Below are 57671 nucleotides of genomic sequence, written 5' to 3' on the forward strand. Positions count from 1 at the left end.
TTTTGAAAGATATCACGATTCCCTTTAAAGAGGCCAGTGTGGAGATCTTTGCTGATGAGCATAGTTTTATGGTCTTAAATCAACTTGGTTACCCTTATTTGCAAAAAGCAAATGAAGCAGATTTCGGTCGAGAGTTTTTAGATCTAAAATGCTCTATTAAAGTATTGGATGGACTTGACCAAGCATTGGATCATATTGCCACCTATTCTTCGAGGCATTCTGAATGTATTATTTCCAATGATTCAAAAAAATTGGAACGATTTATGAACGCTGTAGATGCTGCTGCCGTGTATGCCAATGCTTCGACACGGTTTACCGATGGTGGAGAATTTGGACTGGGAGCAGAGATTGGAATTTCTACGCAAAAACTCCATGCAAGAGGGCCTTTTGCGCTAGAAAAGTTAGTGACTGAAAAATGGTTTGTAACAGGTAACGGACAAATAAGATAATATGGGAATAAGATTTGAAAAAGATGTCTTGATGAATTGGACCTATGAGATGGGTAAATTTTTGAGACTACTTGTTGAAGGAAACGATGCTTTTGAAGAGTCTGCTTCAGTGGTGTTCGATAAAGCTTACGATGAGTTTTATAAAAAAAGCCGTCAATTTTTCTTGACGGTAACTTTGGTAGATTTACTAACTTATGTAAGAGAAGACTTGGAAGTGGAACAAATTAGACCGCTAGCACTCGTGTTGATGCATGACGGTCTGAAGAGTGAGGATAAAGAAGAACAGCAGATTTTACTCCAAAAATCGAAGTCATTACTTAACTATGCCATGAAAGAGACATCAAGTTTTGCTTTCGAAGATTATAGCTATTTAGCGACTATTGATAGCAAGTTAAGTTAGCAAGTAATGGATCTCATTCGGGGAATCTATTTTGATTGAATGATACGAGGCAAAATAACTGAATAAAGGTGACTAAGAGCCACCTTTATTCAGTTATTTTAAAATTTCCCTTGCGATGACCAATCGTTGTATTTCAGAAGTCCCTTCATAGATCTGTGTTATTTTTGCGTCACGCATCATACGTTCTACATGATATTCTTTTACATAACCATAGCCTCCATGTATTTGGACGGCCTCTATAGTCGTTTTCATGGCTACTTCCGATGCATGTAATTTAGCCATAGCAGCTTCTTTACTATAGGGAAGGCCTTGATCCTTGTGCCATGCTGCTTTATACGTCAATAGTCTTGCAGCCTCTATCTCAACTTCCATATCAGCGAGTTTGAATTGAATGGCTTGATGATCCGAAATTGGTTTACCAAATGTTTTACGCTCTTTCGCGTAGGCAAGCGCTAGGTCATAGGCACCAGCTGCGATACCCAAAGCTTGGGCAGCAATACCAATCCTTCCTCCATCGAGTGTTTTCATTGCGAATTTGAATCCAAACCCATCCTCGCCTATACGATTCTCTTTAGGGACTTTCACATCAGTAAATAACAGTGAATGTGTATCTGAACTGCGAATTCCTAATTTATTTTCTTTAGGACCAATGGTGAAACCCGGCATACCTTTCTCCACAATCAAGGCATTGATTCCATGATGTGCTTTTTCTGGATGCGTTTGCACAATGACGAGATATACATCTGCATTTCCTCCATTAGTAATCCAATTTTTAGTACCGTTTAAGAGGTAATGGCCTCCTTGATCTATTGCGGTAGTGTGTTGCGAAGTTGCATCCGATCCTGCTTCTGGTTCTGACAAGGCAAATGCACCTAGTTTTTCACCCGTAGCAAGAGGTTTTAAATATTTTTCTTTTTGTGCTTCTGTTCCGAAAGCCTCCAAACCAAAGCAAACCAAAGAATTATTAACGGACATGATAACAGCCGCAGAAGCATCGATTTTAGCAATCTCTTCCAATACCATGGTATAGGCTAGAGCATCTAAACCCGCTCCTCCATATTTGCTGTCCACCATCATACCCATGAAGCCTAATTCCCCCATTTTTTTCACCTGCTCGTAGGGGAAAACTGCTTTTTCATCTCGTTCTATTACTCCGGGTTTTAAATCCTGTTGCGCAAAATCTCGAGCAGCTTCCCGAATCATTTTATACTCTTCGCTTATTTCAAAATTCATAATGTATACATTGGTAATGGTTTGTAAGTAAATATACTGATTATTTATTATGCTTGCATAGTAGATTGCTAATATTGCCGATTAATTTTTAAAAAAAAGAGTGTTATATTTTGGAATGAATAAAAATCTACTATATTTGTAGAGTATATAGTGTATAACGATTTAAATTTAAAAATATGAGTTTAAGATTAGGAGATGAAGCGCCAAATTTTAAAGCGCAGACGACAATAGGAGATATAGATTTCCACGAGTATATTCAAGACAGTTGGGTTGTGTTTTTCTCTCACCCTTCCGATTATACACCTGTATGTACAACTGAACTTGGACGTACAGCAAAACTAAAATCTGAATTTGATAAAAGAGGAGTGAAGGTTATTGCGCTAAGTGTTGACCCCGTAAAGGAGCACTTGGGTTGGATCAGTGATATCAACGAAACGCAAAACACAACGGTCAATTTTCCCATTATTGCTGATGAAGATAAGCATATCTCAGAATTGTACGATATGATACATCCCAATGCTTCTGCAACAGTAACAGTACGTTCTGTCTTTATCATTGGCCCAGATAAGAAAATAAAATTAACGTTAACATATCCTGCATCGACTGGACGTAATTTTGATGAGATTTTACGCGTGATTGATTCCTTGCAGTTGACAGCTGATTATTCAGTAGCTACTCCTGCAGATTGGAAACATGGTGAAGATGTAATCGTGGTTCCATCAATAAAAACGGAAGATATCCCAGCGAAGTTTCCAAAGGGTTTCAAAGAAATTAAACCTTACTTAAGAACGACACCTCAGCCGAATTTATAAGGTTAAAAGTTATTTTCAATAAAAAAGGCATCCATGGATGCCTTTTTTATTATCACTATATTTTATCAGATCAATATACTTTAACCATGTATATGTAATCCTGCAATCTTTTTATTTGTTCGGTTCTTGATAGGCCCGAAAGCATATTTTTCTTGTTCAATTTCACCTGGCCCTGTAGTGAGTCTGCTGGTATTTCATCCAATGCTTTTAAGATGGATTTAGTTTTGATCGCAAAAGCAGCTCCATCGATGCCTCTTTGTTTACCACTGATAATACCAATTACATTCCCTTTTGTATCCATTACTGGACCACCACTATTACCTGGGTTAACAGGAATTGAAATTTGGTATGCGATGGTATCACCAGCGTAGCCTGTTGCTGAACTCAAATAACCTTGACCATATACCGCTTCATCACGTGGGAAACCTATCGTATAGATATCCTCTCCTAAGTCTGATGCTCCGGTTTTAAAGGTATAGGGCAATGTTTTGCCTATTTTAAAGTTAGTATCTTCGATTAATAATATAGCTAAATCATTTGCAGGGTCTGAATGGATAACCTGCGCCTTATAAGATTCACCCTTATTGTTTTGTAAATAAATAGAATCAGCACCACTCACCACGTGATAGTTAGTAACTACATATCCATTATTCGAAACCATGAAGCCAGTGGCTCCAAATTGACTAGCAGAAGCTTCGTTTGCTTTACTTGATTTATTGTTGATACTTTTTAGTGCAGCATTATGTTCAATGACATCTTTTTTGACGTTGTTCATATCGCGTTTCAAGGCACTATAATCCGTATTGGCTTTGTCAATGTTTTTATAATAACCCGAAAGCCATAATGTCGAAAATACAGCAAGGACTGCCACAGCTGCCGCAACGAGTGAACTTGCTTTGAGTTTTGCCCACAAGGAAACAATTTTAGTTTGTTTCATTGGGATAACTCGAGTATGCTGTTGGGATCGATGATAATTTTTAGCTGATTGCGCAAGTTGATTTTTAAAATCAATACGTGTTTCGCTAGATTGAAGTGTGTCGAGAAATTGACGATGTTGTGCTAATTGCGCCGAGAAAGAAGGATTTTCTGCACAGAAAGACTCAAAAGAAGAACGCTCTTCTTTAACCATTTCATCTCTGAGATAGCGATCTGCTAATTCAAAAAACTCTTGTTGACTCATCATACTCATTGTTTATTACTCTATATCAATTACTGCGTGAAAAACAGTTTTTTCAACCTTTGTAGGCATTTATATTTTTGAGTTTTGGCATTATCGGTATTTGTATATCCAAATTTCTCGCAGATATCCTGCATAGAACGATTCTGAATATAAAAATCATGAAGGATAGTTTTGCATGGTTCACCCAGTAGGTTCATCGCATATTCCATCTGGTTGAACTTTTTATCCAGCTCCTGATGATGCTCGATATCGTCATTGTCAGCAAGAGAATCCTCATAACCACTAATGTCAACCGATCCAAAACCAGCACGATTTAACTGCTTTAGCCAAAGCCTTCTGCAAATCGAATAAAGATAAGTTTTGAGCTTACTGCTCAATTCAAAATTTCCTTTCGAAATTTTATCATAAAGGACGATAACGGCCTCTTGAAAGATATCTTTTGCCTCATCTTCGCTCCCATTATTCTGCGAAATCATGTGGGCAATTGAAGGATAGTATAATTCATATATTGCATCAAGTGCAATACTACTACCTGCTTTAATACCGGCTATGATTTGCTCATCATGCTCGAGCTTATTTGATTTACTGATCTTACTCACCTATTAATACCTTAATATAACTAATAGTAACCCAACGAGTTTAATATTTATGATGTTTCGTAAAAAAAGCCTTTCTACGTACGACCAAACCTACTCTTTTTTTTTGATAAGCGTAAATTTTTTTAAACGAAAAAAATAGGGATATCGTATGGTTAGGCATTACTTTTTGATTCATTCGTAAATGATTTTTTCCGATATAAGTCACTTTAATCTTGAGTGAATGGTGAACAATCTTTTATGATAGTAAAATTTTACGCAATCGAATGATTAATTGGAGGGTCTTGTATTTTATTATATTGCTCATATTTTTGCATACAACCTCTAGTAAAAAATCAATATGATTAAATCACTAACTATGCGAATAAGCTGTGTCATGGCAGTTTTATTGGCATCGACCTTTCAGGCGAATGCGCAAATCGGGGATCCGATTGAAGGCTTTCGCTACGGGGTAGAAACGATCCCCACAGGAAAAGAATGGGAATCACCGCAAAATCTTGCCCTCAATAAAGAACAACCACATGCTTATTTCTTTTCTTTTAAAGATGCCAATACCGCACGTAAGGTTTTGCCTGAAAATAGCCAATATTGGCAATCCCTTAATGGTACTTGGAAATTCAACTGGGTGAAAACACCAGAGGAGCGGCCTAAAAACTTCTTTGATCCTAAAACAGATGTATCTGCATGGGATAATGTAGGTGTTCCAATGAGTTGGAACATCGCAGGTATTCAAAAAGACGGCACGTTGAAATATGGCGTCCCTATCTATGTTAATCAACCTGTTATTTTCCAGCACCAAGTAAAAGTTGATGATTGGCGAGGTGGTGTGATGCGCACACCGCCGCAGCATTGGACAACTTATATTTACAGAAATGAAGTTGGGTCGTATAGACGCACATTTGATGTACCTAAGAATTGGGATGGGCGCGATATTTATATCAATTTTGATGGTGTTGACTCGTTTTTCTATCTGTGGGTTAATGGCAAATATGTTGGTTTTTCAAAAAACTCGCGTAATGTTGCGTCATTCAACATCACCGATTATTTAAATAAAAAAGGTGAAAACGTTGTAGCAGTAGAGGTATACAGAAATTCTGATGGTTCTTTTCTGGAGGCACAGGATATGTTCCGTCTTCCTGGAATATTCAGAACAGTGGCTTTAACGGCTAAACCCAAGGTTCAGATTCGTGATGTTGTTGCTATTCCAGACTTGGATGAAAATTATCAAAATGCAACGTTAAACATTAAGGCTGAGATTCAGAATAAAGATAAAAAGGCAGTAAAGGGATATACGATGAAGTATAGTCTCTATGCGAATGAATTACACAGCGATGTCAATAGCTTAGCCAAATCAAGTGTGATTTCAAGCGATGTAATCGATGTCAGTACCAATAATTCGGCAATTGCTAAAGCTGTATTACAAATCGAAAATCCAAATAAATGGTCGGCAGAACGACCTTATCGTTATACGTTAGTAGCCGAGCTCAAAGATAATAAAGGGAAAGTGTTGGAGACCGTATCCAGCTATGTTGGTTTCCGTGAAGTGGAGATTAAAGATACAAAAGCTGAAGACGATGAGTTTGGGTTAGCAGGTCGATATTATTATGTCAATGGTGAGACGGTTAAATTAAAAGGCGTCAATAGACATGAATCTAATCCAAGTACAGGAAAAGTAATTTCCCGCGAGCAAATGGAAAATGAGATTAAGTTGCTGAAGCGTGCTAATATCAATCATGTCCGTAATGCGCATTATCCTGATGATCCCTATTGGTACTATCTATGTGACAAGTACGGTATCTATTTAGAAGATGAAGCGAATATTGAAAGCCATGAATATTACTACGGTGACGCGTCCTTATCGCATCCTCCAGAGTGGAAAAATGCACATGTAGCCCGTAATCTAGAAATGGTGCATGCTAATGTCAACCATCCTTCTATAGTGATCTGGTCATTAGGGAATGAGGCAGGCCCGGGTAAGAACTTCATTGCGGCATATGATGCAATTAAGAAGTTTGATGTTTCGCGTCCTGTTCAGTACGAGCGTAATAACAGCATCGTAGATATGGGTTCCAATCAATATCCTTCCATTCAGTGGGTAAGAGAAGCTGTAAAAGGCAAATCAAATATGAAATATCCTTTTCATATCTCGGAGTATGCGCACTCTATGGGGAATGCATCTGGTAACCTCATCGATTACTGGGAAGCAATGGAATCGACCAACTTTTTTATGGGCGGAGCAATCTGGGATTGGATAGATCAATCTATGTATACCTACGATAAAGTTACTGGTGAACGTTATTTGGCATATGGAGGAGACTTCGGGGATAAGCCAAATGACGGTATGTTTGTTATGAATGGTATTATATTTGCCGATCAAACTCCTAAACCACAATACTACGAAGTTAAGAAAGTATATCAAAATGTGGGTGTTAAAGCGGTGGACATCAAAGAAGGTGAAATCGAGATCTTCAATAAGAACTACTTTGTTCCATTGATCGATTATAACATGCAATGGTCTTTATATCAAGATGGTAAAGAGATCCAGAAAGGGACAGATTTTATTGGTCCTCGTAATATCTTGGCGCCACGTCAAAAACAAGTTGTTCAAGTACCATTGGAGTATGCCAAACTGAATCCGCAATCTGAGTATTTTATTAAAATACAGTTCTTATTAGCGAAGGATGAATTTTGGGCAGAGAAGGGCTATGTGCAGATGGAAGAGCAATTGTTGGTTAAAACTGCAGAAGATGTTCCTGCTATTGCAACTGTTGCAACAGGAGAAAACTTGACATTGGCTACAGAAGGTAGTCTTCAAGTGATAAAAGGGACAGATTTCATTGTCAGATTCGATACTAAAAAAGGAACTATTTATAATTTGTCTTATGGTCATGATCAAATCATTCGCGATGGTGAAGGACCACAGTTAGATGCATTGCGCGCTCCAACAGACAATGACAATTGGGCTTATCAGCAGTGGTTTGAAAAAGGGTTACATCAGCTAAACCATAAAGTAATTTCTTCATATGTCGATAGAAAAGATGATGGAACGATTGTATTGTCATTCAGTATAGAGTCACAGGCCCCTCACGGAGCAACAATTACTGGGGGTAGCTCAGGTAATTACGTGCTCAAAGAAAATACTGATCGTCCATTTGGGCCAAATGATTTTAAATTCAATACCAATCAAATTTGGACCATTTATAAAGATGGTTCGATTGAATTGCAGTCGAGTATTGCCTCTAACAATGCAACTTTGGTATTGCCGCACATTGGTTATGCATTGCAGATTCCGGAAGAGTATAATCAGGTCAATTATTATGGTCGTGGTCCCATCAATAATTATGCAGATCGCAAGACAGCACAGTTTGTGGAACATTACCAAAGTGACGTGAAAAATCAGTATGTTAACTGGGCCAAACCACAGACAACTGGAAACCGTGAAGAAGTGCGGTGGACAGCATTGTCAAATAGCAAAGGAAATGGTGCAATATTTATAGGAACGGATCATCTAGCGACATCTACTTTGCCATGGAGTGAGTTGGAAATGACATTAGCACCTCACACCTATCAATTGCCGAAAAGCTCGGGCACACATTTACATTTAAATGCTGCAGTGACAGGATTAGGAGGGAATAGTTGTGGTCAAGGTCCTCCATTGGAACAAGATCGTGTAAAAGCAACTGCACATTCGATGGGCTTTATCATCCGTCCAATCCATCAACATGATTTTGATGCCAAAGCACATGTTGTTGCTTCTGGAGAGACACCTATAGCTATTTCTCGTAGTACTACAGGTGAAGTAGCTATCCATTCAAGAGCTCATGATGCTACTTTATACTATGCGGTAGGGAAAGGAAAGGCTGCCGTTTATAAGCAACCTTTCAACCTGCGTGAAGGCGGATTGGTAACGGCATGGTCAAAAGAGAATGAAAAGTTCAAAGTATCATTTGAGTTTCCTAAAATTGAAAGTATCCCAATGCAAGTTGTCTTTGCATCAAGTGAAGAAACAGGGGAGGCTGATGCGTCTAATCTATTAGATGGCGATCCTACTACGATTTGGCACTCGATGTATTCAGTTACTGTTGCACAGTATCCACATTGGGTAGATTTTGATGCTAATGCTATCAAGATGATCAAGGGTTTTACCTATACGCCACGTCAAGGTGGGGGCAACGGTAACATCAAAGGTTATAAACTACAGGTTAGTACGGATGGTAAAAACTGGAGTGATCCTGTTGCGGAAGGAAATTTCGAAAATAATGGAAAACCTAAAACCATTAATTTAGCTAAGCCTGTGAGAGGTCGTTTCATTCGCTTTACAGCGATGAGCTCGCAAAATGGACAAGACTTCGCTTCAGGTGCGGAGTTCTCTGTTAGCGCAGAGTAATAGTCTTAATATACAGCATAAGGAAAGCCTTAGTATGTTTGAGATACTAAGGCTTTCCTTATTTAATCGATCAGCATGATCAACAGTTATGCTGTGGATGATTTTAAAGGCGGTGTTATGGATTAGGACTGTGATAAGGTCAAGAGAACATCTTGCAGGGCTTCTGATCTTATAATATGGTGTAGGGTGAGCAGTAACTGCAAACGATAGTCTTGACATGGGACACGTGCTTAACGTCATCATTATCGTTAAGGAAATATTTGAGTGTAGCGGTAAGGGGCTTTCTACCTATTTCTGTCGTTGGGGCTATTAGTAAGGGCCTAATAGTGGTAGGTTATAAAAACTGTAGAAAACTATATAAACAAAAAAAGCTTTCAATTTGCATTGAAAGCTTTTTTTCCAGCGGTCCGGACGGGATTCGAACCCGCGACCCCATGCGTGACAGGCATGTATTCTAACCAGCTGAACTACCGGACCGTTTTACAATTTTTTGGCGGTCTGGACGGGATTCGAACCCGCGACCCCATGCGTGACAGGCATGTATTCTAACCAGCTGAACTACCAGACCGAAAAATGTAAAGTATTATTTAAAATTGGCGGTCCGGACGGGATTCGAACCCGCGACCCCATGCGTGACAGGCATGTATTCTAACCAGCTGAACTACCGGACCAAATTTTAAATGTTGTTAAAGAACTATTCGAGATTACTCTCTTTTTTGTAGCGGTCTGGACGGGATTCGAACCCGCGACCCCATGCGTGACAGGCATGTATTCTAACCAGCTGAACTACCAGACCGTTTACCTTCTCTCTTGAAGGTGTGCAAATATAGCGTTTATTTCTATATTTACTAATCTTTTTTAAAAAAATCTACCCTACAGCGCCGTCTTTCATCTTTTCTGCATTCTCAGCAAACTGTAATGCATCTATAATTGACTGAATATCACCGTCCAGAATGGCAGGTAAATTATATGTCGTCATACCAATACGGTGCTCAGTAAATCTTCCTTGAGGGTAATTATAGGTACGAATTTTTGCTGAACGGTCACCTGTAGATACTAAAGTCTTTCTTTTTGCAGCAATTGAACCATTCTTTTTGTTCAATTCAATCTCGTAAAGTTTAGAACGAAGCATTTCCATTGCCAATTCTCGGTTCGCTAACTGTGAACGTTCCACTTGACAAACGACTACAATACCTGTCGGCTTGTGTGTCAATTGTACTTTCGTTTCTACTTTATTTACGTTTTGTCCACCAGCACCACCAGAACGGGAAGTATGCATTTCTACATCACCTGGGTTAATGTCAACATCTACTTCTTCAGCTTCTGGAAGCACTGCTACAGATGCCGCTGAAGTATGCACACGACCTTGAGTTTCTGTATCAGGGACACGTTGTACACGGTGTACGCCAGATTCATATTTCAATTGTCCGTAAGTATCTTCGCCAATCACTTTCAAGATAACCTCTTTGTAACCTCCAGAAGTTCCTTCCGTTACATCCATAACCTCGACTCTCCATCCTTTAGTCTCAAAGAAACGCGTATACATACGGTATAAATCACCAGCAAATAATGCCGCTTCATCACCTCCGGTACCACCACGAATCTCCAATATAGCATTTTTGTCATCTTCCGGATCTTTAGGAATCAACATCATGCGGATTTCATTTTCTTTATCTTCTTTGCCATCCAATAAGACATCAAGCTCTTCTTTCGCCATTTCGCGAAGTTCTTGATCTTTCTCATTGCTGATGATATCTTTATTTGTTTCGATATTGCTCACCATATTTCTATAAATATGGTATTGATCTACAATTTTGCCTAAATCTTTGTACTCTTTGTTCAATTTAGCAAAACGCTTCATATCTTTGATGGTCTCTGGGTTGCCTAATTCAGCCTCCACTTCTTCCCATCTTTCCTTTATAGCCTGTAATTTTTCTAGCATAATTCACATTATTCAAACCCTGCGACATGCGCATGAGCTTTTAAGCTTACAAAAGTAAAGAAATTTTGTCGTTTTTATAACAGTTCTATCGCTTAATGTGAAGAAACTGCTTTCAGGCCTATAATAGACGCGATAAGAGTGAATATGAAGAATATGCGCCAAAATTCTGCGGGCTCTTTAAAGAAAAATATACCTATTAATACGGTACCTACAGCACCTATTCCTGTCCATACTGCATAAGCAGTACCCAGAGGCAATGTTTGTGTCGCCTTAATCAGGAGTCCCATACTTACAAATAGTGAGATAATGAATCCAAGATACCAAAGGTACATGACCGAACCCTCACTTTGTTTCGCTTTTCCTAGGCAGGTTGTAAACCCAATTTCGAACAACCCTCCTAAAATTAATAATAACCAATTCATAATTTTATTTTTTTGCAAAGATGGTCACAAATAGCGTCAATATTTTTTACTTATGTTAAAAAATTAACGAATGGAAGCTCGTATACGACTTAAGGTAACTTGTGAAATGCCTAAATAGGAGGCTATATAGCCCAATTTGATGCGGTTGATGTAGGTTGGATATTTCGAAAGTAAATCCATATACCTGCTCTGGGCAGTATTGAAAAGCTTGGACATGGCGCGTTGTTCAATTTTAATAAATTCATATTCCGCAATTTTTCTTCCCAAATTAGCAATACGTATATTTTCTTCGTACAGCTTAAATAGGGCAGTAGAATTTATTTTATATAAGGTCGCATCCTCCACGATAGCTATATTCTCATAGCCGGGTTGGTTTCGAGCATATGTATTGATGGACATTAACATGCAACCAGCATCATTAAAGTCTAGCGTAATCTCCCTGTCGGGTACTTCGTAATATACACGTGCTAATCCAGAAGACAACAAGTAGATATCGTGCTGCAATTTATCCTGTTGGATGATGATCGTGTTTCGAGGGATGGTGACTTCTGTCGTAATCGCCTCTATGGCTTCAATATCCCTTTCTTCCAACGGGTAATAGCTCAACAGACAATCTCGCAGGCTTTTCTTTATTTCAGCCATTTTTCAAGTTTAAGTTCATGACCATTCCATACAGCGTAGGTGTGGTAATTCATCCATTCACCTAAATTCATAACACGGCTCTCTTCGGAAAGTTTGATGTCATAAGGGATATGTCGATGGCCGAATAGGTAGAAGTCATGATGTTGTTTTGCTTCTATATCTTTTGCATAACCTATTAACCATTCCTTATCTTCTCCCAGAAACACTTCATCTGTATTGTTGGCAAGACGGCTATGTTTCGACCAATTTGTTGCTATACCGATGCCTAGATTTGGATGCAAGCGGGCGAAAAGCCATTGACAGGTCTTACTTCGAAAGAATTTTTTTAGCACTTTATACTTGCGGTCACCGACACCTAGGCCATCGCCATGGTGGATGTAAAAACGCTTATTATCACGTTCTATAATCAGTTCATCATCGATAATGGTCGCCTGCAGCTCGTCTTTTAAATAACTAAACATCCACATGTCGTGGTTACCCTTGAAGATGGTCAGTTTGACACCTGCATCAACCAATTCAGCAAGTTTCCCTAAAAAGCGAATATATCCCTTTGGAACCACTGTTTTGTATTCAAACCAGAAATCAAAAATATCGCCCACGAGATACAATTCAGATGCATCCGTTTTAATATGGTCTAGCCATTTAATGATGAGCAACTCCCTTTCTTTGGAATTACTTTGAGGGTAAGATCCTAAATGAAAGTCCGAGGCGAAATAGATGTTTTTTCCTGTTGACATGTGGTCAAAACTACCGAAATCACTTTGAATTTCAAACTTAGATAAGTTTGTTTTACATACAATTTTAACTGCATGCTATGTAAATTAATTTTATGCATGCGTATTTATTTTATATAGTACGCATGATTGCTTCGGTTTTGTCGATCTTTCTGCTGCATTTAGAATCCACAAGAGCCAAAATATGGCAATTATTTAAATCCATCACTTACCTCAGCGATGCGAGATGTCTCCAAAAAAATCAAGCAATCAAGCGGATGTGATATTCACGAAATAACCGCTAAAAGGTTTCTTTAAGCTATTTTTTTAGGATGAAAGAAACACATTATAATTTGTTAAATTTGCTTATAACCTCATTTGAAAAAATATGAATAAAAAACTGAGTTTAATTTTAACCGTGATCGCCATGTCATCTGTACATCAAGGAAATGCACAAGAATTGAAATACCCCGAAACAAAAAAAGGTCAAGTAGTTGATCAATATTTTGGAGAAGCAGTGCCAGATCCATATCGATGGCTGGAAGATGATTTGGCAGCAGACACCAAATCTTGGGTAGTTGCTCAAAATAAATTAACATACGATTATTTGGCTCAAATTCCTTATCGTGATCAGTTGAAAAAACAATTGACGGATACTTGGAATTATGAAAAAGTGGGGACACCATTTGTAGAAGGGGCTTTCACTTATTTCTATAAAAATGATGGTTTACAACAGCACGCTGTCTTGTATAGAAAATCAAATAAGGGAGGGAAAGAGGAAGTCTTTTTAGACCCCAATACATTCTCTAAAGATGGGTCTACTTCATTAGCAGATGTGAGTTTTTCAAAAGATGGGAGCTTAATGGCCTATTCGATATCAGAAGGTGGTTCGGATTGGAGAAAAGTCATCATTTTAAATACTACTGACAAAAAGCAAATCGGTGAAACTTTAATTGATGTTAAGTTTTCAGGTATTGCATGGAAGGGAAATGCAGGTTTCTATTATTCCAGCTATGATAAACCAAAAGGCTCGGAGTTATCGGAGAAAACAGATCAGCATAAAGTCTATTTCCATCAATTAGGGACAGCGCAAGCAACCGACAAAATGATTTTCGGAGGAACGGAAGTACCTCGCCGTTATATTGGAGCATATTTGACAGACGATGAAAATTATTTAATCATCTCAGCAGCAAATACCACAACGGGTAACGAATTATACGTTCAAGATTTAACGAAGCCCGGAAGTAAGATTGTCAATATTTTAAGTGGCTTCGAAAGCAGTACCAATATCATCGATAATGATGGCGAAACATTTTATGTACAGACAAATTTAAATGCACCGAATAATAAATTGGTGAAAATGAATATTCGTCAACCCGAATCTAAAAATTGGATTGATGTGATTCCTGAAACAGAAAATGTACTTTCAATTTCTACTGGGGGAGGTTTCTTATTCGCTAATTACCTTAAGGATGCTATCTCTGTTATTCAACAATACGATTATACGGGTAAAAAGATTCGTGAGATTAAATTACCAGGAGTAGGTACAGCAGCAGGATTTTCTGGCAAGAAAAAGGAGAAAACTATTTATTATGGTTTTTCAAACTACATTACGCCATCAACAAGTTTCAAATTTAATGTAGATAATGGGCAATCTGAAGTCTATATCCGACCAAAGGTGAACTTCAATTCTGATGATTTTGAATCGAAGCAAGTTTTTTATACCTCAAAGGATGGAACTAAGGTGCCTATGATTATCACCTATAAAAAAGGCTTAAAACTTGATGGTAAAAACCCAACGATTGTTTACGGTTATGGTGGTTTCAATATTAGCTTGACTCCGGGCTTTAGTGTATCGACTGCGAATTGGATTCAAAATGGTGGTGTATATGCTGTTGCTAACCTACGGGGCGGAGGTGAGTATGGACAGAAATGGCATGATGACGGCCGTCAGTTCAATAAACTGAATGTGTTTAATGATTTCATTGCAGCTGCAAAATATTTACAAAGCAATGGGTACACTTCGCCTGACTATACCGCTTTATCTGGCGGTTCTAATGGAGGTTTACTTGTTGGCGCTACGATTACATTAGATCCAACGATTGCCAAAGTAGCTTTACCGGCAGTGGGTGTATTGGATATGTTGCGTTACCATACGTTTACAGCTGGTGCAGGTTGGGGATATGATTACGGTACAGCTCAAGATAGCAAAGAGATGTTTGATTATTTAAGAGGCTATTCGCCTGTGCACAATGTAAAAGAAGGCGTATGCTATCCGGCAACATTGGTGACGACTGGTGATCATGATGACCGCGTGGTACCGGCACATTCTTATAAGTTTGCTTCAGAGTTGCAGGCTAAACAAAAATGTGACCGTCCTGTGTTGATTCGTATTGAGACCAAGGCTGGCCATGGTGCAGGACGTTCAACAGAGGTAGTTATCAACGAAACTGCCGATAAATATGCCTTTACCCTTTGGAATATGGGTATTAAAGCATTGAAATAAATATCATTTGAAAGTAAATCCACTCCCAATAAGAGTGGATTTTTTATGAAAAGAACTATTTTTACTTAAAACAGAATAGGATGAGCACAAAAGCATACGCAGCCTTTTCGGAGGCCGAAGATTTAAGACCACATCAGATCCAACGTAGAGATCTGCAGGATAAAGATGTTTTTATCGATATTGAATACTGTGGCGTTTGCCATAGTGACATTCATACGGCAAGAGCAGAGTGGGGGCAACCGCATTACCCCGTAGTTCCAGGACATGAAATTATTGGACGGGTGCTAGCAGTAGGACCAAATGTAACAAAATATCAGATCGGCGACCTGGTAGGTGTTGGCTGTATGGTCGAGTCCTGTAAGCATTGTAATCCATGTGATGAAGGATTGGAACAGTATTGTGAAAATGGGATGATCGGCACCTATAATAGTGCTAAATCTAAGCACGGTGGTATCACTTATGGTGGATACTCCGAGAATATTGTGGTAGAGGAAGATTTTGTACTCCGTATCCCCACGAATATTGATGTAAAGGCTGCTGCTCCTTTATTGTGTGCAGGTATTACTACATGGTCTCCATTACGTCATTGGAATGTGAAAAAAGGAGATAAGGTAGGTGTTATCGGACTTGGAGGTTTGGGGCATATGGGTGTCAAGTTTGCGAAAGCAATCGGAGCTTATGTTGTGATGATTACCACATCTCCAGAAAAAGGTGAAGATGCAAAAAAATTGGGAGCTGATGAAGTCTTGATTTCAAAGGATGCAGAACAATTAGCGGCACATACCAATACATTTGATTTCTTATTGAATACCATTCCGGTAGGGCATGATGTCAATCCTTATTTGAATTTGTTGAAATTGGATAAGACCATGTGTATCGTAGGGGCAGTAGAACCACTTCCTGGAGTTCATGGCGGTTTATTGATTGGTAAAAGAAGACATTTAGCAGGTTCATTGATCGGCGGAATCAAAGAAACTCAAGAGATGTTAGATTTCTGTGGTGAGCATCAAATTGTATCGGATGTAGAAGTTATCGACATACAGGATATCAATAGCGCGTACGAGCGTATGATTAAGTCGGATGTGAAATACAGATTTGTGATTGATATGAAATCGTTGAAAAATAGTTAATAGCAATTCAAGATTATAAAAAAGGGTTTGAAAATCATTGATTTTCAAACCCTTTTTTATACTTCCATACGGTACAGTTTATTACAATTGCCATGTAGGCAGGTCACTCTTCATTTTAGCGAGTGTATCCGTGTAGTTATCCTGTTCCCCTTCATTAGCTAGCGATAACGCTTCTTCTTGCCATTTAATAGCATTTATTTTGTCCCCTTTTTTATATAACAAGTTAGCATAAGTATCCAGGTATGCACTTTTAACATCTTTTTCAACTGCTTTTTTACTCCATTTCAAAGCCGCATCAAGGCAAGCTGCATCATTACAGTTTTCAAAAATCTCCCAAGCATAACTATTCAATTGGTTTGAATTCAGATCTTCTGAAATTAAATAATTCTCGACAATATCTTTTAATGCAGCCCAGTTATGAGATTGCATATAATACTGTGCTTTCATTAATTTAAATATGGGGTCAAAATCGATGTTGCTGTATTTTTCGGATATTTCCGTCTTTAGAGATTCCCAATTTGGTTCCGTGTTGAAGTCAATTTTAGTACCTAATACCTCATTGATCGCAACAGAGGCAAGAACCCGATTGGTCGCACCATTCTTTTCCAGTAAAGCATCTATTTTTTCAGGATTATTCCGAAGTAGGTCAAATGCTTTTGATCGACTTGTTCGTGTATTAGCGACTAGATATGCGGCGCATTCTTTAGTTAGATTTTCAGATTTAGTTTGGGAAATAATAATATCCTCTGCCTGAATCACGGTAGCTTCATCATATGCTGTATTTGCAGCCCTAACCATGCGATGTGCTAATGCTAAGTCCGTCGGATTATTTTCAAAATCCTTTAACAAAGCATAGTATTGCGTTTCTGGGTTTAAAGCATCTTTGGTCCGCTCAATAAATTCATCCGCTTCGCCACCACCAACCATACGGTGTACAAGTTCGCCTTGTGGATTGAACACTAAGAAAGTCGGGTATGCTGTAATTTTGTAATCCTGAGCAAAACGTTCCGCTTCGGCATACCAACTTTTCACCTCTTCACTATCTTGATCCGTTTTATCCATTTGGATTTTAGTACTCACAAATTTTGGGTTGAAGAAATCACCCACTTTGTTTTGCGAAAATACTGCTGCGCTCATGTATTTACAGGGGCCGCACCATGTCGTGAACAAATCGACAAAGATAAATTTGTTTTCTTTTTTTGCTTTTTCCTTTACTTGGCTCCAGTTCAATCCGTGCTCAAATTTTATTCCTTTTTCTTGACCTATAACGGTAAAGGGTAATATTAGGAGGAATAATAATATCTTTTTCATAACCAGTTAATAAGAAGTGTGATTCCTAAATCATTCTCGATAATTAAAGTTATGTAATAAAACTGTAAAAAAAATAGGTTACAGAAACTTATTTCTGTAACCTATTTTTATAATCCCTGTTTAACGTGGATTAAATCTTCATTTTAGACTTTAAATCTTTTTGAATACCATCTTTATGAACTAAAAGAGAAGTTGTTTTGTAACGAACAAATTCTTTTGTTACATATAAGTAACCATTGTAGTCGTTTGTTGTACCCCAAGAGTTTTTTACGATATAGTATTCTTTACCATTTTGATCTTTAGCGATACCTACGATATGCATACCATGGTCATCTGTCGTTTGGTAGTTGTCAAAAGCAGCTTGTCTTTCTTCAGCAGTAATTTTAGCTTCAGGTTTCGGACCTACAAACATCTCTTGTTGTTCCTTTGGAGTCATTTGCTCAAAAGGTTTTGCAGGTACGTACGCAACACCATTTTTCCAGCTGAAGGTTTTTTCCGAAACATCAGTAGCCCAAGCTACAGTATATCCATTATTTAATGCATTATCGATGATATCGGTCATGTCATTGATTTGAACATTATAAAAACTATCAAATGACCAGTTATCAGGAATCAATAGGACAAACTTGCTGTAGTAAGGATGATCCGTTACAGAAGCAATACCAACATATTCATCAGGCTTGATACCGATTACTTGATCTGCAAAGGTACGCGGGGTATAGCTTTTACCTTTATATTGGAAGCTAGCAGGAACTTCACCTAAATAAGAGTCCATAGCAGCAGTATATGCTTTTTCCCAGTTCGGTGTTAATGTTTTGCTTTTAACAAAAGAAGCTAACATCGCATCCAACATATTGGTCATCTCACCAAAATTATTCTTATCAGATCCGTAGTGTAGACCTGTATATTCTGTTTGTGGCAAAGCACCGTATTTGCGGAATGCATTTAATACATCATGAAATTGGCCACCTTCACCTAAAGAAAGACCACCATGTAAACGGATATAGTTCTTTGCTTTGTCCAAATATGTATTACGAGCAGAGTAGATTTGTGAAATCTCTACAGGCTCTTTTCCCATTCTGATCATTTCCGACTCTAAAAAAGAGTTACCAGAGTATGACCAACAAGTACCCGAAGAGCCTTGATTTTTAATAGAAGTATTCTTTAAATTGATAACCTCAGTAAAAGTAAATCCAGCTTTACTTTGGTCATTTTGATTTGTTTTTAAGGCATTGATTAAATTATCTTGAGCCTGTACAACCTGTAATGAGGCGGCAAATAATGATGCTGCTAATACGAGTGATTTATTCCAATTCATTTTTTAAAAGTTAATGATTTTATAATGCTAAATTATGAATAAATTCAAATACCAAAGTGATAATCTAGCAATTTGATTGTAATAAAATTGTGCTTTATACAAAAACGGGGCTTTTAAAGCCCCGTTTTTTGTTAATTTTCTATTTTTAGGTCCTGTTTTTTCGGAAATAGGAGCGACGCTACTACACTGATGACCAAAATGCTGACAATTATAATGAGGGAATGAGAGGTCGAGAAACCAAATTCTACTAACCAATGGTGCAATAACATTTTCAACCCTATAAATATTAATAAAAATGCTAAACCTACTTTTAAGTAATGGAATTTATGGATGATGTTGACCAATAGGAAGAACATCGAACGTAATCCTAATACTGCAAAGATATTAGAGAAAAATACCACATAAGCATCTTTCGTTACAGAGAAAATAGCGGGAATAGAATCGACAGCAAATATTAAATCTGTAAACTCAATGACCAATAGTACCAAGAATAGTGGGGTCATGTATTTGACACCATTTTCAACATGGAAAAAATGACCGCCATCTAATTTTGGAGTTACCTTAAAATATTTAGAGGCGAATTTTACCACAGGGTGGTTTTGTGGGTCTACTTCATCTTCTTGATTTCTATTCAAGAACATCTTCACACCGGTAATCAATAAGAAGCCTCCAAAGATGTACAGAATCCAACCGAATTTTGTAATCAATGCAGCACCTAGGAAAATAAAGATAAAACGCATTAATACCGCTCCGATTACTCCCCATACCAATACTTTATGGTAATAGCGTTCCGGAATACCGAAAGAAGAAAACAAGAGTACCATCACGAAGATATTATCCACAGATAAGGCATATTCCACTACATAGCCCGTTATAAACTCGAGTGCAAGGTTGTTATTATAGAGTGCTATACTTCCTTCTAAGTCTCCGGGGATAATCTGAACATCGTGTAGATGAGCCGTAATGACTTGTTGAAGTTGGGCTAGGTCCTGAATATTGTGTAATTCATGTCCATAGTGGCGTAATATCCAGTAAAAGCCTAAAGCTAATAACACCCATATAATACTCATGATTGCGGCACTTTTTAGGGAGACATTTTTATCTCCTTTTGAAAAAACACCTAAATCGATAGCTAACATTAAAATAATGAAGATTAAAAATCCTCCAAAAAACATGATCTCGTGACTCATTTTCTATATTTTTCTTTCAGTTGTAAATTTGACAAGTTGTAGTAATCCTGTTTTATATTCATTATCAGGAAATTCATCTAATATTTTAAAGGCATCTTTCTGGTAATCCAACATTTTTTCAGTTGCATATTCCAATCCACCACTTTGTCTTACAAATGCAATGACTTCCGCGACTTTTTTGTTGTCTTCACTATGGTTTTTAACCATATTGATGATTCTTCTTTTTTCCGATTTATCGGTTTGACTTAATGCATAGATTAAGGGGAGCGTCATTTTTTTCTCTTTGATGTCATTCCCGAGTGGTTTACCTACATCATCTACACCAAAATCAAATAAGTCATCCTTTATTTGAAAAGCAATACCGATTTTTTCACCAAAGGCATGTAGTTTTTTAACTGTTTCTGCATCAGCTCCAGAAGAAGATGCACCACAAGCACAACAAGAAGCGATTAAAGAAGCGGTCTTTTGACGGATAACTTCAAAATAGATAGCCTCCTCAATGTCCAATTTTCGCGCTTTTTCAATCTGTAGCAATTCGCCTTCGCTCATTTGTTCAACAGCTTCAGAAACAATTTTCAGCAAATCGTATTCATGGTGCTTAACGGAAAGGAGCAGTCCTTTGGAAAGTAAAAAATCACCCACTAAAACGGAAACCTTGTTTTTCCAGAGGGCATTGACAGAAAAGAAGCCCCTGCGTTCATTCGAATTATCCACGACATCATCATGTACTAATGAAGCTGTATGGAGTAATTCTACTAATGAGGCGCCACGATAGGTTGATTCTTTGATGCCATTACAGAGACCTGCGGAAAAGAAGACAAACATTGGACGCATTTGTTTCCCTTTTGTTTTTACGATATACCCTGTAATACGGTCTAGCAAAGGAACGGAACTTTTCATTGAAGCTTTAAACTCCTTTTCAAAAGTTGCCAATTCCTTAAGGATGGGGCGTTGTATTTCTTTTAATTTCAGCATGCAATATGGTTAAAAACCACTATTATCTCTTTAAATGTCTATAAATATAAGCAATAGATTATAATGAATCTACCGCATTTTCTAATTTTTGGTACCATTCTTCACCGTATTCACGGATTAAAGGATCCTTTAAGAACTTATATACAGGTACCTGCAGCTCCCTACCGAAGGAACAAGCATCTTTACAAATACTCCATCTGTCATAATGGAGCACATCAAATTCTGGGTAATTTGTTGTTCGGATAGGGTAGAGGTGGCAAGAGATTGGTTTCTTCCAATTGATATCGCCCAATTCGTAAGCTTTTTCTATGGCACATTTTGTGATACCATTTTCCCAAGTTACATAGGCACACTCTTTATTGCCATCGACACAAGGAGTAGTGAGATCACCATCCATATCAATCACATGCGTACCCTGTTGCTCAATTGCTTCTATACCCTTAGCTGTCATATAAGGTTTTACCTTTGGGTATATTTCAGCAAGTACCGCCAACTCATTTTGTTTTAATGGAGCACCCGAATCCCCTTCTATACAGCAAATGCCTTTGCATTTGGAAAGATTGCATACGAAATCATTGTTAATCAAATCTTCGTGCACTAATACATTTCCTACTTCTATCATGATTATTATTTATTTTGAATAACTCGCTCGTTGACCGAGTTTATGTTTCAAGCCATCGGCTTTTATGAGTTCTAATGTGACAGAACCTATCAAAATGTCTACGTTCGCTTTGACAGGAATACGATTCCCATCATTGGTCACCCAAAGAAATAACTGACTGTTTTTCTTGAAAATTCTACCTGGTTTGATTTCAGGACTGAATTTAAGACATTCTAACGATCCTAAATCTGTTTTAATGGTTTCTATACCAATATACTTGATGCCTAAAGTGGCTATTTCATCATTTAAAAAGTATGTTAATTTAAATGACTCGCCAGGCTTAACAGTTGATAAATCTAAGTTGCGCGCAAAATAATAAGCAGACAAGAGATCAAATGTTTGAGAAACTGTGCTTTTAAAGTCACCTTTATTTCCGTTTACCGATTTCGTCTTTTGGTCAAAAGTTACTTTATCATTTCTTCTATAGCCCCCCTCTCTGATGTTTTCCGTATAATAATAAGGAAGAAAAGTTTTGGCGTCAATATAAGAGTTGTATTCATTTTTTACCGTATATAAGGCAAAAGCTCCAGCTGTTTTTCCGGTAGCATATAGTCTGAAAGCGTCTCCTCCACTTCCCGTTTTTGTATCCGTTACTGTCAATTGACCCGTAGCAGCGGAAAGAAAACCATATTTCAATTTGTATTCCAACTTTTCACCACCTTTAAAAGCAGATTGTTTTAAATAAGGGAGTTCTTGAGCAATTAATTGACCACAAATACTAAGTACTAAGAGTGTTAATGAGATTAGGTTTTTCATATACGTAAGAATACAAAAATATTTTGAAATTACGAATACCCCTATTTGCGTTTAAATACAGGAACGGTAGAACAAGGTTCCCCGTACATGATACTTTTTGCGACTTTTGCCAATGCAGTCGAAAACTGTACGAAAGCCGATTCAGGAATTTTGATATCACCACATCCCTTTACGACTACACGCTGATCGGTATATTCTGCCATGTCGATCTGCGCGATGTTTTGAGCATATAAGACACGTTCTAATTCATCTAAGCCACCAAACACAACCGTTGCAGCAAAAGGCTCTAGTTTTGTCGCTAACAGCATGTATGCCCATGTTTGTACAATGGCGTCAGAAGAACATGTAATCGCAACATGTTTACCCGAGTAGGCCGACCAATCATGCGTTTTGATGAATTCCCTAAAGTCTTTCTCCTTCAAAATCAGTCCGTGAAAGAGATTATCCTTGATGTCGTACTGCACAAGTTCACCTGTCGGTCTAAATTTAGCTAAGTCTACAGTGATAATACCACTCTGAGCCACTTTATTTACAATGTCGGTTTGAATATCCATATCAAATAATAAAAAAGCCGGACGATATACTCGTCCGGCTACAAAGTTAATTAAAAATATTCTAAAAGAATTTCACACGATTGTCAGTGATATCCGATTTATCTTGTAAAGCTTTGAAAATTGAAGACCATGAACGTTGTAGTTTAGAAGCTAAAATTTGTTTCTTCTGCGCATTTACATCAGGATTAGCTGCAGGGTTAACAAATCCGCTCACTTGAACAGCATATACTCCTTGTGTACCTTCGATCGCTTTTGATGGTTTGTTTGGTTGTAATCCAAATACTGTACCGACCACTTTGTTCTCTAAAGAAACACCTGGGATAACTGGATTCGCCAATACAATATTCTCAACAGCAACTGGTGTTTTACCTAGTTTTTGACCGATTTGGTCTATTGAGGTTGCACCATTCAATGCCGCATTCATTTTCTCTGTTAATAATTTCGCTTTAACAGCATTTTTAACAGCAGGCTCGATGTCTTTTTTAACGCTAGCTAATGGTAACAAACCTTTTGGTTGAACATCAACTACATGTGCCAATACATAAGATTGTTCCGTTTCAAAAACGCGGTCAGAGATTTCACCTTTTTTAGCTTCAAACGCCCATTTGATCAAGTCTCTTGGTGCTTCGTTACCATCTAAGGTATTATCCATAGCCAATACGCGAGAAGCAGTAGCGGCTGTTAAGCCTAGCTTTTGTGCCTCTTGTGCAAAATTTTCTGCAGTAGCAGCAGTCAAGAATGCATTTGCTTTGCTATGCGCATTGTTTAATGTCTCTTTACCACTGATAATGGCCTTATCTATAATCGCAGCTTTAACATATTTAGCTGAACCAATTTGATTTTCGATTTTGATGATGTGAACACCATATTGTGATTCCACAATTTTGATGTCCCCTGTTTTTCCATTAAAGACAGCATTGTCAAAAACAGGAACCATTTGACCACGTGGAAAAGTACCTAACTCACCACCATTGATTTTACTCCCTTCGTCTGTACTAAATTGAACAGCCATTGAAGCGAAGCTTTCTCCTTTAGCCAATAGACCTTTAATAGAGTCAGCTTTTGCTAATGCTTTTTCAAGACCACCTTCTGCAGTTGCATTTAATAGGATATGACTAGCTTTTACGGAGTCAGGACCTACTGTTGACTGCGTAACTTTAGCAATTTCAAATAATCCGTTCGATTCATATGGACCTACAATCGCTCCAACAGGAACATTGAAAAGGACCGAATCCAAAGCCGGACTTAACTGACCTTTTTTCACAAAAGTATAAGGGTATTTGTTATCCGAGTTAATCGATGCAAATAACGAATCATTTGTTGAAGCAGCTAATTCTGTTTTCAACCTGTTGATTGTTTCTTTTGCATAATCGATATCTTTTGTTGTAGGACGTGCATCCACGACAACATATTGAATCTTACGCGTCTCTTCTTGATTTTTAAAAGCATTTTTATGCTCATCGTAATAGGCTTGGTAGTCAGCATCAGTGATTTTGATTTCACTGTCTTTAACCGATGCATAATCCAATAACACATAGTTGAAGTTTGCTAATTTATTACGTTGTTGGTACTCATCGTTAGCCTCCAAAGAAGTAACGTAAAGACTATTATTTAATAAACTGCTATATTTATTGTTCAAACGCTCTTCTTTAACAGCCGCCAATAACATTTCCCATTGTTGTGCAGCTTGTGGATTACCTGAGGTGCTCAATTGTGAGATGAATGATAATAATTGGTTACGGTTGAACTGACCTGTTTGTGGATCTGTAAAAGCTTGAACGATTTGATTGGAAGGATTGTTTCCTGTCACTAAATCATTCAATTCATTTTTACCTACTTCTAAACCGATTTTTTCAATCTCGCTTTTTAGGATTTCTTTTTGCAACAATTGATTCCATACCTGTTGTACAGCATATGATCTCATTTGTGGAGTCAAGTTACCGCCCATTTGTTGTTTAAACATTTCTGCTGTTTGATCAACTTGTTGGTTGAATTCTTGATAATCAATCGCTTCACCATTTATTTCTCCTACGCGATTTTGGTTTTTAGCCCAAAATGGAGTCCCAGAATTGATAACATCTCCTAATAAAAATGCTAGAATTGCTACAGCCATAGCTCCAGTTAAAATGAAACCAGCTCGGTTGCGCAAAAAGCCCATTAATCCCATAGTCTGTTTTATTGTGTTTATATTGTTTAAATACTTAAATTACCATTATTTAGGAAATAGTAGCCTAAATGCGGTGCAAGATACAATTTTTATAAAAAAAAAGCGTAATAATTTCTGATTAAGCGAAACTTATTTCAGGTTTGGTTGTTTTAGCAAGATTTACTGTCCAAATGACGGAAACATACTATTCTCTTTTACGAGCATGACTCCTGTCGAATTCTGAATATTAATCCGTTTAAAATCCTTGTCAGAAGTAAAAGATGACCCTTGTAAGTTGCCCCTGTTATCTTTGAAATAAGCTGTTATAGGTACATAATTATAAAAAGACTCCTTTGCTTCGTCGTAAATAATTTCTTCAGTCTTTATCACTGAACCATCTGCCATAGTGACGATGACATTCTTTTTAAAGGTCGTTGTTTTATTCGCATCATGTTGAATAGCATAATCCGAAGTGATGCGTTGTGTCTCCTTTACATCCTTATCGTAGAATATGATTTTGATTCCTTGTGGGAACTCAAATACCTGGGTGCTATCGTGCTTTATTCGCATTTCTGGAGCACTCATTTCCGCTTTTACAATCGCCGAGTCGCTGTATATGACATTGACATGTCGAGAAATATCGACCGCCTCTTCTTTTTTAAGATTTGCAATACGGTCTACTTCTTTTAGATCCGGTTCACAAGCTGTAAAGAAGAATGCCCCTACTGCTATGATGAGCAGTAGAGGCAATGTATAATGCTTTTTTGAGGCAATTGAAGGTCTTGCCATAGCCGTTATTTGCTTAATCAATTGAATTTTTTCTAAACCAACGATCATTTAAGGTGAAACCAACGTTCAAGTTTACATACCTTTCCCTAATCAAACTGCTCTTGATTGTCCCCATTTGTCCCAACTCTGCAGAAATATTGATTTTAGAAAAAGCACCAGTGTACGGATTTCTTGCTAATGGAAGGCCCACACCAAAAGTGATGGCCATGTCATTGATATCGTTTTTGTTGATAAAGTACTGCGTTCTGTTATAACGGAAACCTAAACGGTAATCCATCAAACTTGTGTATTTGAAAGAAGTAGGATCTGGCGTTATCTGTCCACCGAGAGCAAAACCATAGTTTGTTTTTAGATTTGGTTCTTCTTTTCTAACTTGAAATTTAGACCAATCTGCGTATTTAAATTCTGCTCCAACCATCCAACGGTTAGTTTTTGCAAATGTAATACCCACATTATGTTTTAGCGGAAGGTTCAGGTCTCTTCTATTACGATCAGTTCGGTACACAGTATCCAATGCAATATTTGAGTCTTCGCTAGAAGTCGCAGGAGCTACACGTGTGATATAGGTAGTACTGCGATCATGAATGGCATTGTTCAATGACCCCGAGTAACCAACAGTTAATGAATATTCTTTATTGATCGTTTTGTAATACTGCGCACCGTAATCGAAAGTAACGCCTTGGATTACGCGCTTATCTTGCTGTTGTACATTCAGTGCACCATAGTTGTATGGGAACTCCGTTCTACTGAAATCGTTTAATGTACCAAATAAGTAAGCGATGTTGGCACCTACACTGAAATTCTTTGTAAGATTAACCCCATAACCAAAGTAAGCTTTTGTCAAACCACCTTCTCCTGTAAATGCCTTTCTGTAATTGATGGAGTCTATTTTTTGGACACTGTTTGAGTTGTATCCTAAATCAGAGTATGGTAAAATACCCAAACTGATACCCCCAGCTTTTTTCATTGGGAAAGTCATGGTGATATGGCTGAAAGCAAAATCAGCAGTATTATCCGATTTATTAGCACTACTCAATTGCGTGAAATTTCCATATAACCCCGCATCAAAGGTGCTGAATTGTGCTGCAGAATAAGAAGCAGGGTTACTTGGGTTCGTATTATATACGGAACCAAAATAGCGAATACCTGTAGATAAGCCCCCTATAGCACGATTTTGAGGTAGTAAATCTTCACGCATCTGACCGAGACCAAATTGTGAATAAGGAGATGCAGACGTCGACTTCTGCGCAAATGCTGCTGACGAGCTGTATAATAAGCCTAAAGTCAATAACACTTGAGGTACTTTACTTGTAATGGAGCTTAAAAAGCGTTTCTGCATGATTATAGATTAAAGTTGCGAAACTTATATTTTATATAAATAATAATATTAAAGTTTTGTGTTTCAAAGATTCTAAATTTATGGAAAAGATCGGTATAACGGGTTAAAAATCTATTCCAATTTATATTTCAAGATGATCTTCTCAGCATACAAAACTATTTAATTTTTGTGACCTTGTAGAGTTGATTTTGTTAAAAAAGGTTAAACTACTGATTGTTAAAATTTTAGAAAAACTGAAAATACAGAATTGTTAAAATAATGATAGCATAAACACTCTCGAAAATCCATTTTTTCTTGGCATGTGTAAAATAATAAGCCATGTATATCGCTAATGGTGGAGCACATAACAAAAAATGTGTCTCTGTGATTTGTTTATTCCAGTAGAATGAAGCGAAAGCCAAAATGAACATGAAAAATAAAAGCTGAAATGATTTTCGAATATGGACCACGCTCCTGAAGAAATTATCTTTTAGAATTGCTAGAAAGAGAATCAAGTTAAATACAATGGGAATAAGAACCAAGTAATCATGGAATTCCATGCTGATTGTGGTCGGAAACGTGTTGGTCAATGGAAGCCAGATGCTGTAAAAATCTTGAAATCTTCCTAACCATAGGTAGATTACCGCGAGAACAAAATAAATCGTTATAAACCCCAATAATGGAGAGGCCCATTCGCGCCAATTAAATGGTCTAAAAATGATGAGACTGATCCAAAGTAATAGAAACATGATAATAAAAGGGAAGTAAATCAAACTCCCTATGGCGACTATCATGCCCAAGTCGAACATGAGCGCTTTGATATCATGTTGTCTGTATAGACTCAATAACTTGCTCAACATCCAAACGGATATAAAGTTACAGATCAGTGTTGGAGAAATGACCAAGAAAGGTAAGAACAAACTCGCTAAAGTGAGGTACATCAGTGCAACCAAGAAACTAGGTTTTCCCAATAAATTGAAGTGACCGATAACACGATTGATGATGGTTGCCTGGATGATGGTCAAGCCCAAAGTCACCATTACATTCATTTGAGGAGAAAGGGTGTTGATTCCGTCTTTCCCCAATAAGTTGCCGAGTGCAGGCTCAAAAAGAATAGGAGTAAGACGCTCAGGTAGATGAATGAATACACCGAAACATAGGAGAAATCCGATGAGGATTAAAAATAAGATATTGATGGGGGTGTATTTCCTAAATTGACTGATAATCATGTATGTCCTTTTCCATTTATGAGCTACAATATTACTATTTTATTCCGAATTAGATTTGCTAAAACCAACAATGCCATCATATTTTGATATGATAGCATTGTTTAAATAAATCTTTTATAGCAGTTATTTTTGATCTTGACGTTTCTCTAATCGTGTTATTTTACGATCTAAAATAAATAGATAAGCTGCTACTCCAAAGAACAATACAAGCATAACCAAGACAACAACATATATTTTACCTGAACTTCTTAGTCCAGTTGCCATATCGATATCGCCTTGTGCAAAGATGTTCAATGTAGTCATCATTACTAGAGCGATTGAAAGTGATAACTTTTTCATATCAAGTGTAATAAGTTTTTTAATAAAAATTAATTAATTTCATTTTGTTTGCTTTCAATCAGGCGCATGCGGTAGCGCAGTGAGCACATCCAAGAGCCAATTAAAATCCAGCCAATGATAGACGTATAGAATACCGGGCGTAACTGATTGTTCATGTCTAAATTGCTGAATGCCGTGTTACCACCACTTCCTGGGTGTAGGGAGTCGGTCAATTTTGGTAAGATATAAAGCAATACTACCATGATAGGGAAAGCGAAAATATTATAGACTGCTGATATTTTTGCTCTTTTCTGTTCCTCTTCCAGTGCATTTCTTAACACCAGATAAGCGAGGTACATAAGAGTTGCAATTGCGGATCCATTTAATTTAGGGTCATTAGGCCATGGTTCACCCCAAGTAATATTAGCCCAAAGCATTCCCGTGGCTAAGCCCATTAAGCAAAATGTAATCCCAGTATTCACTGCCTCTACCGCTAATAAATCATATTCTTGTTTACCCGTGTTGAGGTATTTGATACTGTAGATAACAGATATTAAATAAAGGAAAAGCATCGCGAACCACATCGGGACATGGAAATAAACATTTCGGATGGTTTCATGAAGAAGGAATAAGGCAGGTACTGGTCCAAGTAGACCTGCAATTATGACCAATGAAATTAAGACTACTGCTAAAATTTTCCACCAAATTTTTCTCATTATTATGAATATTTAAAAACTGAAACTGTGCAATTAATCACGCCAAAGGTAAGGAAATAACAATAAAGAAATAGTGATGGTGATGATATTAATTGCAATTAAAACGACGATTTCATTTATACTTTGCGCCCTGTCCAATCCTTGCATTGCATTCTGCGAGAGCTTAATCAATACGATAAGAAGGGGGATAATGACCGGAAAACTTAAGATGGCCATGAGGGTACTATTGTTGCCGGCTTTTGAAGTAATGCCCGAAACCATCGTGAAGACAGATGCGAAACTGATACTACCAAGAATGACCGCGAAAAAATATAATGCAGGATCTCCTAATGGGGTTCTAAAAACCATAGAATAGGTTACAAAAGCAATAATAGCTAATAATGCCATTATAAACATGTTGTAAAAGATTTTGGAAAGGATAATTGCTCTGGGGCTTACAATAGCATAGTAATAGAGCTGACGTTGTTGGCTTTCTTGGACAAAACTTTTGTTTATGGCATTGATTGATGCAAAAAGCATGATGATCCAAAAGAGGGCATTCCATATGGTAGCATCTACAGATTTGAATGCTTGGTAGCAAACAAATACTGTAGATATTACATATAGTAAAATGCTATTAATGGCGTATTTAGAGCGCCATTCAAGTGTAGCATCTTTATAAATTAAAGTTTTTACCTGTTGTAGTAAATTCATACAGCGCAAAGATACAAATGAATTGTAATAAGCTGAATGAATAGTGCAACGAGGAAGTAAATTTTAAGGGCGATTATGCGTTATCAACTTTTCTTTTTGCAGTATCAACAGCATCATCAACCTGATCAACCAATTTTTTTGCTGAATGATTGGTACTGTCCAAAGCATCTCTACCAACTTCTTTTGCTTTGTTTTTTAATGATGCTAAATCATCAGATGCTCTATGTGTAAGGTCGTCAAATTTTTCTGATGCCTTGTCTTTTAATGCGTGCAATTCTTCAGAAGCTTGACTTGCTAATTTACGAGCTCTTTTAGCTTCTCTTTTTGAAACATCTTTTAGCGAACGAGTGAGATCTTTAATACCGTCATTAGCACGACTTAATTGTTTTTTACCATCATCAGTACCTAACAGGTACCATGCTGCAGCACCTGCTGCTAAACCTACCAGTGCAAATGCTACTAATCCATTTTTATTTTTCATAACGCTCAAATTTTATATACTTCTTTCAACTATGATACCAAATTAACAGCTCTGGATGATAAAAGTTTTCAAAACGCTATTAAATTAACATTTTTTTACAATTGAACTTGCTGTTTTGACTGTAAGGAGTAGAGATGATGATACAGGCCACTTCCTTTGCTCATGAGTTCGATATGGTTGCCAGATTCGGAAACAGTTCCGTTTTCAATAACCATAATTTGATCTGAGTCTACAATTGTGGACAATCGATGTGCAATGATGATGGAAGTTCTGCCCCTCATTAATTCTTCTAGCGCCAGTTGTACTTGTCTTTCTGATTCTGAATCTAACGATGAAGTCGCCTCGTCAAGGATTAAAATCGCTGGGTCTTTCAATAAGGCTCGTGCAATTGCAATACGTTGTCGCTGACCGCCTGAAAGTTTCACCCCTCTTTCACCTACAAGTGTATCATATCCTTCTGGAAAGTTCATGATAAAATCGTGGGCATGGGCTCGTTTTGCAGCAGTGATGATATGGTCTGCTTCAGCATCCAATCGGCCGTAAGCAATGTTTTCACGAATAGTGCCACCAAATAATAAGACATCTTGGGGTACAATAGCCACTTGATTACGGATATCGGATAATAAGTAATCAGCACTGCTCATACCGTCATAAAGGATTTCTCCACCATCGGGTTTGTAAAATTGAAGTATCAAAGACGCGATTGTAGATTTCCCAATACCACTTGGGCCTACAATGGCTATTTTTTGACCCGCTTTAGCATGAAAAGTAAGGTCTTTTAAAATTTTAATATCCGGTCTACTTGGATAGGAAAATGATACCTTATTAAAGGTCAGGTCACCATGGAAATGTTTTCGGATTTCTTTTGACGTTTCATCGATCAGGATATCCTCTTGGTCTTCCTGTAAGATTTCAAGTATACGTTCACTTGCTCCAAGTGCTTTCTGGATATTGGCATATAACTCAGGGAAACTGCCCATTGAGCCTGCGACAAACATGGAGTAAAGGATATAGGTGGTTAAACCACCAACGGTCATTTCTCCTAAAAATACGAGTGTCGAGCCATACCAGATAACAGCAATGACAGCTCCAAAAATACAGAAGATGATAAAAGAAGCGAATGCTCCTCTGTAGGTTGCTCCCTTAACTGCGAGGCTAACTACAGCATCGAGTCTATTGGTGTATCTTTTAGTTTCGTAATATTCGTTGACAAAGGCCTTGACGTTGCTGATGCCTTGTAGTGTTTCTTGGACGATGGTATTGGATTCTGCCAGCTTATCCTGTGCTTGGCGGGATAGATTACGGATAAATTTACCGAAGACTATCGCAGTAACAACTAATATCGGCAAAATACAGAGATTCATTAAGGCCAATTTTGGCGAAACATATACCAATAATGCAACACCGAATGCTAAACTGATACATTGTCTCAATATTTCAGCTAATGTGGTTGTCATGGTATCCTGTATCTGCGCCAAGTCTGCAGATAGTCTACTGTTTAATTCTCCAACACGACGATTTGCAAAGAATTCCATGGGAAGAGATATCAATTTTTGATAGGAATCTCGGCGAATACTAGCCAGAGCCCTCTCTGCTATTTCTACAAATAGTCGGATCCTAAAAAATGAGACAATCGACATGAAAGTTAGAATGGCAAAAGCAATAGCGCCAATTTCAAACACATTAGCAGGTAACCATTCGTATTTTTGGTTTCCCTCCGCCGCATCAATCATAGCACCCAAAAGTGCCGGAAACGTCAACATTGCTAAACTAGAAAGAATTAAAAAAAGCATGCCCAACAGAAACTTCGTTCTATATGGTTTTAGATAGGAAAGTATCTGAGACGCTTTTTTTAATAATTCCTTATTAAGTTTCGGTTTGGGTAGTTCTTCTTCTTGCTTATTTCCGCTGTTAAATCCTCTTGCCATAAATCATCAATTTAATATTGAGACTTGCAAAAGTAACGACTCTTGATTGATGACTTATCATCGTTTAGTAATTTTTTGGTTTTGGAATAATAAATAACCCAGAACAGCAATGACAGCGAGTGCTATGTATAGAAAGATATTTGTGTTATGATCGCTTCCTTCTATTTTTTTGAGCTCCTTTTTTAATTTTTCGTTCTCTTTTTGCAACTTATTGATTGTGCCAATATAAGCAGACACCTGTTTGTCATACTCTACTGCGAGATTTTGAAATTTCTGTTTTTCATCATCTTTGATATTAATCAGTCTACGCGTTTCAAGGAAAATGTTATTGTCTGTGATGACGATATTTTTTAATATATCAACGGTCTTCTGCATATCATCTTTCGATTTGAATAAGCCGAAGATGGCTGTCTTCTTTTCTAAGCTGAGGTCGTATTCGCTGAATTTTACTTTTCGGTCTTCGATGAGTTTGTTGACACGCAAGCGTTGCGCTTCATAGGAAGTCGAATCTGCGTTTTGTCCAAAGGCAGATAAACTTATTAAAAAAAGTATAAGTAATGAAAATCGTTGTAATAACTGCATGTTGTGTTATTTTTAAATCTTCGGTATGACAAACAAACTTACTGAAAGTTTAATCACCCGGATAGGGGTCAATTGTTGAATTCAATCCGAATGATGTGCGATTCGTCGTCAAATAGACCTAATAGTTGACTCGCATTTGCTTTGTTCATAGCAATTTCTAGAAAATTGCTGATACCGAAAAGACAAAGCTTTTCGCCTTCCGTCACCTCATTATAATTCCAAGAGAGGTTCGTAATTGTTTCACTTCTTTTAAAATACAGGGTAAAGCTTCTTCCTTTTTGAACACGATTGAATAGGTCCTTAGAAATGTTTGTGATCGCATTACCAAAGGCATCTACATACACGACATTTCCGCGAATGGTATCTTTGTCAAAAATAGGCTGTAAAGTCACCTTTTCTACCGTCTGTGCAATTGTGTTTCCAATTGCAGTCAGTTTACCACCTTTTGCGATATGACAGGCAGATTTTGTTAGAATATCTGCTAATGGGAAATGCAGGTAACGTAAGTCCTGTATCAAGTTGATTTCGACAAGCTCTTGAGGTTTCTCCCCATTGAGGAGCAAGCTGAAAATACCATTGTCGGCACCCACAAAAAAGTGATCATTGTACTTCATAGCTACATAACGTGAGTCCTCATGATACAAGGTATTGATTCCAATGATATGAACCGTTTTTTTTGGAAAATAATGATAGGCATTTGCCAGAACAAACGCAGCTCGTGGTATATTAAAGGCAGGTATTTCGTGTGTAATATCAACTATTCGCACATCAGGGAGTTCTGAAATCAAACTGCCCTTTAATGCTGCTTGATAGAAATCCTTATGTCCTAAATCTGTTGTTAATGTAATAACTCCCATTCTTGCTTATTCTCCCTTATGATATATCCCTAGAATTCTTTTTGTTAAGGCTTTAATTTGTAAACTCAATCCTCAAAATTAATGTAAAATTAACGCAAAAAGAAGAAAAGGTACACAAAAGTACGTAATGTGTTCTGATAAAAATAAATAGATTGATGTTATTCTATAGGATTGGTTTAATAAGCTTCTTTTTAATCTTGATACCCACCCAGATAAAATTTTAAAACGGTACTGTTTTTTTTATTTTTATTCTTAAATGTGCTGTCAATTTTAATTTTAATACTGTATTTTTGGATGTTGGTTAATGTGAGTCGTAATTTACCAATAGAGAAAGAATTCACCTTAAATTGAATGATTTGAACGAATTACAAATTACATTGGATGCAATCAATCTAGCGATTCTTTGGGGTACTCAAAATGAGCATTTTGACTACATAAAAAAGCAATATCCCAAGTTGAGAATTGTCGCTAGAGGAAATGAGATGAAGGTGCTTGGTGATGAACAGCAACTGGAGTCATTTAAAAATTCTTTTGATGATGTACTCGGCCATTTAGAAAAGTATAATAAACTTTCTTTGATGGATTTGGAAAATCTAATGCACACTCCCTCTGGATCAGCTGCTCAAGAAGAGAAGTTGCTTGCCGAAAAGGCTGCAATATTAGGAAGCGAGCCCATTGTGTATGGACCAAACGGTATTGTCGTTCGTGCGCGTACTCCCAATCAAAGAAAGATGGTGGATAGCATCAATAAGAATGATATCCTTTTTGCCATTGGCCCCGCAGGTACAGGTAAAACCTATACCGCAGTCGCTTTAGCCGTTCGTGCTTTGCGTAACAAAGAAATCAAACGTATTATATTAACGCGACCAGCAGTAGAAGCCGGCGAGAACCTAGGTTTTCTTCCAGGAGACTTGAAGGAAAAGGTGGATCCTTACCTTCGTCCGCTATACGATGCACTCGATGATATGATTCCACCAGAAAAATTAAAAGGGTATTTGGAGAATCGAACGATTGAGGTCGCTCCATTAGCTTTTATGCGTGGACGTACATTGGATAATTGTTTTGTGATTTTGGATGAAGCACAAAATGCAACCGATATGCAGTTGAAAATGTTTTTGACCCGTATGGGACCAACAGCAAAATTCATTGTGACAGGTGATGTAACTCAAATTGATTTACCCAGAAAGAATCAATCCGGATTGGCTACCGCAATTAGGCTATTGGATAATATTGAAGGAATCGATATTGTTCATCTGAATGGTGCAGATGTCGTACGTCATAAACTAGTGAAGCGCATCTTGGAAGCATACGGTGATATCTAATGCTTAAACCGGAATGTTTAAGAGTTAGTGATAAAATATAAATAGTGAGAGAACACCCATTCAAGATATGAACGCGATAAAAGAAACAAATTTTAATTTCGAAAATCAAACCTCTTTTTATAGAGGGAAAGTACGTGATGTGTACACCATTGCAAATGAATATTTAGCTATGGTCGCTTCCGATCGTATATCGGCATTTGATGTCGTATTGCCAAAGCCCATTCCTTATAAAGGGCAGATACTGAATCAAATTGCTGCTAAATTTTTAAAAGCTACAGCGGATATTCTGCCAAACTGGGTCGTGTCTGTTCCAGATCCGAGTGTGACTATAGGTATCATGTGCGAGCCTTTTAAGGTAGAGATGGTTATTCGTGGCTACTTGTCCGGACATGCATGGCGTGAATACAGCGCTGGTAGACGAACAGTATGCGGTGAATCATTGCCTGAAGGATTGAAAGAAAATGATAAATTACCTGTGCCGATCATTACTCCAACTACCAAAGCTGCTGTAGGACATGATGAAGATATTTCCAGAGCTGCTATTTTGGAAAGAGGAATCGTGAGTGAAGAAGATTATATCCAGTTGGAGAACTATACCAAAGCGCTTTTTCAACGCGGTACCGAGATCGCAGCAGAAAGAGGGTTGATATTGGCGGACACCAAATATGAATTTGGAAAAAAAGATGGGCAGATAATTTTGATTGACGAAATCCATAGCCCCGATTCTTCTCGTTATTTTTATGCAGAAGGTTATGCAGAACGTCAGGAAAATGGTGAAGCGCAAAAGCAGTTATCAAAAGAATTTGTGCGTAAATGGCTAATCGAAAATGGATTTCAAGGTAAAGATGGACAACAAGTTCCAGAAATGACCGATGAAATAATTAAATCAATTTCTGATCGATATATCGAACTTTATGAGCATATTGTAGGCGAGAAGTTCGTGTATCCAAACCAAGAGGACGTTTTGCAACGTGTAGAACGGAATGTTTCACAAGCTTTAAAAGAACTAAAATACTAAAGGAAAGGACCTGAATTATGAAATATACGATTGATAAGCATGACCGTTATATTGTGATAGAACCACTTTGCGATATTCTCGATGCTGAAAAAGCGATTAAATTGAAGGGGGAATTCTTATTGAGAAATACGGTGGGTCAACGTAATATCATATTAGACCTATCAAATGTTCGTAAAATAGATGAGAGCAGTATTCGATTGGCTTTATTGGCCAATCGTCTGTGTGATTCAAGCGGCGGGCTTTTTATTCTAGCAAATTTAGATTCGGAAGTGCTCGACCTCTTGGAGATGTCCCATATGCAAAGAAGCTTTACAATTGTCAATTCCGTCAAAGATGCGGAAGAACGTGTTTTTGCACACGAGATAGAAATGGATTATAGAGGAGAGAAAGAAAAATAATATGCGCTTTGAAGTTTTGATTTTAGGGAATAGCTCCGCAACGCCTATGTATGATAGGCATCCAACGAGTCAAGTAGTAAACTTCAATGAACAATTGTTTTTAATCGATTGTGGAGAAGGCACTCAGATGCAATTGACCCGTTATGGTATTAAAAGCAATAAAATCAATCATATTTTCATCAGTCATTTGCATGGAGATCATTATCTCGGATTAGTTGGATTGTTGTCCTCCATGCATTTAATCGGTCGTAAAAGTGATCTGCATCTGTATGGACCAAAGGGACTTGATGAAATACTGGCTGTTCAGTTTCGATATTCGGAGACTACACTTCGTTATAATCTTATTTTTCATGAAACCTCCGCGGAAACGCCAGAGGTAATCTTTGAAAATCGCACACTCAAGGTCAGTACGTTTCCATTGACTCACCGTATACCCTGTACCGGTTTTCGTTTTGATGAAGGGCAGCGTTCGCGCCACTTGCTGGTAGAAGAGATTGAAAAAGATGGTATCCCGGTAGCGTACTATCAACGATTGAAAAACGGGGTGGATTATGTGCGTGAAGATGGACATGTGTTTAAAGCAGATGATTACACCTTACCAGGACCCTTATCCCGTAGTTATGTCTACTGCTCAGATACCGTACGAACAGCAAATTATTTACCTTATATTCAGCATGCATCATTAATGTATCATGAATCTACCTTTCTCCATGAAATGGTAGACCGTGCTAAAGAAACGTTTCATACCACTGCTTTGGAAGCAGGAGAAATAGCAAAAGAAACACATGCAAGTAAGTTATTATTAGGCCATTATTCCGCACGATACAAAGATTTACAACCTTTATTGCTCGAAGCACAATCTGTTTTCCAGCAAACGATGCTATCGCAAGAAGGAAAATGGTTCTCAGTATAATGATATTCGTAAATTCCACTTATTTCTTCCATACAAAAAAACAAAATTACAGAAGAGAAAACGAGAACTTTGCTTAGATCCGCAATAATGATTGTGTATTTAAGCAAATTTATCTAAGTTTACGATTTTAAATTTAATAAATTAATGGACACTCCATTCAACTTAACGAAACTATTACGGGATAATATTAAAAATCTCGTACCTTATTCTTCTGCAAGAGATGAATTCAAGGGGGAAGCATCTATTTTAATCGATGCGAATGAAAACGCTTTTGGTTCACCATTAGCGCATAACTACAACCGTTATCCCGACCCTCTGCAGCATCAAGTGAAGCATAAGCTTGCGCAGATCAAAGGTGTTCCTGCAGAAAATATGTTCTTAGGTAATGGAAGCGATGAGGCCATTGATATCTTATTCCGCGCATTTTGTCGTCCTGGAATAGACAATGTAGTTTTGGTACCGCCCACTTATGGTATGTACGAGGTGTCGGCGAATATCAATGATGTGGCATTTCGTAAAGTTAATCTAACCCTTGATTATCAATTAGATCTTCCTGCAATTGAAGCAGCAGTGGACGAGCATACCAAATTGATTTTTATCTGTTCACCGAATAATCCGACAGGTAATACAATCAATCGCCATGATATTGAAGCTATCCTAAATAACTTTGATGGTTTGGTTGTGGTGGATGAAGCATATATCAATTTTTCGCAGTCAAAATCATTTACGCAGGAATTGGCGGAATACCAAAACTTGGTCGTATTACAAACATTATCCAAAGCATGGGGACTAGCAGCCTTACGTTTGGGGATGGCTTTTGCAAGTACTGAAATTATTGCTGTATTCAATAAAATAAAGCCACCATATAACATCAATCAAGCAACTCAGGATATTGTCCTGGAGGCTTTGGAGCAAGTCGAGCAAGTGAACACTTGGATTAAACAAACTGTAGAAGAGCGAGAAAAATTAGTCCAAGAACTGCAGAAACTAGAAATGGTGCAGCACATCACTCCTTCAGATGCTAATTTTATTTTAGTGAAATTGGACGATCCCAAAGGCGTATATGCACATCTAGTAGCGCACGGAATCATTGTCCGTGATCGGTCAAAAGTAGAGCTGTGTGAAGGATGCCTTCGTATTACAATCGGTACGCCAGCTGAAAACCGTATATTATTAGAAAAATTAACCACAATCAACATATAAAAGAATGCCTAATCAGCTTAAACGTGTATTGTTTATCGACCGCGATGGTACTTTAATTTTAGAACCAGAGGATCAACAAATTGATTCTTTTGCTAAACTTAAATTTTACCCAGGTGCATTGCAATACCTTCCACGCATTGCCAAAGAATTGGATTTCGACTTAGTTTTAGTTTCTAATCAAGACGGTCTGGGGACAGATGTACATCCGGATGAGAAATTTTGGCCAGTTCATCAATTTATTGTAGACACATTTGCCGCCGAAGGAGTTCTTTTTTCTAAAGAGCATATCGATCGCACATTTCCACATGAAAATGCTGCAACACGAAAACCAGGAATTGGTATGTTGTTGGATTATTTCGATCCTTCGAAATACAATTTAGCGCAATCTTTTGTCATCGGTGACCGTGTGAACGATGTAAAATTGGCTCAAAATTTAGGTGCAAAGGCTATTTGGTTGCGTAATAACGACGGATTAGGTGCTTTGGAAAATGTACAGATTGAAGCTGATACAATAGGTTTGGAAACAACCGATTGGAAATCCATCTATGAGTACTTGAAATTGGGAACGCGTACAGGTGAACACCACCGCAAGACCAACGAAACGGATATCTATATCAAATTGAATTTAGACGGTTCTGGAAAAGCAGATATTGATACAGGTTTACCATTTTTTGACCATATGCTTGATCAAATTGCCCGTCACGGTGCGATAGATCTAACAGTTAAGGCAAAGGGTGATTTACATATTGATGAGCATCATACTATTGAAGATACGGGTATCGCATTGGGTGAAATATTCCTAAAAGTATTGGGAGACAAACGTGGAATTGAGCGTTATTCTTATACCTTGCCCATGGATGATTGTTTAGCGCAAGTGGCATTGGATTTTGGAGGCCGCAATTGGATTGTTTGGGATGCTGAATTTAAACGAGAGAAAATTGGTGATATGCCAACGGAAATGTTTTTCCATTTTTTCAAATCATTTTCCGATGCCTCTAAGTCAAACTTAAACATCAAGGCCGAAGGCGATAATGAACATCACAAAATCGAGGCGATATTCAAAGCTTTTGCCAAATCAATCAAAAAAGCAGTTCGCCGAGATGCTGACAATATGGAGTTGCCCAGTACAAAAGGAGTATTGTAGATAATAGATTGGAGACGATAGATTATAAAAAACAATGATAGGAATTATAAATTACGGCGCTGGTAATATTTTTTCACTGACCGCAGCTTTAGATCGGGTTGGACTCACCTATGGTATGGTCAATACTGTTGAAGAGCTCGATCAGTATGATCGTATCATTATTCCTGGTGTAGGGCATGCAGGTGCCGCAATGGAAAAGTTGCGTGCTTCTGGTTTAGCAGAATGTATTCATACCATTCAAAAACCTGTATTGGGTATTTGTGTCGGGATGCAGCTATTGACTGATTTTTCCGAAGAAGGAAATGCGGATCTATTGGGTATCGTACCCTTGAAAACCTTGCACTTTGATAAAAAAATCAAAGGGAAGGTTCCACATATGGGATGGAACAGCGTTACGATTAGAAATGACAATCCATTATTCAGCAATATAGAAGATAATGCTTATTTTTACTTTGTGCATTCCTATTTCATTGAGTATGACAAGGAATACACCGCAGCGATGTGTGACTATGGATTGCCATTTTCGGCGGCTATAGCAAAAGGGAATTTCTACGGTGTGCAATTTCATCCCGAGAAATCTGGTCAAGCTGGTGAGCAGTTATTAGTGAATTTTTCAAAATTAAGTTAGAAATAAAAAAACAGTTTACAATGTATATTATACCCGCTATTGACGTATTAGATAAGAAGGTTGTTCGTCTGAGAGAAGGAAACTACGATGATGTCACTACTTATGAAATCAGTTTAGAAGAGCAGATCGAGAAGTATCATGCAAATGGTACTGAATTGGTACATATCATTGACCTGAATGGTGCAAAAGGTGATTTTAGTAACCAAGAATATTTATTCGACATCATTCAAAAAACAGAAATGAAAATCCAATACGGTGGCGGAGTTCGCAGTATTGATAAAGTCAAAGAACTCGTTGATGCAGGTATTTACCGCGTTATCGTAGGTACACAAGCGATCACTAACCCATCTTTCTTAGAAGAGTTGAGCATCTTGAATGAAGGTAAAGTCAAATACGCAGATCATATCGTGATTGCGATTGATGTGTTGGACGAAGTGATTAAATATTCGGGTTGGTTAGAATCTTCGCCAATTAAATTAATTGAATATATTGACAAATGTCTTGCTTTAGGATTTTACCGTTTCTTATGTACAGACATCAGCAAAGACGGTAAATTAGGTGGTGCTGGAGTTGAGCTTTACAAAAAGTTGTTGGATCATTCTCCAATTATCAAATTAATTGGTTCTGGAGGTATTAGTTCTATGGAAGATATCAGCAACTTAAAAGCATTGGGTTCTATGGAATCTGTAGTTGTTGGGAAAGCCATCTATGAAAATAGAATATCAATTGAAGAAATTAAAGATTGGAATTTGAAATCGTTAATTAACTTCTAAGGATGTTGGCAAAACGTATAATTCCTTGTCTCGATGTTAAAGATGGGCGTACCGTAAAGGGCGTCAATTTTGTTGACCTACGCGACGCTGGAGATCCGGTTGAGTTGGCATGGCAATACTCCGAACAAGGAGCAGATGAATTGGTTTTTTTAGATATTGCGGCAACACACGAAGGACGTAAGACAACCATAGACTTAGTAAAATCTGTAGCCCGTCAAATCAATATTCCATTTACTATCGGAGGTGGGATCAATGAAATGAAAGATGCAGAGGCCTTGTTGAATGCAGGAGCAGATAAGATATCAATCAATTCAGCTGCTGTTCGCAATCCACAATTGATCAATGATCTTGCTGCCGCATTTGGGGCACAATTTGTTGTTGTTGCCATCGATACGCGTTATTTAGAAGGGCAAAACTTTGTTCATTTAAGTGGAGGGCGAATCAAAACGGATATCAAGACGGAAGATTGGGTTCTCGAAGCGCAAGAAAGAGGTGCAGGGGAGATATTATTGACTTCCATGGATCACGATGGTACGAAGAACGGATTTGATAATGGCCTTTTGAAAAAGATAAATGACTCCATTCATATTCCATTGATCGCTTCAGGTGGAGCAGGTAATCAACAACATTTTGTCGATGTATTTCAACAAGCACATGTTGATGCCGCCTTGGCAGCTTCGGTATTCCATTATGGTGAAATACTGATTCCAGAATTAAAGAATACACTACGTAGTAACGGCATTGTCGTACGTTAGAAGGTTAGATAGTTAAGAAGTTAGAAGGTTAGAAGGGCTTGCTATAGTGAGTCAAAAGCTATCAGGCTTCTACACAAGATAAAAATAGAAATGTTAGATTTTTCAAAAAGTGACGGACTTGTCCCTGTGATCGTGCAAGACGCCCAAACATTAGAGGTGTTGATGCTCGGCTATATGAACGAAGAGGCATGGCAAAAAACACAAGCTGAGAAGCGTGTTACTTTTTTTTCAAGAAGTAAAAATCGTTTATGGACAAAGGGCGAAGAAAGTGGAAACTTTCTAGAAGTCGTTGGTCTGCATATTGATTGCGATAAAGATACTGTACTGATTAAAGCTAGGCCTGTTGGCCCAACTTGTCATACCGGTAGTCGCAGTTGTTTTGATACCGATTACAATCAGAATTTCCTGTTGCAGTTGGAACAAATTATCAAAAACCGTTACGAATTTCCTGCCGATGAATCATACGTGAATCGTTTACGCTCGAAGGGAATCAATAAGATAGCACAAAAAGTTGGTGAGGAAGCAGTGGAAACTGTAATTGCAGCGTTGACGGAAACTGAACACGACTTTATCAATGAAACCTCGGATTTGTTTTTTCATCTCTTGGTATTACTACGAGAGAAAGGTATTTCATTGGAAACTATCGCAAAAAACCTCGAAAGCAGACATCAATAGGAAATCCTCGGTTTTCCTATTCCATAAAAAATTGCCGTATATTTCTTCCATAACATGCTCAAAAAGCAGTGGTAAAATAAGTAATTGAGCAGCTTTCTGGTTTGCTTTTTTTAAACATTTGACAATAGACAGATTTACTATATAGCACATCGCGATGGTATATATAGTAAATTTATCTAAGTTTGTATACGGCAATTTTTTATTATGGATAAATTTGAAATAGAACTAGCAGCAACTTTAAAGGGACATCAAAATCCAATCTTCACCTTGGAGAAAGGATACTTCCCCAATACGTTTTTCTCTGGGGGAAATGATAAAGGTGTTGTAGAATGGGATTTGGAAAAGAAAACATTCAAACGTATTCTCTGTGCAGTCAGTTCTTCCATTTACGCTTTACATTTAATTCCAAATACTTCTTATTTGGCCATTGCTCTTCGGGAAGGAAAAGTTATGATAGTGGATGTCGAACATCAAAAATTGGTTGCCAATCTAGAGGTTTCCAATAAAGCAATCTTTGCTCTTCAAAGTATTCCGACTAAGAACGAATTGGTAGCAGTAGGAGAGGATGGTATTGCCAGCGTATGGTCTCTGGCAGATTTCAAAAAGATCTATGAATTTGCTATTTCTTCCAATACGATACGGACGATAGCCTTATCCCATGATCAAAAGAAAATTGCATTCGGGGACAAAAATGGAGACTTGTTCTTGTTCTCTGCAGAAGATTACCATTTTCTTTTAGCCAATCAGAAGCACACTATGCCCATAACGAGCCTAATCTTCTCTCGGGACGACCTTCAGCTGTTAAGTGGAGCAAGAGACGCTGCTCTAAAAGTATCTGATGTAGCGACTTTAAAAGAGCAATTTGGATTCGTGCCCCATATGTTTACCGTATATGGTATTTATCCACATCCCAAATATCCAATATTTGCAACCGTGAGTCGGGACAAAACAATCAAAATCTGGGATGAGGAGGATTATGCGTTATTAAAAGTAATCAGTCGCGATAAGTTTTTCGATTCCCATACTTTATCCATCAATACAGGTCTTTGGGTTGGAGAAGATCCATATCTTTTAACAGCAGGTGATGATAAATTGATTAAAGTCTGGAAGATGACCATGTCTTAAATATGTATGATGCATTAAGACAGCAACGACACTATTTCCGTTAGGTATTGTGCATCTATCGTATCAAAAGCATTCAGCTCATCGCTGTCAACATCCAAGATACCGATGATGTTGCCATTTTTATAGATAGGGATAACAATTTCTGATTTTGATATTGAGCTGCAGGCGATATGTCCAGGAAATTCGTCTACATTCGGTACGATAATCGTTTTATTTTCTTTCCAGGCAGTTCCACAAACCCCACGTCCATATTGGATCCGCGTACATGCCACAGGACCTTGAAAAGGAGCGAGTACCAATTGATCGTCTTCAATCAGGTAAAATCCTACCCAAAAGAAATCGAACTGTTCTTTCAATGCTGCAGCAATATTTGCAAGGTTAGCTATTTGATTTGTCTCACCAGTGATCAAACCCTTTATTTGCGGAACCAGGTTCACATATTGTTCTGCTTTGGTTCCCTTGTTGATTGTTAAATCTTCTGCCATAAAAAAAGCGCTATTATGCTGTCCAAAGTTAACAGAATAATAGCGCTATTAAAAAATAAATAATTTTCTTACAGTTTCTTTAAAGCCATTTTAATCATGCCTTCCACCGTGAGGTTAGGGTCTGTTTGAACAACGGTATTTAAGACTTTTTCAGCAGTAGCTTTATTAAAGCCTAACATCACTAGTGCTGATAGTGCTTCGTCTGGTATGGACTGTGCCATAGGAATCGTTGACAAGGAATCTACGCCCTGTTTTTTCAACTTATCCTGTAGCTCCAAAATCAAGCGTTGTGCTGTTTTAGGACCTATTCCTTTTATTTTCTGAATCAAAGCAACCTGACCATTCACGATGGCCGATTGTATTTCTTCAGGGGTATTGGATGAAAGAATCATACGACCTGTATTGGGACCAATACCAGAAACCAAAATCAGGTTTTCGAATAATTTCTTTTCTCCTTCAGTTGCAAAACCATACAACGTATGTGCATCTTCTCTTACCTGAAAAGAGATGAATAGCTTACACTGCTCCTGGTCTTTAATTAAGGAAAAAGTATTTAAGGAAATGTGGATATAATAGCCAATCCCACCCACATCGAGAACGACGTGAGTAGGAGCTTTATGTGCTAATTTCCCATTAAAATATGCATACATATGGATATGGAAAAGTAATTAGTTACCTTGTTTTTCGTAAGATTGAACGTCTACAACAGCGATAGTCACCATATTCACGATTTCGCGAACTGAACTATCCAATTGCAATACGTGAATAGGTTTGTTCATACCCAATAGAATTGGACCTACAGCCTCAGCATCACCTACCTCTTGCAATAATTTATATGCAATATTTCCAGACTCTAAATTCGGGAATACCAACGTATTTGCAGGTTGTCCTTTCAAAGTACTGAATGGGAAGTTTGCTTCTAGCAATTCGCTATTAAGGGCGAAGTTTGCTTGTAAATCACCGTCAGCAACAATTTCAGGATGCTCTTTGTGTACGATTTTAATCGCTTCACGTACTTTTGTTGGTGTATTTCCTTCGTTAGAACCAAAGTTAGAATAGGAAAGTAAGGCAATACGTGGACTCACGTTCATTCTTCTGACAGCTTTATCTAACAATACGGTGATATCTGCTAATTCTTTTGCAGAAGGCTCTTTGTTGACTGTTGTGTCTCCTAAGAATATCGGACCTTTTTTCGTCAACATCATGTACATCCCCGCAATACGACTACCTTCTTTAGCTCCAATAACATGGATGGCAGGCTTGATCGTGTTCGCATAGTTTTTCGTCAAACCAGAGATTAACGTATCTGCATCTCCAAATTGTACCATACTTGCTCCGAAGTAATTGCGGTCAATTAAAAGCTTTTTAGCATCTAATTTTGAAAGACCACGACGTTGTCTTTTAACAAATAAATGGTCGACATATTGATTTACACGTTCCGAATCTGCTTCTTCAAAAGGGTCGATGATTTGCACACCGCTCAATTCAAAACTATATTCAGCAATTAAAGCATTGATTTTAGCTTTCTTACCTAGTAAAATTGGAACTGCAATACCTTCTTCTTTTACGATTTGCGCAGCACGAAGTGTTTTATAATTATCCGCTTCAGCAAATACAACACGCTTAGGATTGCGTTTTGCTGCCATGGTCAAATTACGCATGATAGCATCATCCTGACCTAATCTTTTACGAAGTGTTTCTCTATATTTATCCCAATCTTCAATGGTATGTTTCGCCACACCAGATTCAATTGCAGCTTTTGCTACCGCTACCGAAACTTCTGTGATCAAACGTGGGTCATTCGGTTTTGGAATAATGTAATCTGCGGAGAATTTAAGGTTACTCGTATTATAAGCTAAGTTGACTTCTTCTGGAACAGGTTGTTTAGCAAGATCGGCAATGGCTTTAGTAGCCGCTACTTTCATCTCTTCATTGATTACTGTTGCACGTACGTCCAAAGCACCACGGAAGATATAAGGGAAGCCCAGTACATTGTTTACTTGGTTCGGATAATCCGAACGGCCTGTACCCATGATTACATCGTTACGCGTAGCTAGCGCTAAATCGTAATCAATTTCTGGATTAGGGTTTGCCATCGCCAATACAATCGGTTGGTTGGCCATAGTCAATAACATCTCAGCAGTCAAGACATCAGCAGCTGAAAGCCCGATGAATACATCAGCAGCATCTACCGCATCAGCAAGCGTACGGATATCACGATCCGTAGCATACATCGCTTTCATCGTATCCAATGTCTCTCGGTCACGACGGATAACACCTTTGCTATCCAACATGACGATATTTTCTTTTTTTGCACCTGCTGCCACATACATACCTGTACATGAAATAGCAGCTGCACCAGCACCATTCACAACGATTTTCACATCCTCAATCTTTTTACCGATCAATTCACATGCGTTGATCAAAGCTGCACAAGAAATAATGGCCGTACCATGTTGGTCATCGTGCATCACTGGAATATTCATTTCCTCTTTTAGACGTCTTTCGATTTCAAAACACTCTGGTGCTTTAATATCTTCCAGGTTGATTCCTCCAAAAGTAGGTTCCATTGCCTTTACGATATTGACGAATTCATCAACATTCTTGGTGTCAAGTTCGATATCAAAAACATCGATATCAGCAAAGATTTTAAATAACAAACCTTTACCCTCCATCACAGGCTTACCAGCTACAGCTCCGATATCACCAAGACCTAATACTGCGGTACCATTACTAATTACTGCAACTAAATTACCTTTTGCGGTATATTTATAAGCGTCTTCATTATTTGCAGCGATAGCTAAACAAGGTTCAGCAACCCCTGGTGAATAAGCTAGCGATAAGTCTCTTTGAGAATTTGTTGGCTTAGTGGGCACAACTGCTATTTTACCAGGTCTACCCTTTGAGTGGTAGTCTAATGCTGCTTGTTTACGATTTACATTACTCATTTTAATTCTTATTATATAGTGCTAGTTTGTTCAACTTAGGTTACAAATGTATCATTCTTTTTTTGAGAAAGAAACGATAAATAGTCAAAAATTTATTCTGAAGTGTCAATTTATTTGAGGACGTCCAACAGTGTGAACATACGATTGCGCATCGCACTACTGGACCCCGAGTAGTTGTTTATCAAAAGAGCGAATGTGAATTTTTCACCAGAGCTATTTTGATGGATACCAGTATAGCCCAAGGCCCCGTTAATCGTACCACTTTTCATTTTCATGTTATTGTATTCAGGTAAGCTTTTGTAAAATTCCGGAAACCACGATTGCGATTGTGCATACTGCATGATTTTCGCCATTGCAGCAGTGGTGACACGATTCTGGGGAGATAGCCCCGATCCATCTTGATTATTGAGTTCGCTACTACTGATCTGCAATTTATTCTCCCAATATTTCTGTATCAAGGAAGTTCCTTCATTTGTTTCTGTTTTTTGAGCCGTCTGATAGGCAATTGCTTTTACTAACGCTTCGCCATAGAGGTTGATACTTTTCTGATTAAACCAATAGATGATGTTCGCTAAGTCGGGCGATTCATGCGTATCCAAAAGTTGTTTCGCAATATTTGTCGATGCGATAGCTTTGCCGTTGCTGGGTGGTTCAGCAGTTTTGATGCCCACATGTGATAAAGCCTTTGACAGTTGAAAGGCAACATCATAGGCCGGGTCAGGTACGGAAATTTCGATCGTTTTTTTGAGGTCCAATCCGTATGTTCCCCTGATGTAGATATTAGAAGCATAGGGGCCTGAATACGCATACACATTATCTCCTGATCCATTTTTACCGGTAGAAACTTCATTGACGATTTTTAGATAAGAAAGATCTGCTGTCAATTTTTCGATTGTAGCAGGTTTACCAATCGTGCTGTTCGGATTGAATACCACACCAACGGCATTTTCGCGCCAATTTAACGAAGATATGCCAGCTCCATAATAGTTGCCGATATCTGACCAGATCCATCCACCTGGGACTTGATAACCCCCATATCGGCTATCGTCGCCAATAATACGTCCTTGGATTTCTTTAATGCCTGCACTTTGGATCGTATAGATCCATTTGTTTAGCAATTGTTCTTCTTGCGATTCAGGATAACGGTTGCTACCTAAGGTAGGATCTCCGCTTCCTTCGATGATAATATCGCCATGTAATACGCCACCAGCTTGAATAGATCCGGTATAATATAAATTGGTTTTAAATTTAAAATCCTTCCCCAAAATATCGAACGCCGTTGCTGCGGTGATAATTTTCATTGTCGATGCCGTTGCTAAGCCGACTTGTTGGTTCTGTTGGAAAATGGGCTCTCCGGTATTGGCATTCAATACCGTCAATGAAACTGTCCCATTTTTTAAAGCTGGGTCTTTTTCAAACTGACGATAAGCTTCTTCAATTTTGCTTTTGGAGGTTGATTGTGAAAATGTAGGTGTACTGCATAGGGGTAATATAAATATACTAAGAAGGGTAAAGGTTGCACTGATTTTCATTAATTATAATCTTTCTGTTTTCATAAAGATACTGTTGTTTGGTCAAAAGTGTTTAATATGAAAGTCAAAAGTTAGCATTTATACCCTACTTACTTCTTGAAATTTTCCTAACTTGCATGATAAAATTAGAGAAACAATGACGCATTCAGAAAAATTAGCGGCAATAAGAAGTTTGATGAAAGACCAAGGTGTCGATGGTTATATTATCCCTTCTTCTGATCCACATATAAGTGAATATTTACCAGAACGTTATAAATGTATCGCATGGACCTCCGGCTTTACAGGTTCGGCAGGTACGTTGGTCATTACACAAGACTTTGCAGGTTTATGGACCGATACACGCTATTTTGTTCAAGCAAATGAACAATTGGCAGGAAGCGGGTTTGAATTGGTAAAATTAAAAATACAAGGTAATGCGGAATATGCAGATTGGTTGGGAGAGCATCTACCTCAAGGAGCAAAGGTTGCATTTGATGGTAATCTAGCATCTTTGTTAGTCGCGCAATCTGTTCAACAAATTTTGAATCCACTTGATATCGTTGTTGATGGACATGTGGACCTGTTAACCACCTTATGGGAAGGCAGACCTTCATTACCTTTAGAAAAAGCATATTTATTAGCAGACAGTACAACGGGTCAGTCGACCGCATCCAAATTAGCGGCGGTTCGTGCCATTCTTGCTAAAAATAGAGCTCAAGCGCATCTCGTTTCTTCACTAGATGATTTAGCTTGGTTATTGAATATTCGTGGTCGCGATGTTCCATGTAATCCGGTAGTTCTTGGTTTTGTTTATATTACTGCAGATGAAGCTATTTTATATATCGAACCAAGCAAGCTAGAAGCAGCTACCGTAGCAAGCCTAAAAACTTCTGGTGTGGAGGTGAAACCTTATGCGGAAGTATATGCACAAGTGAGCAAGCTCGCAGTATCATCCATTTTGATTGATCCGAAGCGCACTTGCTTTGCTATTTATGACTCCATCCCATCGGAAGTAAACATTATAGAGAAGATCAATCCATCGACTTCATTGAAAGCGATTAAAAATGAAGTTGAGATTGGCCATACACGCGAAACCATGATCAATGATGGGATAGCGATGACAAAATTCTTTAAATGGTTGGAAGCGGCAGTACCTCAGGGTAATCAATCTGAAGTTTCGATTGCAGCAAGATTGCAAGAATTTAGAGAGGAACAACCCGGTTTTAACGATATCAGTTTCAATACCATTGCAGGGTATTTAGATCATGGTGCATTGCCCCATTATTCGGCTACTGAAGAAAGCAATTACGAATTGAAATCAAAAGGTCTTTTACTTGTAGATTCTGGCGGTCAATACCAGACCGGTACGACGGACATCACGCGTGTGGTTTCACTAGGAGCGATTACGCAGGAAGAGAAAGAAGATTATACGATCGTATTGAAAGGTACGATTGAAGGTAGCCAAGCGATTTATCCACAAGGATCAAAAGGATATCAGATTGATGCAATCACAAGACGTTCGATTTGGGCTACTTTACGTAACTACGGGCATGGAACAGGACATGGTGTCGGTTTCTTCTTGAACGTACATGAAGGGCCGCAGACATTCAACTCCGCTAATATTGATGTTGCTATTGAGGCTGGAATGATCAGTTCGATCGAGCCGGGATTATACCGCGAAGGAAAACATGGTATCCGTATCGAAAATTTGGTTTTATCTAGAAACGCAGCATCTTCTATATTTGGTGATTTCATGGATTTTGAGACCTTGACCATTTGCTATATTGCTACGGATCTTGTTGACAAAACATTATTGGACCAACAGCATATTGATTGGTTGAACCAGTACAACCAATGGGTATTCGAGAAACTCGAAGGCCGTTTAAATGAAGAGGAAAAAGCATGGTTGAAAAATAAGACTAAAGCGATCTAAATACGTTTTAAACCCTATAAAAAGAGGCAGGAGGTCATAAGATTTCCTGCCTCTTTTTATAGGCTTGGTTTGCTGTCACGTTTTAAATTAATTAAAATTAATGCTATTTTTGTTGAAAGACCAAATGATAATCATGCGTAAAATCCTACTATTAAGTTTTATTTTTTTGTATTCTTTTGTGGCATTAGCACAGAAGAACTTAATTCCGATGCCTCAGCATTTGGAGCTATTACCACAGGGTGCATTTCCATTGAAAGGAAATCTATCCCTAGCATCAAATACATTTGAGCCACAAGCGAAATATCTGGCCAATGAATTAGAAAGTCTGTTAAAGGTTAACGTTAACTTAAAGAAATCCGGAACGATTCGATTTCAAAAAATATCCCATACGGTTGCCGAGCAACATGATTATTACGAGTTGAAAATCGATGCTAAGGGCATCATCATTTCAGCAACCAGCGAGAGTGCGGCATTCTATGCTGTCCAAACGTTGTTACAACTTGCCGAAGAAAACCAAATCACAGGAAGTATTCCTGCTTTAGAAATAAAGGATTATGCAAAATTTACCTATAGAGGAGCGCACCTGGATGTCTGTAGGCACTTTTTTACTGTAGATGAGGTTAAGTTGTTTTTGGATTACCTGTCGCGTTACAAATTGAATAAATTCCATTGGCATTTGACGGATGATCAAGGCTGGAGAATAGAAATAAAAAGTCATCCGAAGTTAACTTCTATTGGAGGGTATCGTGCGGTAACGGAAGATGTGAAAGATTCTAAATTGACTAAAGACGGTCGTTATGGTGGTTTTTACACACAAGAACAAATCAAGGATGTTGTTGCCTATGCCAAGAAGCTACAAATTGAGGTCATTCCTGAAATAGAGATGCCGGGTCATGCTCAAGCGGCATTGGCTGCATATCCAGAGCTTTCTTGTACTGGTGGACCATTTCAAGTGGGGACGTCCTGGGGCGTTATGGATGATATCTATTGTCCAAAAGAAGAGACTTTTGCTTTACTAGAAGATATCATCGATGAGGTGATCACGTTATTCCCAAGTCACTATATCCATATTGGTGGCGATGAAGCACCAAAGACACGTTGGAAAACTTGTGCGCATTGCCAGGAATTGATCAAAAAAGAAGGCTTAAAAGATGAGTTCGAATTGCAGTCCTACTTCATCAAACGTATGGAGAAATATATCAATGGCAAAGGCAAAAGCATCATTGGTTGGGATGAAATCCTTGAAGGAGGATTAGCTCCTAATGCTACGGTTATGAGTTGGACGGGTATAGCTGGTGCTATCCATGCTGCAAAGGCAGGACACGATGCGATCATGACTCCAGTGAGCCATATGTATTTGGATTATTATCAGGGAAATCCACAATCAGAACCTTTAGCATTCAATGCCGAATTGCGTCTGGATAAAGTCTATAGCTTCAATCCGATTCCAAAGGAATTGAATACAACGGAAGCAAAACATATTTTAGGACCACAAGCGAACATGTGGACGGAATATATCACGGATTTCAAACATGTAGAGTACATGTTGTTTCCACGTTTGTTGGCTTTGTCTGAGGTGGCATGGGGAACTTCAGACCCTGCGGCATATAAGTCATTTGAGCAAAGAGTGATTCATGAGTTTGCTTATCTCGATAAAATGAATATCAATTATAGTAAAGCTATTTTTGAACTGAATGGTCATATCGTATCCAAAGAAGGGAAAATGTACTATGAACTATCCACCATCAAACAAGATGGGACGATCCGATACACCAATGATGGTTCAGCGCCTAATGCGCAGAGCCCTGTTTATCAAGGACCCATTTTGGTCGATAAAACGATGACCATCCTTGCTGCAAGCTTTGCGAATGATCGTATGATTGGATCTGTTTTAAAGCAAGACTTTGTCATTAGCCAATCTACGGGTAAAGTTATTCAATTGCAGCATGAGCCTAACGAGGCATACCTAGCAAATGGTGCAGCGACTTTAGTTGATGGTGTATATGGGAATAAGCAATATTTTAAGAAAAATTGGTTAGGCTTCAATGGAGAGGATTTGGTCGCGACAATTGATATGGGTTCTGCGGCATCCTATTCAAATGTGGAGTTGAATGTAGTGGACCAAAATGCAAGCTGGATTTTTTATCCACAGGCAGTGAAAGTATATGTATCTAACGATAACCAAAACTTCAGCCTGATTAAGGAGGTGGGGAAAGAAGCAATAGCTGCATCAAAAGGAACGATTAAATTGACTTTTGAGAAACAGAAGGCACCGTTTATCAAGGTTGAAGTGCAACATCTGAATCAGATACCTGTAGGACATGCAGGTGCCGGTCTCCCTGCTTGGTTATTTGTGGATGAGTTGACGGTATACTAACCCGCTATTGTTATTAGCAGATACCATAATGCCTTTCTATTGTACGCAATGGAAAGGCATTATTTTTTATAAGAAATTGCTATTGTCGCTTGTGCAGGGGGGGCAATTCAGCTGTCGAATGATATCGTAAAGATCGGACTTCATGATAGGCTTTGGTAGATAACCGTTGATGAATGGATATTGCAGGATCAATTCTTGGTCAGTCTTGCTCGTAGATGAGCTCAGAATATAGATATCCATTTGATTTAAAAAATCTACAGGATACATTTCGAACCTATCCATCATTTCCCATCCCGTCATGAAAGGCATATTGATATCAACAAATAAAAGATCCGTAAAGGACAATCCCGTTTTCCTTTTATTTTCAAAGTAGTCCAATGCATCCAATGCATTTTCAAATAAGTTAACCGTAATAGGAAAGTCGGGAAAGTTTTTGATCATATTACTGAAGATAACACGTAAAATAGCATTATCATCTACAAGTGTTACTGTTCTATTTCCGGTGTTTTCAGACGTATGCATTTATTTGTTTTCTAAAAATTTCACTAAAAATGTAGAACCTTTATGAAGAGCACTTTCGATATCGATTTTACCACCCAAAGCCTCCACCTGATAGCGAGTCATAAATAAGCCGATGCCTTTACTGTCAAAACCGCGATGAAATACTTTTCTAAACATAAAAATTTGTGATTTAAATTTAGGTAAATCTATACCTATTCCATTATCTTGAATACTTAAAATGGTCGAATTATCTTCCATGTACGTTTTTAAATGGATAACGGGACTTACCTCTGGATCGGTATAATTTAATGCGTTACTCAGCAGATTATTGAAGATGTTTTCCAAATAAATTTTCGGATAAATGATATTTTCAACCTGAAAGTCCGTTGTAATAATTGATTTTTTTTGTTGTATGTCTTCCGAAAATTGATGCGATACTGTTTCGAAGATGGTTTGAAAATGACAATTATCGTGTGCAATGGTTTGATTGTCAATACGTAACTCTAGTATGTCAGACAGTTCTTGAAGCGTATCTGTTAAATTATTGTTGCTGCTTTCAATTAGCGTTAGGTATTCATGCTTTACTTCAGTACTGCTTTCTTTTTTCAATTCTTCGATAAGCATATGGATATTACTAACAGGTCCTCTTAAGTGATGGGCAACAATCTGATTGAACTCTTCCAGTTGCCTTACTTTTGTTTCCAGATTTACCTTGACAAATTCCAGTTCTTGTTTTTGGCTTTCTAGGATATCCATGTTTTTTTTAGCAACCGATATATCTTGCAGTTGAACAATAAAAAAGGAAACCTCATTATCTTGATTCTGTACAGCAGAGATGGTGACGGAGCACCAAAAGTAATGACCTAATTTGTGGCGATATCTTTTTTCTAATGTAAAGCTATCCATTTCACCTGTGACTAATCTTTGGCGTTGACGATAGTCGTTTTCTAAATCATCGGGATGTGTGAGATCTAAAAAATTAAGTTCAGATAGCTCTTCTTGCGAATACCCTAAAATTTTACTTAGGTTTTTATTTGATTCAATGCAATAGCCCTGTAAGCTGGTCAAGGACATTCCTAAACCAGAAAATTGGAAAGCTTGATCGAATTTATGCACATTGAATCTGATTTTTTCTAAAGATGCCACATGTTTTGAAATATCGGAGATGACCAAGATGACGCGATCCGTGGTTAAGTGAATGGGCTTTACTTTGAGCCTATACCATTTACCCTTATGAGACTCAAATGGGGATGGAAATTGCAGTTTGTATACCTTATCTCGATCTATAGCCTTACGGATAAGAGCAAGCGTGGTCGCTACTAATGGTCCTGAAAAGAGGTCGCCTAAATTTTTCCCGAGAAAATATTCAGGTTTGTAAAACAATAGGTCCGGTGTGTTGGTCCAGTAATTTGTGAAAATACCTTCGTGGGTTACTTCAAATACCAAATCATCCAGAGAGGCAATCAAAAGCTGTAATTGCTCCTTCTTTTCAAATAACTCCTTGTTTTGGTTGACGAGCTTAGAAACATCATGAAATGCGAGTAATACATAGGTCTTTGATTTGTCTTTCTGGACTCTTGAGCTGAAGGATAACCACCTGAAGGTGTTGTCCTCCAGTTTAATACCATAGGTCATATCAAAGTGGTCTGTATCCGTTGCTAGGGTCTGATGAAATGAAAGTTCATCAAAAGAAAGCGGGTGCAGGTTTTCCATGTCATAGAAGCATATGCATTCCTGAATTTTCCTATTTTCTACATGGTCAATTGCTAATAACAATTTCGCTTGCTCATTTAAGGATTTAAAATAGCCTTCTGCATCGAGCACAATAAGTCCTTCTAAACTAAATGTTTGATCTAGGGGAAATTTAGTGCTCCTTGCGTTATTGTCAATTTCCATGCTCGAGTCGGGTTAAATAACCTGAATTATTATGCTTTTACTTTGATATCATTTAAGACAAATGTGCAAATTTTGTTTAACTTAATAATTAAAAATGAACGTTATTGTTTACCAACTCGCGCATACGATAGGAAAGTCATCTTTATTTCAGTTTCTCTGTCCATATACTATTCAGCCAAAGTTGTTGGCTCCCATTGGTATGGAATGTTATTTTTTGACGGCCAGGTTTTTCAATTTTAAATGTACCGATCCGAGTGTTGACAAATTCTTCTGTATAGTTGTTTTCGTTTGGCTCTACCACCATCATTCCATTTGGTGTTAATTTTCCACTGAGGGTTTCGGTGTTTGTGCGAATCGTGATGCTGATATCCTCTTTATTTGGATTATGCGCAGACACATCGACTTTATATGTTCCTGCTGCAGGGAATTCTACTTCCCACTCGATATCTTCACCTGTAGACAGTATATGCCTCGGGTTTTTACCATTATAGCGAACAACTTTTAATTGATCATTATGGATTGCATTGGTACTATTTAACGCGAATCCTCCAAAAGTAGATTCGGCAACCATCTGCTGATCGAGTTGTAGTTCTTGGTCGAAAGTCAGCACAACTGTAGACACAAATTTATCACTTTGTTTTGTTGGAAGGTGAACATGTAAGATACCGCCTATTTGTTCAAATTTTAAATTTGCGTTATTGCTGTCATTTTGAATGGCGATCTGTTTCGGTTTTGTCTTAATTCCTGAAATGCGAAGTACGCGATCTAATGGCCAATTGAATACTTGTGCAAAAACTTGGGTCTGTTTACCTGATGTTTTTGTGGTCAAATATCCCCAATCATGTTGATTGGCACGTAAGGCCAATCCTGTAGCACCATAGATTCCTTCACCATGCTCGTTTAACCAATTTCCAATATCTTCAAGTCTAGAAACACTTTCGTAAGGAACAGTACCGTCGGCACGTGGTCCTATATTGAGGGTGAAACCACCATTTAAGCTTACATTTGATATTAAGGAGTTGAAGATTTGACTCGTCGATTTCCATTCATTTTCCTGCCCATTATATCCCCATGAATGGGCAATAGTACCTGGAGTTTCCCAAGGATGATCGATATAGGAAGTACCAAACTGATTGTCACCAAAAGTTTCAAAATCTACATTTTGTTTATCAGTAGGAAGACCCAATCTCGAATTGATTAAACAATTGGGTTGTAGGGTATGGATAAGTTGGGCCACTTGTTCCAACTGTTCTTTTTTAATAATTGACTTTTGGTAAGGTATCCACATGTCGAACCACATCAGCGCGATATCTCCATAATTGGTCAAAAGTTCCCTTAATTGGGGGATGACCTTTTCTTGCCAATATTGATTGTATTGCGCATCGCTGACATGGCCTGCCAGTTCTTGATTATGGTCCCAACCGTATGCATGCTCCCAATCGATCCAATGTGAATAGTAGAAGCCAAGTTTCATATCATGCTTTTTACAGGCTTCAGCCAGTTCTTTAATGATATCACGATTGTTCCCACTTAGCTTGCTAAGGCTATAGTTACCTATTTTGGTATCCCAAATAGCTACACCATCGTGGTGCTTAGTCGTCATGATGATATATTTCATTCCAGCTTTTTTGGCAAGCAAGACCCATTCTTCAGGGTTGATCTGATCCCAAACAAACCGTTGTGCAAGTTCTCCGTATTCCTCTTTAGATACGCGGTTGCGGTAGCGAAGCCATTCCGCGTAATTGTTCATATAGCGTAGCTTTTCACCTTTCCATAGTCCTTCTGCTCCACTGTACAGTCCCCAGTGGATAAACATGCCAAAGCGATCATGG

At 38.0% G+C, this 57671-nt stretch carries 51 protein-coding genes and 4 tRNA genes (2 of these 55 cut by a window edge); 19 read left to right on the forward strand and 36 right to left on the reverse strand.

Features of this window, described 5'->3' with window-relative positions:
* Together KO02_RS02895 and KO02_RS02900 are read left to right on the forward strand one after the other, a co-directional pair.
* Positions 1 to 449, forward strand: the end of a protein-coding gene (locus KO02_RS02895; RefSeq protein ID WP_038695686.1) for a glutamate-5-semialdehyde dehydrogenase. Its footprint begins 799 nt before the window's first position; only the last 449 of its 1248 coding nucleotides appear in the window; its start codon lies beyond the left edge, outside the window; its stop codon occupies positions 447 to 449.
* 1 nt (position 450) lies between these two features.
* Positions 451 to 849: a hypothetical protein gene (locus KO02_RS02900; protein WP_038695688.1), complete on the forward strand. Its 399-nt coding sequence runs from the start codon at positions 451 to 453 to the stop codon at positions 847 to 849.
* A 93-nt stretch (positions 850 to 942) separates the two neighbouring features.
* On the opposite strand, the gene KO02_RS02905 is transcribed toward KO02_RS02900, so the two are convergent.
* The gene (locus tag KO02_RS02905) at positions 943 to 2082 is read right to left on the reverse strand and encodes an acyl-CoA dehydrogenase (RefSeq protein ID WP_038695690.1); all 1140 of its coding nucleotides are present in this window, start codon (positions 2080 to 2082) and stop codon (positions 943 to 945) included.
* A gap of 176 nt (positions 2083 to 2258) precedes the next feature.
* On the opposite strand from KO02_RS02905, the gene KO02_RS02910 reads away from it, so the two are divergent.
* The gene (locus KO02_RS02910; RefSeq protein ID WP_038695692.1) at positions 2259 to 2894 is read left to right on the forward strand and encodes a peroxiredoxin; all 636 of its coding nucleotides are present in this window, start codon (positions 2259 to 2261) and stop codon (positions 2892 to 2894) included.
* 70 nt (positions 2895 to 2964) lie between these two features.
* Here KO02_RS02910 and KO02_RS02915 read toward each other — a convergent pair whose 3' ends face one another.
* Positions 2965 to 4077: a S1C family serine protease gene (locus tag KO02_RS02915; RefSeq protein ID WP_038702040.1), complete on the reverse strand. Its 1113-nt coding sequence runs from the start codon at positions 4075 to 4077 to the stop codon at positions 2965 to 2967.
* Between the two features lie 26 nt (positions 4078 to 4103).
* Positions 4104 to 4673, reverse strand: a complete 570-nt coding sequence (locus tag KO02_RS02920; RefSeq protein WP_038695693.1) for an RNA polymerase sigma factor — start codon at positions 4671 to 4673, stop codon at positions 4104 to 4106.
* Between the two features lie 337 nt (positions 4674 to 5010).
* On the opposite strand from KO02_RS02920, the gene KO02_RS02925 reads away from it, so the two are divergent.
* On the forward strand, positions 5011 to 9057 hold the full coding sequence (locus tag KO02_RS02925) for a glycoside hydrolase family 2 TIM barrel-domain containing protein (protein WP_235212337.1): 4047 nt from the start codon (positions 5011 to 5013) through the stop codon (positions 9055 to 9057).
* Positions 9058 to 9460: 403 nt separating this feature from the next.
* Here the strand turns inward: KO02_RS02925 and KO02_RS02930 are convergent.
* The 8 genes from KO02_RS02930 to KO02_RS02965 form a co-directional block, all read right to left on the reverse strand.
* Positions 9461 to 9534, reverse strand: a tRNA-Asp gene (locus tag KO02_RS02930).
* A gap of 14 nt (positions 9535 to 9548) precedes the next feature.
* A tRNA-Asp gene (locus KO02_RS02935) sits at positions 9549 to 9625 on the reverse strand.
* Between the two features lie 26 nt (positions 9626 to 9651).
* Positions 9652 to 9728: transfer RNA gene (locus KO02_RS02940), tRNA-Asp, on the reverse strand.
* Positions 9729 to 9779: 51 nt separating this feature from the next.
* Positions 9780 to 9853 (reverse strand) — tRNA-Asp (locus tag KO02_RS02945).
* 72 nt (positions 9854 to 9925) lie between these two features.
* Entirely contained in the window at positions 9926 to 10999 is a 1074-nt protein-coding gene (gene prfA / locus KO02_RS02950) for a peptide chain release factor 1 (RefSeq protein WP_038695695.1), read from the reverse strand.
* Positions 11000 to 11091: 92 nt separating this feature from the next.
* A complete protein-coding gene (locus tag KO02_RS02955; RefSeq protein WP_038695697.1) occupies positions 11092 to 11421 on the reverse strand; it encodes a DMT family transporter in 330 nt (109 codons plus the stop codon).
* 63 nt (positions 11422 to 11484) lie between these two features.
* The gene (locus tag KO02_RS02960; RefSeq protein ID WP_038695699.1) at positions 11485 to 12063 is read right to left on the reverse strand and encodes a Crp/Fnr family transcriptional regulator; all 579 of its coding nucleotides are present in this window, start codon (positions 12061 to 12063) and stop codon (positions 11485 to 11487) included.
* Positions 12051 to 12800: a UDP-2,3-diacylglucosamine diphosphatase gene (locus tag KO02_RS02965; RefSeq protein WP_038695701.1), complete on the reverse strand. Its 750-nt coding sequence runs from the start codon at positions 12798 to 12800 to the stop codon at positions 12051 to 12053. The genes KO02_RS02960 and KO02_RS02965 overlap by 13 nt, the downstream gene beginning before the upstream one ends.
* A gap of 364 nt (positions 12801 to 13164) precedes the next feature.
* Here KO02_RS02965 and KO02_RS02970 point away from each other — a divergent pair, with 364 nt between their 5' ends.
* Together KO02_RS02970 and KO02_RS02975 are read left to right on the forward strand one after the other, a co-directional pair.
* Positions 13165 to 15282, forward strand: coding sequence for a prolyl oligopeptidase family serine peptidase (locus KO02_RS02970; protein WP_038695703.1), 2118 nt, complete (start codon positions 13165 to 13167; stop codon positions 15280 to 15282).
* A gap of 80 nt (positions 15283 to 15362) precedes the next feature.
* Positions 15363 to 16412: an NAD(P)-dependent alcohol dehydrogenase gene (locus KO02_RS02975; protein WP_038695705.1), complete on the forward strand. Its 1050-nt coding sequence runs from the start codon at positions 15363 to 15365 to the stop codon at positions 16410 to 16412.
* 81 nt (positions 16413 to 16493) lie between these two features.
* Here the strand turns inward: KO02_RS02975 and KO02_RS02980 are convergent, their stop codons facing one another.
* The 18 genes from KO02_RS02980 to KO02_RS03065 form a co-directional block, all read right to left on the reverse strand.
* Positions 16494 to 17723, reverse strand: a complete 1230-nt coding sequence (locus KO02_RS02980) for a thioredoxin family protein (protein WP_038695707.1) — start codon at positions 17721 to 17723, stop codon at positions 16494 to 16496.
* Positions 17724 to 17853: 130 nt separating this feature from the next.
* Complete coding sequence (locus KO02_RS02985; protein WP_038695709.1) at positions 17854 to 19041, reverse strand: aminopeptidase C; 1188 nt, start codon at positions 19039 to 19041, stop codon at positions 17854 to 17856.
* Positions 19042 to 19172: 131 nt separating this feature from the next.
* On the reverse strand, positions 19173 to 20231 hold the full coding sequence (locus tag KO02_RS02990; protein ID WP_038695711.1) for a TerC/Alx family metal homeostasis membrane protein: 1059 nt from the start codon (positions 20229 to 20231) through the stop codon (positions 19173 to 19175).
* Positions 20232 to 20234: 3 nt separating this feature from the next.
* Positions 20235 to 21206, reverse strand: a complete 972-nt coding sequence (locus tag KO02_RS02995) for a polyprenyl synthetase family protein (protein ID WP_038695713.1) — start codon at positions 21204 to 21206, stop codon at positions 20235 to 20237.
* A 58-nt stretch (positions 21207 to 21264) separates the two neighbouring features.
* Entirely contained in the window at positions 21265 to 21828 is a 564-nt protein-coding gene (locus KO02_RS03000) for a DUF3109 family protein (protein ID WP_038695715.1), read from the reverse strand.
* A gap of 9 nt (positions 21829 to 21837) precedes the next feature.
* The gene (locus KO02_RS03005) at positions 21838 to 22623 is read right to left on the reverse strand and encodes a DUF3108 domain-containing protein (protein WP_038695717.1); all 786 of its coding nucleotides are present in this window, start codon (positions 22621 to 22623) and stop codon (positions 21838 to 21840) included.
* A 41-nt stretch (positions 22624 to 22664) separates the two neighbouring features.
* Positions 22665 to 23177 carry a DUF2480 family protein gene (locus KO02_RS03010; RefSeq protein ID WP_038695719.1) on the reverse strand — a complete coding sequence of 171 codons (513 nt, stop codon included), beginning with the start codon at positions 23175 to 23177 and terminating at the stop codon, positions 22665 to 22667.
* A gap of 61 nt (positions 23178 to 23238) precedes the next feature.
* Positions 23239 to 25290 (reverse strand): peptidylprolyl isomerase, encoded by a 2052-nt coding sequence (locus tag KO02_RS03015; protein ID WP_235212338.1) that lies wholly within the window; start codon positions 25288 to 25290, stop codon positions 23239 to 23241.
* Positions 25291 to 25503: 213 nt separating this feature from the next.
* Positions 25504 to 26112, reverse strand: a complete 609-nt coding sequence (gene lptC / locus KO02_RS03020; RefSeq protein WP_038702044.1) for an LPS export ABC transporter periplasmic protein LptC — start codon at positions 26110 to 26112, stop codon at positions 25504 to 25506.
* Between the two features lie 13 nt (positions 26113 to 26125).
* On the reverse strand, positions 26126 to 27451 hold the full coding sequence (locus KO02_RS03025) for a membrane protein (RefSeq protein WP_038695723.1): 1326 nt from the start codon (positions 27449 to 27451) through the stop codon (positions 26126 to 26128).
* A 224-nt stretch (positions 27452 to 27675) separates the two neighbouring features.
* Positions 27676 to 28659, reverse strand: coding sequence for a DUF6427 family protein (locus KO02_RS03030; RefSeq protein WP_038695726.1), 984 nt, complete (start codon positions 28657 to 28659; stop codon positions 27676 to 27678).
* A 123-nt stretch (positions 28660 to 28782) separates the two neighbouring features.
* Positions 28783 to 28965 carry a CcmD family protein gene (locus tag KO02_RS03035; protein WP_235212339.1) on the reverse strand — a complete coding sequence of 61 codons (183 nt, stop codon included), beginning with the start codon at positions 28963 to 28965 and terminating at the stop codon, positions 28783 to 28785.
* Positions 28966 to 29027: 62 nt separating this feature from the next.
* Complete coding sequence (ccsA, locus tag KO02_RS03040; protein WP_038695730.1) at positions 29028 to 29693, reverse strand: cytochrome c biogenesis protein; 666 nt, start codon at positions 29691 to 29693, stop codon at positions 29028 to 29030.
* 33 nt (positions 29694 to 29726) lie between these two features.
* Positions 29727 to 30386, reverse strand: coding sequence for a heme exporter protein CcmB (locus tag KO02_RS03045; RefSeq protein WP_038695732.1), 660 nt, complete (start codon positions 30384 to 30386; stop codon positions 29727 to 29729).
* A 73-nt stretch (positions 30387 to 30459) separates the two neighbouring features.
* On the reverse strand, positions 30460 to 30867 hold the full coding sequence (locus tag KO02_RS03050; protein WP_038695734.1) for a hypothetical protein: 408 nt from the start codon (positions 30865 to 30867) through the stop codon (positions 30460 to 30462).
* A 95-nt stretch (positions 30868 to 30962) separates the two neighbouring features.
* Complete coding sequence (locus KO02_RS03055; protein ID WP_038695735.1) at positions 30963 to 32795, reverse strand: ABC transporter ATP-binding protein; 1833 nt, start codon at positions 32793 to 32795, stop codon at positions 30963 to 30965.
* Positions 32796 to 32852: 57 nt separating this feature from the next.
* A complete protein-coding gene (locus KO02_RS03060) occupies positions 32853 to 33377 on the reverse strand; it encodes a hypothetical protein (protein WP_038695737.1) in 525 nt (174 codons plus the stop codon).
* A 68-nt stretch (positions 33378 to 33445) separates the two neighbouring features.
* Positions 33446 to 34234, reverse strand: a complete 789-nt coding sequence (locus tag KO02_RS03065) for an S-adenosyl-l-methionine hydroxide adenosyltransferase family protein (protein WP_038695739.1) — start codon at positions 34232 to 34234, stop codon at positions 33446 to 33448.
* 356 nt (positions 34235 to 34590) lie between these two features.
* Here KO02_RS03065 and KO02_RS03070 point away from each other — a divergent pair, with 356 nt between their 5' ends.
* The 11 genes from KO02_RS03070 to KO02_RS03120 all read left to right on the forward strand — a co-directional run bounded on the left by KO02_RS03070 (position 34591) and on the right by KO02_RS03120 (position 44188).
* Positions 34591 to 35556, forward strand: a complete 966-nt coding sequence (locus tag KO02_RS03070; RefSeq protein WP_038702046.1) for a PhoH family protein — start codon at positions 34591 to 34593, stop codon at positions 35554 to 35556.
* Positions 35557 to 35623: 67 nt separating this feature from the next.
* A complete protein-coding gene (locus tag KO02_RS03075) occupies positions 35624 to 36574 on the forward strand; it encodes a phosphoribosylaminoimidazolesuccinocarboxamide synthase (RefSeq protein ID WP_038695741.1) in 951 nt (316 codons plus the stop codon).
* A gap of 17 nt (positions 36575 to 36591) precedes the next feature.
* Positions 36592 to 36972 carry an STAS domain-containing protein gene (locus KO02_RS03080; protein ID WP_038695743.1) on the forward strand — a complete coding sequence of 127 codons (381 nt, stop codon included), beginning with the start codon at positions 36592 to 36594 and terminating at the stop codon, positions 36970 to 36972.
* A gap of 1 nt (position 36973) precedes the next feature.
* Entirely contained in the window at positions 36974 to 37885 is a 912-nt protein-coding gene (locus KO02_RS03085) for a ribonuclease Z (protein WP_038695745.1), read from the forward strand.
* A gap of 144 nt (positions 37886 to 38029) precedes the next feature.
* Entirely contained in the window at positions 38030 to 39088 is a 1059-nt protein-coding gene (gene hisC, locus KO02_RS03090) for a histidinol-phosphate transaminase (protein ID WP_038695747.1), read from the forward strand.
* A gap of 4 nt (positions 39089 to 39092) precedes the next feature.
* Positions 39093 to 40232: a bifunctional histidinol-phosphatase/imidazoleglycerol-phosphate dehydratase HisB gene (gene hisB / locus KO02_RS03095; RefSeq protein WP_038695749.1), complete on the forward strand. Its 1140-nt coding sequence runs from the start codon at positions 39093 to 39095 to the stop codon at positions 40230 to 40232.
* Positions 40233 to 40266: 34 nt separating this feature from the next.
* Positions 40267 to 40860 (forward strand): imidazole glycerol phosphate synthase subunit HisH, encoded by a 594-nt coding sequence (hisH, locus tag KO02_RS03100; protein ID WP_038695750.1) that lies wholly within the window; start codon positions 40267 to 40269, stop codon positions 40858 to 40860.
* A gap of 20 nt (positions 40861 to 40880) precedes the next feature.
* Positions 40881 to 41633: a HisA/HisF-related TIM barrel protein gene (locus KO02_RS03105; protein WP_038695751.1), complete on the forward strand. Its 753-nt coding sequence runs from the start codon at positions 40881 to 40883 to the stop codon at positions 41631 to 41633.
* 2 nt (positions 41634 to 41635) lie between these two features.
* Positions 41636 to 42388 (forward strand): imidazole glycerol phosphate synthase subunit HisF, encoded by a 753-nt coding sequence (gene hisF, locus KO02_RS03110; RefSeq protein ID WP_038695752.1) that lies wholly within the window; start codon positions 41636 to 41638, stop codon positions 42386 to 42388.
* 90 nt (positions 42389 to 42478) lie between these two features.
* Positions 42479 to 43063 carry a bifunctional phosphoribosyl-AMP cyclohydrolase/phosphoribosyl-ATP diphosphatase HisIE gene (gene hisIE / locus KO02_RS03115; protein ID WP_038695753.1) on the forward strand — a complete coding sequence of 195 codons (585 nt, stop codon included), beginning with the start codon at positions 42479 to 42481 and terminating at the stop codon, positions 43061 to 43063.
* 204 nt (positions 43064 to 43267) lie between these two features.
* The gene (locus tag KO02_RS03120; protein WP_038695754.1) at positions 43268 to 44188 is read left to right on the forward strand and encodes a WD40 repeat domain-containing protein; all 921 of its coding nucleotides are present in this window, start codon (positions 43268 to 43270) and stop codon (positions 44186 to 44188) included.
* Positions 44189 to 44202: 14 nt separating this feature from the next.
* Here KO02_RS03120 and KO02_RS03125 read toward each other — a convergent pair whose 3' ends face one another.
* From KO02_RS03125 to dacB, 4 genes are all read right to left on the reverse strand, one after another.
* Positions 44203 to 44673: a GAF domain-containing protein gene (locus KO02_RS03125; protein WP_038695756.1), complete on the reverse strand. Its 471-nt coding sequence runs from the start codon at positions 44671 to 44673 to the stop codon at positions 44203 to 44205.
* Between the two features lie 68 nt (positions 44674 to 44741).
* Positions 44742 to 45323 (reverse strand): Holliday junction branch migration protein RuvA, encoded by a 582-nt coding sequence (gene ruvA / locus KO02_RS03130; RefSeq protein WP_038695758.1) that lies wholly within the window; start codon positions 45321 to 45323, stop codon positions 44742 to 44744.
* Positions 45324 to 45341: 18 nt separating this feature from the next.
* Positions 45342 to 47621, reverse strand: coding sequence for an NADP-dependent malic enzyme (locus KO02_RS03135; protein WP_038695760.1), 2280 nt, complete (start codon positions 47619 to 47621; stop codon positions 45342 to 45344).
* A 110-nt stretch (positions 47622 to 47731) separates the two neighbouring features.
* Entirely contained in the window at positions 47732 to 49153 is a 1422-nt protein-coding gene (dacB, locus tag KO02_RS03140) for a D-alanyl-D-alanine carboxypeptidase/D-alanyl-D-alanine-endopeptidase (RefSeq protein WP_081918293.1), read from the reverse strand.
* A 136-nt stretch (positions 49154 to 49289) separates the two neighbouring features.
* Between dacB and KO02_RS03145 the strand changes: the two genes are divergently transcribed.
* Positions 49290 to 51065: an aminopeptidase P family protein gene (locus KO02_RS03145; RefSeq protein ID WP_038695762.1), complete on the forward strand. Its 1776-nt coding sequence runs from the start codon at positions 49290 to 49292 to the stop codon at positions 51063 to 51065.
* A 133-nt stretch (positions 51066 to 51198) separates the two neighbouring features.
* Positions 51199 to 53442, forward strand: coding sequence for a glycoside hydrolase family 20 protein (locus tag KO02_RS03150; protein WP_038702050.1), 2244 nt, complete (start codon positions 51199 to 51201; stop codon positions 53440 to 53442).
* 66 nt (positions 53443 to 53508) lie between these two features.
* Here KO02_RS03150 and KO02_RS03155 read toward each other — a convergent pair whose 3' ends face one another.
* From KO02_RS03155 to KO02_RS03165, 3 genes are all read right to left on the reverse strand, one after another.
* Positions 53509 to 53964, reverse strand: coding sequence for a response regulator (locus KO02_RS03155; RefSeq protein ID WP_051959746.1), 456 nt, complete (start codon positions 53962 to 53964; stop codon positions 53509 to 53511).
* Complete coding sequence (locus KO02_RS03160) at positions 53965 to 55839, reverse strand: PAS domain-containing sensor histidine kinase (protein ID WP_051959747.1); 1875 nt, start codon at positions 55837 to 55839, stop codon at positions 53965 to 53967.
* A 142-nt stretch (positions 55840 to 55981) separates the two neighbouring features.
* Positions 55982 to 57671: the 3' portion of an alpha-L-fucosidase gene (locus KO02_RS03165; RefSeq protein WP_144243250.1), read on the reverse strand. It continues 98 nt past the right edge of the window; 1690 of the gene's 1788 nt are visible here — the last part of the coding sequence; its start codon lies off the right edge, out of view — the gene reads right to left on this strand; its stop codon occupies positions 55982 to 55984.

The sequence above is a fragment of the Sphingobacterium sp. ML3W genome (genome assembly GCF_000747525.1).
In the GTDB taxonomy this organism is placed as follows: Bacteria; Bacteroidota; Bacteroidia; order Sphingobacteriales; family Sphingobacteriaceae; genus Sphingobacterium.

Excerpts from the sequence above, each read along its gene's own strand:
- KO02_RS02900 (WP_038695688.1), top strand. The coding sequence starts at position 451 with ATGGGAATAAGATTTGAAAAAGATGTCTTGATGAATTGGACCTATGAG.
- KO02_RS02905 (WP_038695690.1), bottom strand. The coding sequence starts at position 2,082 with ATGAATTTTGAAATAAGCGAAGAGTATAAAATGATTCGGGAAGCTGCT.
- KO02_RS02910 (WP_038695692.1), top strand. The coding sequence starts at position 2,259 with ATGAGTTTAAGATTAGGAGATGAAGCGCCAAATTTTAAAGCGCAGACG.
- KO02_RS02915 (WP_038702040.1), bottom strand. The coding sequence starts at position 4,077 with ATGATGAGTCAACAAGAGTTTTTTGAATTAGCAGATCGCTATCTCAGA.
- KO02_RS02925 (WP_235212337.1), top strand. The coding sequence starts at position 5,011 with ATGATTAAATCACTAACTATGCGAATAAGCTGTGTCATGGCAGTTTTA.
- prfA (WP_038695695.1), bottom strand. The coding sequence starts at position 10,999 with ATGCTAGAAAAATTACAGGCTATAAAGGAAAGATGGGAAGAAGTGGAG.
- KO02_RS02955 (WP_038695697.1), bottom strand. The coding sequence starts at position 11,421 with ATGAATTGGTTATTATTAATTTTAGGAGGGTTGTTCGAAATTGGGTTT.
- KO02_RS02960 (WP_038695699.1), bottom strand. The coding sequence starts at position 12,063 with ATGGCTGAAATAAAGAAAAGCCTGCGAGATTGTCTGTTGAGCTATTAC.
- KO02_RS02965 (WP_038695701.1), bottom strand. The coding sequence starts at position 12,800 with ATGTCAACAGGAAAAAACATCTATTTCGCCTCGGACTTTCATTTAGGA.
- KO02_RS02970 (WP_038695703.1), top strand. The coding sequence starts at position 13,165 with ATGAATAAAAAACTGAGTTTAATTTTAACCGTGATCGCCATGTCATCT.
- KO02_RS02975 (WP_038695705.1), top strand. The coding sequence starts at position 15,363 with ATGAGCACAAAAGCATACGCAGCCTTTTCGGAGGCCGAAGATTTAAGA.
- KO02_RS02980 (WP_038695707.1), bottom strand. The coding sequence starts at position 17,723 with ATGAAAAAGATATTATTATTCCTCCTAATATTACCCTTTACCGTTATA.
- KO02_RS02985 (WP_038695709.1), bottom strand. The coding sequence starts at position 19,041 with ATGAATTGGAATAAATCACTCGTATTAGCAGCATCATTATTTGCCGCC.
- KO02_RS02990 (WP_038695711.1), bottom strand. The coding sequence starts at position 20,231 with ATGAGTCACGAGATCATGTTTTTTGGAGGATTTTTAATCTTCATTATT.
- KO02_RS02995 (WP_038695713.1), bottom strand. The coding sequence starts at position 21,206 with ATGCTGAAATTAAAAGAAATACAACGCCCCATCCTTAAGGAATTGGCA.
- KO02_RS03000 (WP_038695715.1), bottom strand. The coding sequence starts at position 21,828 with ATGATAGAAGTAGGAAATGTATTAGTGCACGAAGATTTGATTAACAAT.
- KO02_RS03005 (WP_038695717.1), bottom strand. The coding sequence starts at position 22,623 with ATGAAAAACCTAATCTCATTAACACTCTTAGTACTTAGTATTTGTGGT.
- KO02_RS03010 (WP_038695719.1), bottom strand. The coding sequence starts at position 23,177 with ATGGATATTCAAACCGACATTGTAAATAAAGTGGCTCAGAGTGGTATT.
- KO02_RS03015 (WP_235212338.1), bottom strand. The coding sequence starts at position 25,290 with ATGGCTGTAGCAATTCTAGCATTTTTATTAGGAGATGTTATCAATTCT.
- lptC (WP_038702044.1), bottom strand. The coding sequence starts at position 26,112 with ATGGCAAGACCTTCAATTGCCTCAAAAAAGCATTATACATTGCCTCTA.
- KO02_RS03025 (WP_038695723.1), bottom strand. The coding sequence starts at position 27,451 with ATGCAGAAACGCTTTTTAAGCTCCATTACAAGTAAAGTACCTCAAGTG.
- KO02_RS03030 (WP_038695726.1), bottom strand. The coding sequence starts at position 28,659 with ATGATTATCAGTCAATTTAGGAAATACACCCCCATCAATATCTTATTT.
- KO02_RS03035 (WP_235212339.1), bottom strand. The coding sequence starts at position 28,965 with ATGATGACTACATTGAACATCTTTGCACAAGGCGATATCGATATGGCA.
- ccsA (WP_038695730.1), bottom strand. The coding sequence starts at position 29,693 with ATGAGAAAAATTTGGTGGAAAATTTTAGCAGTAGTCTTAATTTCATTG.
- KO02_RS03045 (WP_038695732.1), bottom strand. The coding sequence starts at position 30,386 with ATGAATTTACTACAACAGGTAAAAACTTTAATTTATAAAGATGCTACA.
- KO02_RS03050 (WP_038695734.1), bottom strand. The coding sequence starts at position 30,867 with ATGAAAAATAAAAATGGATTAGTAGCATTTGCACTGGTAGGTTTAGCA.
- KO02_RS03055 (WP_038695735.1), bottom strand. The coding sequence starts at position 32,795 with ATGGCAAGAGGATTTAACAGCGGAAATAAGCAAGAAGAAGAACTACCC.
- KO02_RS03060 (WP_038695737.1), bottom strand. The coding sequence starts at position 33,377 with ATGCAGTTATTACAACGATTTTCATTACTTATACTTTTTTTAATAAGT.
- KO02_RS03065 (WP_038695739.1), bottom strand. The coding sequence starts at position 34,234 with ATGGGAGTTATTACATTAACAACAGATTTAGGACATAAGGATTTCTAT.
- KO02_RS03075 (WP_038695741.1), top strand. The coding sequence starts at position 35,624 with ATGAACGCGATAAAAGAAACAAATTTTAATTTCGAAAATCAAACCTCT.
- KO02_RS03080 (WP_038695743.1), top strand. The coding sequence starts at position 36,592 with ATGAAATATACGATTGATAAGCATGACCGTTATATTGTGATAGAACCA.
- KO02_RS03085 (WP_038695745.1), top strand. The coding sequence starts at position 36,974 with ATGCGCTTTGAAGTTTTGATTTTAGGGAATAGCTCCGCAACGCCTATG.
- hisC (WP_038695747.1), top strand. The coding sequence starts at position 38,030 with ATGGACACTCCATTCAACTTAACGAAACTATTACGGGATAATATTAAA.
- hisB (WP_038695749.1), top strand. The coding sequence starts at position 39,093 with ATGCCTAATCAGCTTAAACGTGTATTGTTTATCGACCGCGATGGTACT.
- hisH (WP_038695750.1), top strand. The coding sequence starts at position 40,267 with ATGATAGGAATTATAAATTACGGCGCTGGTAATATTTTTTCACTGACC.
- KO02_RS03105 (WP_038695751.1), top strand. The coding sequence starts at position 40,881 with ATGTATATTATACCCGCTATTGACGTATTAGATAAGAAGGTTGTTCGT.
- hisF (WP_038695752.1), top strand. The coding sequence starts at position 41,636 with ATGTTGGCAAAACGTATAATTCCTTGTCTCGATGTTAAAGATGGGCGT.
- hisIE (WP_038695753.1), top strand. The coding sequence starts at position 42,479 with ATGTTAGATTTTTCAAAAAGTGACGGACTTGTCCCTGTGATCGTGCAA.
- KO02_RS03120 (WP_038695754.1), top strand. The coding sequence starts at position 43,268 with ATGGATAAATTTGAAATAGAACTAGCAGCAACTTTAAAGGGACATCAA.
- KO02_RS03125 (WP_038695756.1), bottom strand. The coding sequence starts at position 44,673 with ATGGCAGAAGATTTAACAATCAACAAGGGAACCAAAGCAGAACAATAT.
- ruvA (WP_038695758.1), bottom strand. The coding sequence starts at position 45,323 with ATGTATGCATATTTTAATGGGAAATTAGCACATAAAGCTCCTACTCAC.
- KO02_RS03135 (WP_038695760.1), bottom strand. The coding sequence starts at position 47,621 with ATGAGTAATGTAAATCGTAAACAAGCAGCATTAGACTACCACTCAAAG.
- dacB (WP_081918293.1), bottom strand. The coding sequence starts at position 49,153 with ATGAAAATCAGTGCAACCTTTACCCTTCTTAGTATATTTATATTACCC.
- KO02_RS03145 (WP_038695762.1), top strand. The coding sequence starts at position 49,290 with ATGACGCATTCAGAAAAATTAGCGGCAATAAGAAGTTTGATGAAAGAC.
- KO02_RS03150 (WP_038702050.1), top strand. The coding sequence starts at position 51,199 with ATGCGTAAAATCCTACTATTAAGTTTTATTTTTTTGTATTCTTTTGTG.
- KO02_RS03155 (WP_051959746.1), bottom strand. The coding sequence starts at position 53,964 with ATGCATACGTCTGAAAACACCGGAAATAGAACAGTAACACTTGTAGAT.
- KO02_RS03160 (WP_051959747.1), bottom strand. The coding sequence starts at position 55,839 with ATGGAAATTGACAATAACGCAAGGAGCACTAAATTTCCCCTAGATCAA.